This window comes from Pelagibacterium nitratireducens (assembly GCF_037044555.1).
In the GTDB taxonomy this organism is placed as follows: domain Bacteria; phylum Pseudomonadota; class Alphaproteobacteria; order Rhizobiales; family Devosiaceae; genus Pelagibacterium; species Pelagibacterium nitratireducens.
In genome coordinates this window covers 57,672-115,342 of sequence record NZ_CP146276.1, presented here as the reverse complement: position 1 = coordinate 115,342, position 57,671 = coordinate 57,672, and the positions used below count along the sequence as shown (strand labels likewise).

Below are 57,671 nucleotides of genomic sequence, written 5' to 3'. Positions count from 1 at the left end.
GGGCAAAAGACACTTCGGCGGTTCTCGATGGCTGAAGCCGCCCACTATTTAGGTGTCAGTCCGAATAATCTAAAACGACTTCATCTTGAAAAGAAGGGGCCTGATCCTTTGGTCGTGGCCGGCGGCCGGCGCTTCTATTCGGCCGAGCAGATGACCGAACTTCGGCACTATCTCGATAAGAACGGACGCTCGGACTCAAAAAAGTACGTGCCCTACCGCAAGCCTGACGAAAAGCTCCAGGTCATCGCGGTCGTCAATTTCAAAGGCGGATCAGGAAAGACCACCACTGCGGCGCACCTCGCGCAACACCTTGCCCTTACCGGTCATAGAGTATTGACGGTGGATCTTGATCCGCAGGCGTCGCTTTCAGCCCTCCATGGTTTCCAGCCGGAGCTCGATAAGAACCCCTCGCTCTACGATTCGATCCGATACGATAATCCCGTCCCGGTCGAAGAGGTGATCCGCCAGACGAACTTTCCGTTGCTCGACATCATTCCAGCGAACCTCGAGCTCCAAGAATACGAGTATGAGACGCCTCTTGCAATGCAGTCGTCGTCTCAAGAGGGTAAGCGTTTCTTCACAAGGATCGCCCGCGCGTTGGACTCAGTCAGTGAACGCTATGACATCGTCGTCATCGATTGCCCGCCCCAGCTCGGATATCTCACGCTTTCCGCCCTCTCGGCCGCGACGTCGGTTCTGATCACCGTGCATCCACAAATGTTGGACCTGATGTCCATGAGCCAGTTTCTGCTGATGCTTGGCAATATCTTGAAATCGATAAAGAATGCTGGCGCCGAAGTGCGGCTCGACTGGTTACGTTATCTCATCACCCGATACGAGCCAACGGACGTCCCTCAGGCGCAGATGGTCGGATTTATGCAGTCAATGCTCGCCGAGGAAATCCTGAAGAGTCCTATGCTCAAGTCCACGGCGATCTCGGATGCTGGCCTCACCAAGCAGACGCTCTATGAGGTCGAGCGGTCGAACTTCAATCGAGACACATATGATCGAGCGATTGACAGCATGGATGCCGTGAATTTTGAGATTCAGGGGCTGATCCACCAGGCATGGGGGCGATTGTGATGTTGACCGCCGTCAAAACCGCTGAAAAGGTGAGCTGTTTCAGGTGCATAAGCCGTATAAGGGAGTGCTAGTCAAATGGCGCGGAAAAATCCCTTCGCCAACATTATGGACAGCGGCGACGTTCCCGTCGAGCGCCCGGTCGCGAGGGACTATACCTTCAAGGGTGCATCGCGCTCGCTCATAAGCTCGATCGACGAAATGGCGGCTCAGGCAGGCAAGCTGCTCGAGGGCGAGACGATAATCGAGGTTGACCCCGATTTGGTCGACCAATCCTTTGCTAACGACAGGCTCAACGTCGACCAGGAAGACTATGAGGCCGACTACGCCCAGGTCCTGGAGTCGATCCGCAGTTCCGGCCAGAACTCCCCTGCCCTCCTTCGCCCGCATCCCGAACGGCCCGGCCGCTACATGCTGGTCTTCGGTCGCCTCCGCTGGCGCGCGGCAACCGAGCTTGGTCTCAAGCTACGCGCTGTCATCAAGGAGATATCCGAGCGCGATCATGTGATCGCCCAAGGACAGGAAAACAATGCGCGAGCGAACACATCCTTCATCGAGAAAGCGTTGTTTGCCGCCGACATCGTTCAACGAAGATTCGACGAGGACAACGCGACCGCCCTCGCCGCGATCGGTGTCGATCGACCGACGCTTTCGAAAATGCTCTCTGTTGCGTCGATACCAAAGGACCTGCTCGAAGTGATCGGCCGCGCCAAGGCCGTCGGTCGCGATCGCTGGTATGAGCTCAAGCTGCTTCTCGACAAACCGGCCAATGTCGACACTGCCCGGGCCTTGGCGTCAAGTTCCGATTTTCGGAGGTTGCCAAGCGAAGCGCGGTTCGATGCGATCGTCGTGAAACTGAAAGCCTCTAAGCCGCGCCGTCGTGCCGCACTGGCGTCATCCAAACGCACGTGGGCGCCATCGGATGGTCGTGTCGCTGCGGAGATGCTGACCACCGGCAGGAAATTCACCATCGCTATTAAGGCGAAGGGGGCCGACGCAACAGCGTTCGGCGACTACCTCTCGGAAAATCTCAGCGAGTTGTATGAGGCTTTCCGTCGGGAGAAATGAGCAACCACTAACGGAGATTGAGCGCAAAAGAAAAAGGCCCCCGAAACGGCATTCCGGAAGACCTTCTCTTTAAGTTTGGCGACTAAGAGAATCCCATTTCCGCGAATCATAGTCAAGACCATTCCGGTCGGTTTGAGCGCCAATTCGGTGAGCAGGTTTCTTTTGCCTAGCGATAGGTGAAGAAAAATGCAGACGCATACCCCAACGACGCCTTTTGGGCGGCGAACGATGTCGCTTGGCATGATGGCAAACCAGGCCGTAGCGAAAACGGTGCCGGAAGGCGCTCAGGTTCATAAGTGGAACGTGTTCCATTCGATCCGCGAAGCGCGCGAACCGCTTGGCGCCACGGACCGCTCGCTCTCCATTCTCAATGCGCTGCTGTCCTTCCATCCGGAAACAGAGCTCACCGGCAACGGCGAACTGATCGTCTGGCCATCCAACGAGCAACTCATGGCCCGTGCCAATGGGATGCCGGCGACGACGCTGCGACGCCATCTGGCCGTCCTGGTCGACAGTGGCCTGATCATTCGCCGCGATAGTCCGAACGGCAAGCGCTTCGCCCGTAAGGGCAGGGGAGGGCAGGTCGAACAGGCCTATGGTTTTGACCTGTCCCCGATCGTCGCCCGGGCTGAGGAATTCCAGGAGTTGGCAGACACGGTACGGGCCGAGAAGAAAGCGCTCCGGGTTGCCAAGGAGCGCCTAACGCTCCTTCGGCGCGATGTCGTCAAGCTCATCGAGACTGGCCTCGAGGAGAACGTTCCAGGCAATTGGGGCAGGGTCCATCAGACTTATCAGGCTATCGTCGGCCGCTTGCCGCGCTCAGCGCCACGGCAACTCGTCGAGGATATCTGCTGCGATCTCCACGGCCTCTACATGGAGATCATCGAGGTACTGGAATCATTTGCAAAAACACAGAATCCGGATGCCAATGAGTCCCATTCTGGTCGCCACATACAGAATTCAAACCCAGACTCCATATCTGAATCTGAATACGGCTCCCGAAATAAAGAAGAAGTGGGCGGCAGCGCTGCAGAAACCGGCAACGTGCGGAGCTTGCCGAAGCGGGAATTGCCTTTGGGGATCGTGCTGGATGCCTGTCCCAACCTGAGCGAATTGACGCAAGGCGGCGATATCCGACACTGGCGGGATTTCCTGGCTGCGGCGGAACTTGCGCGGCCGATGCTGGCGATCAGCCCGAGCGCATGGCGAGACGCCTGCGAGGTCATGGGCGATCAGCACGCGGCGATCACGCTTGCCGCGATCTACCAGCGAACAGACCAGATCAACAGCGCTGGCGGCTATCTGCGCAGCCTCACCGACAAAGCACGGGACGGCAAATTCTCCACCTGGCCCATGATCATGGCGCTGCTGCGCGCCAAACTGGACGCCGATAAATCGACGAGGAAGGCTGACCACCAACCACCAAGCGGGGAAGGACGGCTCGAGGTCTCGGAAGCCCTTCTGAAGTCGCTCAAAAAGCCCAGATCCTGATGGCTGATCGATTCGGATTTCGGGAACGGTACTTGGCTCAGGCTCGGTCGTCGTCGAGCAGATAGTCGAATGTGTCGAGGAGTGCATCTAAGATTGCCTGGCCGAGGACATTTGCCGCTTCGCCCGTCCTGGCATCATCTCCGGCCCGCGCCGCGGAAGCGAGATCCGATCCTTGGTCAGCCAGGATCGACCTGGTTCTCTCAATCGCCCATTGCGCGAAATCGTCCCGGCTGTTGATGGTCATGGCTTCCACTGCTGCGCGCTCCGGCGTTTACGGATTGTTCGGACTGTTCTGGATAAGATTGAGCTGCGCGAATTGTACTGCGTACGCGCCACAAAATCATTCCTCGCCTGCGTGTTCTGGCGCCGCTAGCAAGCCGCTGCGCTTTGCCCGATCGATGAGGTTCTTGACGGACGATGGCGCCCATTTCGTACCGCCACGGGGGGTGCGCTCATGAAGTCGTTCGAGTTGGTTGGCGATTTCGCGCAAGGTTAGCTCGGGATTGGAGGAATGGATACCCGCCACGAGGGTCATCAGACGATCCTCAGCTGGCCGAGGCGGCGACTTCCTCAAAAGCGACTTGTCGGCCATTCCTTCGCTGACCATCCATTTCACCGCGCGCCGCAAACGCTCTGGTGTCCAATCGAGACCACGTTGTCTGAGAACGCGCGAGATGTCGTCCCAGGTGTGGTCGGGTCGCATGCGCCGCACGATGGGAAGCCATTGATTGGCGGATGACTGTAGACGCACTCCATAGGCTGCCTTTTGAGCGGCCGTCATCTTGGCGAGCGTTTCCGGCCGACCTTCCCGGAGCCCTGGATTGCCTGGTAGCCGACCTTTTGCCTTGGCGGCTTTGATGCCTGCCTTGGTCCGTTCGGAGTTGAGAGCCCGCTCCAGCTGGGCTACGGCGCCAAGAACCTGAAGGGAAAACATCCCTTGCGGCGTCGTGGTGTCGATCGGGTCGCTGAGCGACCGGAAATGCGCACCTTTTGCCGTCAGGTCCTCGATGACATCAAGCAGATGGCTTACCGAGCGTGCCAGGCGGTCGAGCCGAACCACAACGAGGGTGTCGCCGGCGCCGATCTCGCGAACAAGCCGGGCGAGGGCAGGGCGGGTACGCGAGGCGCCGGAACCATGCTCCTGGATGATTGTGTCGCATCCGGCCGCCCTCAGCTCCATCTCCTGCGCTTCCGTAGCCTGCTCGTCTGTTGAGACGCGCGCATAGCCGATAAGCCGGCCCTGTGGCCGACGGGAGGAGTGATTCCGTGGTGTTTTGGCCATTTGGAGCGCCTGAGAGCTGGATCGGAGACGAAATTACAAATATAGAAGACACGAATAACCGATCGTTTGTAAACGTCTCTTAGGTGCGTTTTTGACAGCCGAACGCGCCAAAAACCCCCGAAAAGCGGGCTCTCTCGTCGATCTGAGCATCGATTGCCGGGCCTCTTGTTCAATCCCGAAGGCCGCAGCGCTCATTATATATAGAGGGGCGTAAGAATTACCGGTGTGACGGAAGCGAAAAGCGTGTTAGCTTCCGTAGCGTAATCGAAGCGTCGTGTTATCAATGGTTTATGAAATCGGAAATCTGACCCATAAGATCCTTCTGGGGCCGTTGGCGGCCGCTGAGGATGCTCTTGCCCGGCTCGATGAGCGCGTCGCCCGGTCCGAGGTCGGTGCAGGCTTTGCCGAACGGGCGGACTTTTTCGATTCCATCGCTAGTATGTGGGTCGCCGGTGAGCTCGTCCATCTTGAGGACCTGGTTCTCCACGACGCACGGATGGACATTCGTGCGCCGAGCCACGAGCTCGTCATCGCGCACCGCATCGTGCGCGCGAGGCGCCAGGTCTCGCGGAACGATCCCGGCTGGGCAGTTTCGCGATCAGGGATCATGGCGCTGGCTGGCGTCGCGGAGGAGTCCTCCATCGAGGCCGTGTCGGCCGACAGGGAAGGGGAGGGGGTGGAGCTCGACTTGGTCTATCACGATGCACTGTCGCCCGAGCTGGCCGAGATCGACCAAGTCCTCGCTCGCACCAAATGGCTTGTTGATTGCAACGAGCCCGCCGAGCCGAGGAAGCATGAGCCCGAGCTCAGTGTCGGCGAGCTGCTCATTCGCGATCCGGATTGGGATGAAGGCGAGCGGATCGGCGAGTGGCTCGAGCTGGCCAAGAAGGTGGAACGGTTCCCGGCCACCTTGGCAGCGGCGGTTCTCTGGGATGCATGGGAACATCTCGAATCGCTGCAGCGCCAGCACTGGCTCGGACTGTTGCTTGTTTCGGATTTCCTGCGATCGCGCAGAAAGGTTCGTTCGCACCTGCTGGCCTATGCGGTTGGCCTGCGAGAAATTCCACGCGAGCGCCGCCGTGCTCGCGATCGAACGACGAGGCTGATAGCTTCTCTCGATGCAATGAGTGCCGCTGCGGCTGCGGGGATGAAGGACATCGATCGACTGACACTGGCAAAACGGCAGCTTGAGCGGAAGGCTCTGGGCAAGCGATCGACGAGCAGTCTTCCGGTTGCCATCCACCTGCTTCTGTCGCGCCCGATCGTCTCGGCGCACATGATTGCGAAGTCGGCGAAGATATCCCCTCGCGGCGCGTTGAATTTGATCGGAGAGCTGGGCGTGCGCGAGATGACGGGAAGGGGCCGGTATCGGGCGTGGGGAATTATTTGATCGGAATACGCAGCTACGTCACCCAATTGACATTCAATTTGCCAGAGTGCCCTCATTGTTTTCTGATTCTAACAAGCGGCAACGAGGAATGCCGAAAACAACTGTTCATATTCTTCTCGAGGTGCGGCGGTGCACTCCGCGAACCAGGTTGGCGATATAAAAAGGGGTATTGACTTCGCTGGGATGTGATAGGGTGTTCCTGTTATGTTCTCGTGAGGTTTGGGGGTAATCAAGTGGCAAAGCCATACGAACTGGAAATATCGCGGCTAGAAGAGACTTTTCGATGGGCCAGTACGGCCGACATTGGTGGTCTTGAAAGGGCGGTCAAGCTTGCGGGTCTTTCGGCGCTGGCGGCGATAGGGTCTGGGGGGTCTCTGACGGCCGCGCAGGCGCTCGTAGCGCTGCATCAATTCTATACTGGGAAGCCTGGAATTGTTCAAACGCCGCTTGAGGCCGTCGATACCGTGTTCGAAGCCTCCGTCAGCCAATGGCTCTTGAGTGCCGGAGGTACCAATGTCGACATCAACGCTGCGGCGAAATCACTTATTGAGCGAGAGCATCGTCAAATCGCCGTTCTGTGCGGGCGCGCCAACAGCCCGATAACGGCTATCTGCGAGCGACACCCGTTCGTAGACCTCTTGGTTTTTCCTCCGCCGGCGGGAAAGGATGGATTTCTGGCCACCAACTCCCTGCTCGCCTTCTCAACACTTCTCGCGCGAGCCTACGTTTCGGTCTTCGGCGACCCCGCAGATTGGAATGAAGTTTCCGATCTCGTCGCACCCCTCCTTGATGCGTCGAGCAAACCAGTTCTGACTTGGCGCGGCGCAGCGGACGCCCTGTGGCAGCGATCAACGACGATCGTCCTCTATGGACCGGCCACGAAAGTCGGCGCCACAGACATTGAGTCAAAATTCACTGAGGCCGCGCTCGGAAACATTCAACTGGCGGACTACCGCAACTTTGCTCATGGACGGCACCACTGGCTCGCAAAGCGTGAGGATCAAACTTCAGTCTTGGCACTCGTCGCCGAAGACGACCGTGAGCTTGCCAAAAAAACGCTGAGACTCATCCCCAAGGAGGTGCCTGTCGCGAGCCTTGACATCCCGGGCACCGGTCCGGCGGCGCTGCTCGGATCACTCCTTGCTGCGCTACGCGTCACCGGGTGGGCGGGCCAGGCTCGTGAAATCGATCCTGGGCAGCCCGGAGTTCCGGAGTTCGGCCGCAAGCTGTATCACTTGAAGCTGCCAAAGAGAGAACGTCGAGGTACAGCGCCGCGGATCGAAGCAACCGCCGCTGCGGCAATCCGGCGAAAGACCGGCGAGAGTGTCCATCTCCTCCACGAGAAGAACACCTTACGCTTCTGGCAACACGCGCATGCCGATTTTGTGGACCGGCTGGAGAAGAAGACCTTCGGTGCAGTCGTGTTGGATTACGACGGAACGGTCGTTGATACGCGCGAGCGATTTGAACCCGCCCGACCCGAAATTGCTGGCGAGCTCCAAAGGATTGCTGACAGCGACGCCATATTGGCCATCGCCACCGGTCGGGGTGTATCGGTACGGAATGACCTCAGAACGGTGTTGCCCAATAAGGTTTGGGAGAACGTTGTGGTCGGTTACTACAACGGCGCCATGATTGGCTCGCTCGCGGATGATTCGCAGCCAGATGGAACCGATGAAGTTTGCCCAGAACTGAAGACCTTGGCAGATGCCCTTGCCGAAAGCCACGAACTTTCTGGCTCGGCAAGGCAGACCAATCGCCGCTACCAAATTACGCTGGAGCCGATCCGTTTCATGGCAGAAAACAGGCTATGGGATATTGCACATCAGGTCGTCCTTCAAGTCGGCTGTACTGACGCCATTATTACCCGGTCGAGCCACTCGATCGATATTGTTGCAAGCGGCGTTTCAAAAAAGAATGTGGTCCGTCATCTGCAGGATCAGGTGAGAGGCCGCGACATTCTCACGATCGGTGACCGCGGAAAATGGCCGGGCAACGACTATGCGCTCCTCAGTACCCCCATGGGGCTCAGCGTTGACGAAGTAAGCGTGGACCCGAGCAATTGCTGGAATCTGGCGGAACCCGGGCAACGTGGGATCGCCGTCACCCGCATGTATCTTGGCGCATTGGATTCCGCAGAGAAAGGTCTGCGGTTTCGAAAGGGGGCGCTGCTATGAACGAAGACCTCGGCCTTCGGATCCTCAGCGAAATCATGCAGTGGAGTGACGACGAGGCTCGAAAGGAATTTCGTTGGCTGCGCTTGATGGCCCGCTTGAAATACGACGGTTATCGCGACTTCCAAGCCGGAATGCGTTTTATCGAGAGCCTTGCCACCTGGCTGCAACAATTTTCCACTGCGGACCAGCGAAAGACGGCCTATGAATTTGCCCGAAATGCAATCGTCTACGTTGGCCCGAGCGAGATGCAAAGGCTTGTCGAGCAGATGTATCCGAAGTTCGTTCGAGACCGCCTGGTTCGTATGGTCGCCAATGAAAAAGGGATTCCACCTTACAGGGTTTATGCCGACGCGGATGCGAGGGCTGCGGTCGAGCGACTGCGACGCCAAACGCTGTTCATGGGTCTAAGCGACGGGGCTCGCATCGACGGATTGAGACACAGCAATGTTGGGGTGCTGAACAACGAGCAAATGGTCGTCTCGACTCAGCTCGACACTGAGAAATGGCAAGACCTACTCAGCCAATTGGGAGAGGCCATTGGCGATCCAGATGCGAGGTTTCGGCTTGTCTATCTGATCGACGATTTCATGGGCAGCGGATCTTCGTTCCTTCGGTACAATGAAGAGAAGAAGAAGTGGTCAGGGAAACTGAAAAAATTCAAAGAATCGATCGTTCATGCCCAGGCTCAGCTTTCAGACCAGAAGATTTTTTCCGACGATTGGCAGCTCTGCATCCATCATTATATAGGTACGGATGCAGCGTCTCGAACGGCAATAGAACGCGAACAAGAAGCGCGATCGTCGTTTCAGACCGAAGGCTGGGCATCGGAAGTTCATTTCTCGTTCGGAACGATCCTACCCGAAAACCTGCCGATAAATGCGCCGGGAAACGATTTCGGTGACTTCATCGAGTTGACGAATATCTACTATGATCCTGCCATCCGAACGAAACACACCGACGTCGGAGGAGTAACGCATTTGGGGCTCGGCTACGCCGGGTGCGCGTTGCCATTAGTTTTGGACCACAACACGCCAAACAACTCAGTGGGTCTGCTGTGGGCTGAAACCGAGGGCGGAGAACGGGAAGGCGGCGCGACGGCGCCTCCGATGAGTCCGCTTTTCCGCCGCCGCCAGAGACACGTATAGGTGCGACTTGGTAAATCCATTTGAAAAACGGGCAACCGAGTATTTGCTGCAAGACGAAGCCTTTCTGGCTGTCGTTACCCCGGAGCCGTTGTCTACGTTTTTCAAGAAGCCGGCGAAAGAGGGAAAGCTCTACGACCGGCTATCCATGGTGATCGGGACGCCCGGAAGCGGGAAGACGACCCTCGCGCGATTGTTCAAATTCTCAACGCTTCAGGTCTTGCTTCGGAATCGTGGATTCGAAACCTACAAGACCCTGATCGACGCGCTTACATCTTGTGACGCGATCCGTGATGGCAAGCCCTCAGTTATCGGCTGCCGGATTTCGCTCGAAAGTGAATATCGCGAGTTTTGGGAGTTCCCTTATCCGGACAGTTTAAAGTCCTCGCTAACCGTTGCGCTACTTCAGGCGCGGGCAGTGCTTGCCTGGTTGCGAGATGCCCAGGCAGCCGGCATCAGCCTTGAGAACATAGAGATCGTCGCTCGGCCCGATGCTGATGCTGCCCTTGAAGCGATTGGCGGCGAAAACGGCATCGGGCTGCAGCGGCGCGCCCGAGAGATGGAAACAGCGATTTACGAAATCTCGGCCGCCCTTGTTCCTCCAGACATAGATGAGGTTGAACAGAATGCCGCGGCGGCAGCGTATCGACCGCTGGATGTCATAGACGCGTTCCGGGTCACGGATGGGTCGGGAGACCTGCAACTGACCCCGTTGGTTGTCTTCGACGATGCACATTTCTTGCACCCGAGCCAGCTAGCTGCGCTCCAACGGTGGCTTGCGCGCAGGGAATTGCGGGTGGCCCGGTGGATCCTCACCCGCCTGGACGCATTGGCTCCCGCGGATGTACTCATCGAGGGACAGAACGCTTTCGACGAAAGTGAGCCCGGTCTGAAGCGCGCTCGGGAAATCACCACCATCTGGATGCAAAGCAGCGAGGGGAGATCGAGCCAGCGGCGAGCCTTCCGGAAAATGGCGAAGGACATGGCTGGCCGGTATCTCAGCCAGATGGACGTCTTTAATCGCCGGGGCTTGAACACCCTTGGTGATCTTCTCTCGACGCATGTCGATGATCTCCCGCCTTCAAAGGCCGGCAAGCTAGCGAAGAAAGTCGACGCTATTCAGCGACGAAATTCGATCACTGCTGAGCGCCGAGAAGCGCTCGAACGGGAGGTTTCCGAGTACCTGGCGAAAACTGGGGAACCCGCCAACGACCTAAGGCTGTCGATGCTCGCCATACTTCTCGAACGATATGCAAACCGAACTCCCCAACGCGGTCTCTTCGAGGAGGCGACCGACGTCGAGCCTTCACGGCCCGTGACAGCGAGCGCGGCGATCGCTGACGGCGCCAAGATCCATCTGCTTCACCAATTTGACCGACCATACTACTACGGCATCGATGCTCTTTGCGATGCGAGCTCGGAGAACGCAGAGCAGTTTCTGCACCTCGCCGCACGGCTCGTCGCGCAGTCGGAGACCCAGTTGATACGGTCGAAGGCGCCGACACTGACCAGTCAGGTCCAACACAACTTGCTGCGCGATCGCGCGGACGAGATGATCCGCGAATGGGATTTTCCTCTCCATCATCTTGTGAAACGGCTGTCTCAAGGCATCGCCGACCAGTGCATCGAAAAGAGCTTGGAGGGCAACGCGTCGCTCAATGGCGGCGCGAACGCGTTCGGGATTCCTCAGGAAGAATTTGATCAGATCCCGAAGCTGCAGCCCGACCTCGCAAAGGTCCTTCAGTTTGGAGTTGCCTACAACGCATTCGTTCTCATTCCGAACCATGGGGCTAAGAACAAGCTCTGGTGTCTCGTCGAACTATCCGGGGTGGTACTCATCAAGAGCGGCTTGACCCTGAAAAGAGGAGGATTTCTTGAACGACGCGTGGAAGATCTCACCCGTTTGCTGGGCGAGGCCAAATAATGGCGCACGGGTGGCGATGGGATCCTTGCATTTCCCACGATGGCTCAGAAGCTGAAAGCTTTGCGTCCGAATATTTCTCGCAGAATGGCAGGAAAGCGCTGTTAATCGCAGGTGGTGGATTTGATCCACGCGCGACCCAGATTGCTGAACGTCTCGCTGCCGCCGGTGCCGATGCTCAAGCATTGTTCATCAGAGAGAACCGGCCCAATCCAGATTCTGAGCTCACTCGCCGCGCCGAAAAAAATATCGAGAAGCTTCAGACGCTGCTTCCCTCGAACGATATCCTTGCCGTCGAAATTTTCGGAGCTGATGGCGCTGTTGTCGGTGGACGCAATGTTACACTGGGCGTTTCGCGGTACGATCTGACCGAAGTCACCGACGTGATCGTCGACATCAGCGCCCTTTCAGTGGGCACAGCGTTCCCTTTGATCAGATTGTTCGTTGAGCGGATTAATCGAGGCAAGGATCCGCAGAACCTGCATCTCTTTGTGTCGCATGATCCCAATCTTGACGCGCAGATATCCTCTGTGGCGAGCGACGTTCCAGGCTATGTTCATGGGTTCAAAGGGGGGCTGACGCTCGACGCTGCCTCTCGGGCAGCGAAGTTATGGCTCCCACAGCTCGCAATGGGGCGCCAGCAGGCCCTATCTCGGGTCCACGATTTCGTCGCTCCGCACGACACATGCCCAATCCTGCCTTTTCCGGCGCGCGACCCGCGCCTCGGAGACATGCTGGCAGAGGAATACTTGGCAGAGTTCGAGAGCGGTTGGTCAGTTGATGCCCGCGACGTCGTGTACGCGGATGAACAGGATCCCCTACACCTTTATCGCACAATTCTGCGGTTGGACGATTTACGCAAGCCGGTGTTTCGAGATGCCGGAGGCTCGATCCTGGTTCTTTCTCCGCTGGGTAGCAAAGTCATGTCCCTCGGCGCCCTGATGGCGGCCCTCGAGCGAGATTTACCAGTCGCTTACCTCGAATCGATAGGGTATGATTTCGATGCGTCCGCGGATCTTGCTTCGCCGACGCCCCATATCATTCATGTCTGGTTGGAGGGAGAGGTCTACCCGCAGCCGCGCCCCAGGCTGAAAAAAGGACACGTCCCATGAACCATCCAGAGGAAAGGCCGAAGATCTTTGGCACGGGCTTGATCGCGCTCGATCTTGTAATTGGGCTCGACAGTGAAGCGCCAGTTCACTCATGGGCCGGCGGAACATGCGGCAACGTTCTCACGATAATGAGATACCTGGGTTGGGATGCCTACCCAATCGCACGAATGAATGGTGATCCCGCGTCAGAACGTGTTCGGGCGGACATGGCCAAATGGGGGGTGAAATTGGACTTTGCCAATTGCGCTCCGACGGGCCATACACCGATCATAATTCAACAAATTAGGCGCGCTCGTGACGGATCACCGACACACCGGTTCCTCTGGACGTGCCCGCACTGCGGAAAGCGTCTGCCCAGCTACAGGCCCGTCACACAGCATGCAGTGGAGGATATCACCCTCGCACTACCGGGCTCTGCGGTTTTCTTCATGGATCGGCTGTCGAGAGCTGCATTAACGCTCGCAGCAGAAGCAGCGCAAAATGGTGCCGTAGTTCTGTTTGAACCTTCCGGAAAGTCGGACGAAAAGCAGTTTGCGGAAGCGATGAAAATCGCACACATCGTGAAGTACTCGGATCAGCGCCTTTCCGAGGCGGGTGGCGCCATGACCGCCTCAACTGCGACTTTGCTCGAGATTCAGACGCTTGGCTCGCAAGGTCTGCGGTACAGACACCGTCTCGACGGGCAAATTTCCGACTGGAGCATTTGCCCCGCGTTCCCTGCGCCAAGCCTCGTGGACACGTGCGGCTCCGGCGACTGGTGCACGGCTGGCATTCTGGCCTTAGGCGCCAAACAGGGGTTGTTGGGACTCAAGAAAATGGACGCTCAAGGTTTGTCGAAGGCACTTCGCTATGGCCAAGCTCTTGCCGCTTGGAATTGCGCCTTTGAAGGCGCCCGCGGTGGTATGTATTTGGTCGAGCCTCGCGAGTTCCAAAATCAGATCAATGCCATCATGAATGGCCGGCCAGTTTTACGCACCGTGGTCCGCCATGAATCGACAGAGCCTTCCGTCGCGTGCCCGGCTTGCCCGCCCAGCACCCAGCATATTTTATCAGCCTCTTGACATGTAGCCTCACGGGAAATTCCGCGTGAGCGGCAATGAGCGCGTGATCGGACCACCCGGCCGGTCGCCTACTATGCAGCCTTCTGGTTGCCATCGAACTTTTCTCATCGCGGCCGATGGTATCGGCCTATAAGGCTGCGAAAGCAGCAAAGGTCCCCGCGTGGAGCCTCTAGGATCGCCAAACTTACCGTTGAAGCACCGGGCTGGTCGAACAAACAACCAACCGCCGTGAGCCTCGCGTCAGAGCCACATACAAGTTACGTGCGTCCAGAACGTCGGTATCGAGGACAACTGAAATGTCGGCTTCCAAGCCCTTCAGTAGCAGAGTGCTGCCGACGGCCCGCCTGGGAACGGAGCGTCCAAGGACGCGTGACTGCTCTCGAGCACGAACAGCCATCTCATAGAAGTCTGCTTTGTAGACACAGCCGTTAAGAGCTTGAATCGCGGCGCGCAGAATTGCGGGGCGAAGGGGCGAAACGCCTGCTTGCTTGTTGATCTCAACGAGTAATTCCACTGCCGCTATGGGGACCGGGTTTTTGGAAAAGGCAATTGCCGCCTCTTCCACTTCGGTCGGCGCCTTTTGGGCCCTGCCGGCAAGAAGTGACACCAACCGCTGTTTGAGTTGCCCCGCCCCAACCCCGGTGAGCGTACTGGCGGCGAAGTCAATCAAATCATCGGTAGCGGACGGCGCATCGAAATCAAATCGCTCGGCAAATCTTATGAAATCAGACAGGTCGGCATTTTCAACGACGACGGCACCTTTCACCCGGCTGGCGATATCCCTGTGTCGATTCGGCCGACGGCTGTCGCAGATAATAAGCGCCCCACCATCTGCCACCGGTGAAGCAGCATAGGCAGCCCGTGTAAGCGTTTGGATATCATCGGGACCGGAGATCTGCATCCAAGTCACTTCATCCGGTGCGCTCCGGAGATCGATCGGAGTACCGGTCTGCAGCGCTGACCGCGCCCACAAGAGCCATTGTCCCAACCTCGGAGCACCTGCGTTGTCCCAACGCCACGGTGTCGAGAGCTGACCGATCGGTGGAAACGAAGCTTCCACTGCATTCGACCAATCCACGAGAACGTTCGTTCCCCAGCCGAAGATCGCCTGCATGTCGTCGCCCAAGACACACGTAGGCAACAACTCAGACAGCTGCGCGATCATTCCGTGCTGCTGGACAATGCAGTCCTGATACTCGTCAACGACAAGCCTGGAGTAAGTCGCATCGATTACACCCGACAGATGCTGCCCATTGATAATGGCGAGCGCGCCAGCTCGAAGCGCTGGATAGTCGGTTCCCGGATTCTTCAACTTCAAGATATTTGTATGTTGCTCACTCCGTTGCGGAAAGGTCCCGACCAGGCGCATTGCCCATCCGTCGATCGTAGTGATCCGATAACGAGTTCGCAGCACGCCCGCGGCGTCTAATCGCCCCCGCAGGGCGGCAACACCGGCATTGGTGTGCGTCAGGATCAGGATTGGCTTTTCGTCCGTTGAGGCTCTTATGCATGCAGCAATCAAATGCGTCTTTCCACATCCCGCTGGCGCGGACACGCTCCCCTTGCTTGCGCTGAGAACCGTTAGTTCATCCATGAACCGTCTGCGCCCAGATCAAGAGGTTGTTCACCCGGGCCTTGAACCCCTCAGTCACCCCAGCGAAATTTGGCGCGAGGATCTCTTTGGCGACATGTTCCATATCGCCGACTGATTTGAACCAGCCGTTTTTTCCGCCCGCAGCCCGAGCAACGACAACGCGCTGATCTCCGGTGAGCGTTTGTTGTTGCGAATACAGAACAGCCCTGATGTTCTCGACGGTCGCGGCCCCTTGCGATGCCGACTTGATGTGATCGTCGACCAAGCCTTGTCCGTGAACAGAAATCGCGTAGTCGATCACCTGCAATAGAATGGCTTCGTTTACGTTGGCGACGATGGCAGTCTCAATGTCCTGTCCTGAATAGATGGAGTGGTTGCCGCCCTACCCAGCCGACAACTTCTGTTGGAGAATTGTCGGTCTGACCAAACGGGATGGGAAGGACAGCGAAGATGACAACAGAGACAATGATGGGGATCGACCTGGCGAAGAACGTTTTCCAGGTGCATGGAGCCTCAATGACTGGGGAAGTGAAGTTCCGCAAGAAGCTATCTCGGATGCAATTCCGCAGATTCATTGCTGGGCATCCTAGGGCGGTCGTTGTGATGGAAGCATGCGGCAGCGCGCATTATTGGGCTCGCGAGATCGCCAAGCATGGCCATGAGGTAAAGCTGATCGCTCCCCAATATGTGCGGCCTTTCGTCAAGCGTCAGAAGAATGACGCGGCTGATGCCGAAGCGATCGTTGTCGCCGCGCAGCGACCCGAGATGCGCTTCATCACGCCCAAGGCGGAAGAGCAGCAAGCGCAGGCGGTTCTCTTTCGCGGAAGAGAACGACTTGTTCGTCAGCGTACAGAGCTGGTGAACGCTCTACGCTCGGTGCTGTATGAGTTCGGCCATCCGACCCCGCCGGGGATTGGCCATCTAAAGCGGATTGAGGCGATCATCGAAGCTGACAACAGCGACTTGCCAGCACGGGTTCGCGAGGAGTGCCGTGATCTTTTGCTGCAGGTCTCGGAGAAGACGGAACGAATTCAGGCCAAAACCAAACAGATCGTTGCTCTGGCAACTCAGACTGATACGGCGCGTCGTTTGCAAACGATGCCGGGGGTCGGACCGATGAGCGCGTTGGCCGTTGAGGCTTTCGCACCGCCAATGGAGAGCTTTCGGCGTGGGCGAGACTTCGCTGCGTGGTTGGGATTGGTGCCGCGGCAGCATTCGTCCGGAGGAAAAGAGCGGCTTGGGCGCATATCGAAGGCCGGGCAAGCCGACATCAGGAGGCTCCTGATCATGGGAGCGATGTCTCGATTGAACTGGCTCGGGCGAAAGACCATTCCAGAGAGGTCATGGTTGTCTCGGATGCTGGCCAGGAAGCCGAGAATGCTTGTGGCGATTGCGCTGGCAAACAAGATGGCGCGAGCGATCTGGGCCATGGTGACGAAGAGAAAGGATTACGAGAATCCGGCACAGGCTGCTGTTGCATGACAGAGGTGCAGCGCGAGGTAGATGGGTGCCGGTGACGGAGGTGTGAGAAGTCAAAGACCCATATGGGCAAAATGATCGAACAGATCTGGAACAGGAAAACCAGTTAGGGGCTAGGAGCCATTCAGCTCGCTGAATAGATTTGGACCTGATCCGCTAATCACCATATCGGCCAGCGGCTTCCGAAGCGCCGCAATTGAAGGCCTGACAGAAGACCGCACTCGATCACACCCCAATGGCTCAAAAACTACTTGCATCACGGGCGGCAACCACAGAAGCCCCTAGATTTCTGGACGCCTTCTTCCCTAAATTTGAGGCAAGGAGGCCATAATGGGGTCTGGCAATTTCAGTGACGAGTTCAAGCGTGATGCAGTCGCGCAGATTACCGAGCGGGGATACCCCGTTGCCGAGGTTTCGAAGCGCCTCGGCGTGAGCCCACACTCGCTCTACGCTTGGAAGAAGAAGTTCTCGAAGCCTTCTGGGTTGGGCGATGCGGATCAAGCAACCGAGATCCGGCGACTGAAGAAGGAGCTGGCGCGCGTCACCGAGGAGCGCGACATCTTAAAAAAAGCCACCGCGTATTTCGCCAAGGATGCAAAGTGAGATACGCGTTCATTGCCGAGCATCGCCAGCAATTCACGGTTCGGGCGATGTGCCGTTGCTTGCGTATCCGACCCAGCGGTTTCTACGCCTGGCTGAAGGCTCCGCTGAGCAAGCGGGCGTTGGAAGATGCACGTCAGACCGAGCTCATCAGCAATGCCTGGAAGGAAAGCGGCAGGGTCTATGGCTACCGCAAGCTCCATGATGACCTTCTCGATCAGGGAGAGACCAGTTGTGCTAACCGCATCGCTCGTCTTGCGAGGCTTGCCGGGATCAAGGCGCAGATCGGCTACAAACGACGGCCCGGCTCCTATGGCGGCAGGCCCTCGATCGTGGTCGACAATACCTTGGCTCGCCAGTTCGATGTGAAGGCCCCGGACAGGGCGTGGGTGACAGACATCACCTACATCAGGACCCAGGAAGGCTTCTCCTATCTGGCCGTTGTCATCGATCTGTTCTCTCGTCGCGTCATCGGTTGGTCGTTGCAGAGCCGCCAGACAACCGACGTCGTGTTGCAGGCTTTGCTCATGGCAGTATGGCGTCGAAAGCCCAAGAGCAAGGTCTTGATCCATTCCGATCAGGGCTCCCAGTTCACCAGCATGGACTGGGCAGCCTTTCTTAAGCATCACAATCTTGAGCACTCGATGAGCCGACGGGGGAATTGCCACGACAACGCTGTGGCAGAAAGCTTCTTCAATCTGCTCAAGCGTGAGCGAATACGGCGCAGAACCTATCGAACACGCCAAGAGGCAAGGCAGGACGTGTTCGACTACATCGAAATGTTCTACAACCCAAAACGCAAGCACGTCAGGAACGGGATGCTGTCACCCGTCGAGTTCGAACGGCAGCAGGAAATCTAACCCGAGGGTGTCCACGAAACTCGGGGCTATTCATCCATCGTCCCATGTGAAGGTCGAGCATCCTGCCTGGGCAGCTTCAGCGATCAGAGCGGCAGAGGGGCTGACGTCATCGTCGCGAAAGACGGCAACGCGGTATCCGAGAGCGGTGAGTGCCTTCGCCCGCTCATAGGGTCGATCAGCGTGCCCGCCACCGCAGTCAACGATCGCAACACCAGCGGCCTGCAGAGAAACGCGGCCGTGCGCCACGCAGAATTGATCGAATCCCCGCACAAACCCTACCTCGGTCGCACCTTCGCAGATGAGGACAGAGGGCGCCAGGAAAGCGCCGGGAAACGCGCGAAGTGTACCCTGCGCCTCGGCGGGCACAGGCAGGGGCAAATGCTGTCCGTCAGCCGACTTCCTGAGAATGAACAGTTGCTCCGAGCCAAGCTCGCGCAATACGACAGGCGAGTGCGACGTGGCGAATACCTGTTGAGGTGGCGGATTGGTTTTCGCACCGAATGAGCCAATGAGCCGCAGGATCCTGTGCGGCTCCAATCCGTGTTCGACTTCGTCGACAAGGAGGATAGACGTCTTGTCCGCCACTTGGCGCTGAAGACCGGCGATCAGCAGGCGTGTCGATCCCGTTCCGAGGCCTCGCAGAGGCACACCAAGCTCGTTGTGAAGCGCAATCGTTCCCCCGCTCGTGGATACTGAATGGGTGTCGAGAAGGGCTTTTGCCGCAGCGCCGATCGGCACGCCGAGCTCGTTTTCTGTCCGGGTGACGACCGCAAGCGCATCTCCGAGTTGCCTATCTGCCTCGGTACCGAAGTTCTTCCGAGCATCTCGAGCCGCGTTCGACAACGCTTTCGAGGCATCGGGCTTCTCCTCGCTAAGCCGGTTTAGGACCGACCCGCGCCGCCATGCGAGATTGTTTTCCGACCAGGGTCCGAGCCGGGTTGGGGAGAGGGCGATCCAATCGCCCCAGTTCAAGCCGCGATCGAGCCCTTTGTCCTCCGCCCGCTTCGATATCAAGCGCCATTTCGGCTCTAGGTCGCCAGCCACGGAAAGATTGAGTCTGAGGACGGTCTCCAGACCGTGCCCAGGTTCATCTTCAATGCTCCCATCGGCGGCTCGCATTCCCGAAAGAAAATCTCCGTAGGTCTCATAGTTCTTCAGATTGTCGTCCAACCGACCGAGAACCAGCGTGATCGATATGTCGTTCTCGACGCTGAGGTTGTGAAAGTCAGAATCACCGATCGCGAGAGAACGCCGCGCGCTGAGGCAATAGTCGATGGCATCCAGCACGCTGCTCTTGCCAGCATCGCCGGCTCCGATGAGACAGTTCACGCCTTCGGTCGGGCGCCAATCGAGTGACCTGATTGATCTGAAGTTCCTGATCTCTACTTTTCGGATGACCGCCATAAATCCATCCCCCGGCGTTGTCTTCCGCGATGCATGCGCCCGGAAGTCTTCAGTCGCGCTCGATAATAACCCGGATCAATTCTTCTGCATCATCTTCGATTTCTAGGCCGTCGAGGCCTAAATCCGGCGCAATGCCGACAGATTCTTTTTCGCCGTCAGGTTCATCGTCGGGTTTGACCGCGAAGGTAATCGAGCGACCCGTCTCAATGATTGCTCGCATCCATTGCTCGATGACGGCCGATTGATCGACGCACGTACCCACCCAAGCGCCTTTGACCACGCTGACAAACGCTGAATTGTCGAAATATCTCCGCACGTTCGAATAGGCGAGGCGCCGACCGCCCTTCGGCCCCAAAAGCGCGTCGTCATCGGAAAGCCGCTTCCAGTAAGACAGGGGGACGTACATCCCCTTTGTGAGTGCGCTTGAATCCGGTTCGAACTGAATTCGGGGGCAAAACTTCAGGAAGAAGGGATCGTTGTTCAGACGGAAGTCGTCTGTGGTCCCGGACTCTTCCAGCTTTGTCAGCTCTTCGAGAAACGCTTCCATGCGTTCGATTTCTTCGGAAAGCTTCTTTTCTGGAAACCGAAAGATTGACCCTTCGTTCTCGTCGGGTTCCATGGCCTTGTACTGTACCAGCACGAAGGACTTGAACCTTTCATTGTAGTAAATCAGGTCGGTGCCGGTTTGCTCCTCGAGTCGGAGCCGATTGGCGAGGACAACCGTTAGCCTGTTCCCCGTTTCTTCGTCTTGAAACACGGCCGCCGACGCATTTGGCACGCGACGAATGAATTCGTAGCCCGGGACCATCGAAAGGTCCCTTACGATCATTTCATCCTCGCGTTGGCGCGATTCCGATAATCCATCGAGGAACGACTGCGGTGCCGCATCCTCGTGCAGCGCCCATTCCCGCAAGGGTGCGCGGTCTATCCCGGCAAGCGACATGGCTGTCGCCACGGCTTCCTTCTGCTGCCCTAGAGCTTCTCGCGCCTCACCGCTGAGCCTGGAGAGCCGATCTCGCGTGGTCTTTGTGAAGCGGTCGATTGACTTCCCTGTTTCCGGGGCGAGGCGGACGATCAGATCGATCACCTCATCAAACGCCTTGGGTGTCAGCAGTCCGCCATTTCGGAACCTGTCGGCGACGACCTTCCTGTTTCTTGCAGGGACGCCATTGATTACCTTCTGCACCGTCAGCCGGGTCTTGAGCGATTCGACATCATTCACATTCAGGCGACTTTGCTGTGTGCCGGCGTTCGCGCCGCGACGTCCGCTCGCTATGTGGGTGATCCGTCCCTGCGATCCCACGATGAAGCAGACGAGAGGGACATTGCGGCTATGTGAAAAGGATGGAACTGCCTCGGCAAAAAGGCCAGATTCATTCAACGCATCGGCGAAGACCTCTGCCCGCGCTTTGTCCAGTCTCAACACATATGCGTTTGGCTTGGCCAAGTTTTTACCTGCTACACTTCAGCGCCTTCATCTTCGGGGCCGTCGTTTCCTGAGTTAAGTCGATCCAATTCCCGTCTCGGGTCTGCTGAAAGCTTCAGCGAAATGATCGGTGAGCGTTTCCAATCCTTCGTGTTGTCTCGTCGTCAACCCCGGCGTCCTGCGCATATTGCGGCCAGTTCGCAACAACCTCGCTGATATTGGAAATGAGTGTCTTTGCTTTGGCTGGTTTTATGGATGCTGTTTCCGCGAAGGCCAGCAGGTCGGCCATAGCGAAGCCGTCGCGTTTGCTGTTCAGGCTCATCTGATGTTGACCGGTCCAATCGCCACTCGGATTGTAGGAGTAGTTCACGTCGAATGCTGGCGACAGCGTCCACTCACCAGCCTGGTCCATGAGGAAGGCGATGTTTTTGACGTGGTCGTCCTGGTTTCTGGCGATGATGTTGAAGACTGCCCGGAGAAACTGCTGCTCCAGTGCGAGAGCGCCAATGCCGAGCTCGCGAATGGTCAGGATGGCCTGCTCGTAGGAGTAGCCGCGTGGATCGTTGAAGTCGTAATGCTGCAGGGCACAAAGCGATTGCATGTGGAGCTTATGTGTCACGCCGTTCTCATCGACGGGCCGGTCAAATCGCCGTGTCATGAAATGGCTGCGTCCACCCTCATGATGCAAACGGCATGGCGTCATTTCGATTCCTGCGGCCGTTGCCATCAGATAGTAGCTGTACTCGATCAGGCCGAACCCCTGCGGGTCGGGTTCTTCCTTGTCGCGGTTATTGTCGATGCCATCGAACTTCATCAACCAGTGTTCGAAACCGTCACCGGCATCTATCTGGCCATGACGGAATTCGCCTGTACTCTGGTTCCACGCCAATATTGCCTTCGCGCGCGCTCCGCCAGCCGATGTGCCAACTCTGAGAATATCGTCGATCGCGGCAATGTCGTTTTCGCCCTCGAGCACGCCTTCCAGACTGGCTTTCTCGTTCAACACCAGATTGGCCAGGCGAACGAGGTTTGCGACCTCAACTTTTCGGGCTCTCCGGTTCGAACCCATCAGCGCCGGCTTGAATTCAAGGGCTCCCATGCCGCGGGTTCCGACATAGCAAAGGCGCTCCACCGGATTGAAGCTTTCAGGCCTGCGGCCCTGCTCCGCCAGCCAAGCGTTGATCAGCCGATCGCCATATTTGTCGGGAAGGGCATCCGCTAGCATTCCCGGTAGTCCTTTGAACGTTGTCCGGGGCAGGGCCGGAAAGGAATAGGGGTCCGGACTCAAAGGCATTACGAGCGGCGACAGCTCTATCCCAGATAGGGCGAATTCGGGATCATACTGGAAGACGGCAAACCCATCCTCCGGCAGCCACGAAACGGCGGCGACCTCTCGTCCCCAGAGATTGATGGATGCATCGGTTGAAGGTTCAGCCATGGTCTACTTCTTTGCGCCCCATTCCCATTGCTTGGTCGTCTTTGTTGGCTTGGTCGAACTCGATCGTTGTCGCTCGCCCCCTTTTGTCCGCACCCGCTCAATTGGCCTGACACGCGGATCTGGAACAAGGAGGTCGATGTTTTGCTGGATTTTCAGAGAAATCAGCACGCGGATTAGCGAGTCGAATGTCGGATTATCTCCGGATTCGAGGCGTCTCAATGTGCGCTCGGAAATGCCTGCGTCCTGGGCGAGCTCGGCCTGCGTAATGTTTCGGGAGAGACGCAGCCGCTCGAGCCTTTCGCCGATGTCCCGCGAGATTGTTTCTGGTGTTTTCGCACTCATTTGTCTATTATCGGCCATATATGACCTCATAATCCGATTTCGCGGCGTTTGCAGGCCATATATGGCCGCTCGCTATGCAACAAAGGAAATACTTCAATCGGACATATAAGACCGTTTATATTCAAAATCAATCGTTATCGGTCGTATATGACCGATTAAAATGAGATAGAGATTAATCCCCTGACGGCTTTCGAGAATTGGACAACGTCTTGAGCAACAGAAAAGCAAGGGGTCCCGACATTGGATTGCATCAAGCCAAACGGCTCTGTCAGTTACCCCAGCAGCAACGCTTAGACTTCATCGCAGAAGGCTTGCCCATCATCCTGGACAGCGCGCAGGGCTTTTGGGCCGCGTCGCAGAAGCTGGAAGATCTCCCACGCGAAGCCAAGGTCCTTGAAGGGTTCGCCGAAGAGGAGGCCGCGAAGATCCTCATCCTCATGGATGCGGTGCGGTGTCCGCCCAAACTGATATCCTCGAAGCTCAACCGCATCATCGGATGGTTCTATGATCATCTCGCGCGTCTCATCTACGCCGATGCGGTCAACTGGAAACCGATGAACCTCGCTCAATTGCGCGAATACGTCGACCGTCAACGCCGCGGACACTACGTCGAAGGATATGCGGGCGAATACATCATGCCCAATTGGGCAGTCTATGAGCGCGAAAGTGGTCTATACGCTGATGTTGAAGCATACCAGGACGATACCCTTCTTTGGAGCGAACCCCGTCGATCCGAACTCGATCGTTCGATATTCCCCTCAATGACGCCGGGAGCGCTGCAAGTGGCGGAGGCTATGCAACATCTTGGCCTATTCTCTGCCCAAGGCTTGAGGGCAACATCCGAAATCTGGGGTTCACTTGAGTACAGGGAAAGCGAGGATCACCACCATGGAAGGGTTCTCACCGAAAAACTCCTGACCAGACTGGACGAAGAGAAGCTCATCCTCGACACCGCGGAGGATCGACATGTCCGAACGCTCTACAACGAATGGCAGATCCCGATGTACAATCTCGACTTCTCAATCATTCCGGTGACCCTCGAAGAGCTGCAGGCCGAACAGGAGCGGGAATATTGGTCAATGGTCGGTGATCCGCGGTAGGCAAGATGGATCGGCTCACACTCAACTATGTCTGGAATCAGAAAGAGACCCCGGTCGTCTTGCGACGCACCAGAAAGGGAGAGCGTCTGCGGGTGAGATTGCCATTTGCGGAGACTAATCGACACTGGCTGCAGAACGGTCGAAGAACCCAACCCGAATGGACCGGTGGCAAGCACGCTTATTGGGAACTACCGAAAGCGTGGTTCAATGATTTCGTGGACCGGGCCCTGGAGCGTTTTGGCAAAGTCTACATTATCCAGCCTTACCGTGAGCAGGAGATATGCGCGCGCGCCTGCCAAGAGGCCCGCGGCCATGAGTGTCAATGCTCGTGCATGGGCGCAAACCATGGAGCCGGCAACGATGGCAGCTGGTTCGAAGTCTCCGAGACCTTTTCAACACGTTGGGGTGACAGGGAGCTCGCCTGCCGACTACTGACTGCACGCTAGGGCGCTACTGACCAAAGTTTCGATTTAAATTTTGGTCGGTCCGTTGCCGCGGTCTTGTCGTTTCTTTGTCGTATCAGGCGCCGAAACTCAAACATCCGTGAAGGTGTCATTGTGATTGAACGACGTAATCAAACGAAATACTCCCCCTGTATCGATCAGACCGAGGAAGAGATAGCAGCCTACTACCGCACCGCCAAAGAGAAGGACAAAGCCATCGTTCGACAAACACAGGGCCACATGCTGATCTACAAAGTAGCCGAAATCGAAGGGATCAACCCGTCGCGTGGGCGTGTGTACGTCAGGCAATTTGGTGCGTTCTATTCCAAACACGGAAAGAACTGCTTCCATCCGAAAGGCCAAACCTCACTTGTCGTTCCAACGGCAGAGGTTCTTTCTTGGGCGGAGCAGCATCCTCGCGGAGAATTCGGTTACAGCTGCCACCGCTTCGAAGGGTATCGGTCCCTGTTTAAAGGAAAGCCCTAAACTGCCTTGGCCGGATTTTCGATGACATGACCGAAACGATCGCTTGGCTCAAAGCACAAAGAGCCCGTTTCACAGTGAACAGCGTCAAGGCAGAACCGGCAAATTCTGGATGACCTCGCATCCCGTTTCCGTGGAAGACCGCGGTGTTGTGCCGCTGATGGAACGGTGGGGCGGGGAAGTCGCATCATTTTGGCTCCGCGATCCGCGCTTGTCCGCTTCTTTGGCACAGATCGGCACAGCGCGGGTGATTGAGATGGCAGTGCCCCTCGGAAAGACCAGGCATTCTCACTCGGCCGCCACGGCGGCTGTTGCGACCTTTGGTCGGACAGCCGGGGCAAGTCCCGAGAAATCGGATTTCGACCTCTACGTAAACGAGCCACTCGAGCCAGGCTCTGTGCTTGCGGTTCACACGGAAGGCGATGACGCCTTTGCAGCGATCGGAACGTCCTATCCGCCGGGATATATCGATGTCGACATCGGCCGATGGAAGGAACTTACGGGCGAAGATGATTGAGGGCGATCGGGAGGTAGCCCGAGGCGGCGGGGTCGCCAGCAAAGCTGAGCGCGACTTTTTTGGCGGATGTCTGGCGTCGCTCTTCGGGCCGGGCTGTTGGCAAAGCTGAAGCCCGCAAGCGGTCTTCCCCCATTGGGGCCGCCATCCCTGACGCGGGGGCGGTCGGAAGGATTGGAGAATTGCGAAAACACCTTGGTGCCGCTTGCGCGCATCGGCCGGCAAGGGAAGCTTCGCCGCTCCTGGCCATGAAAACTGCGACCCGGCACAAATGCCGGCTTGCCAGGCGCGCCCTTGTCCTGCCTTGCTCTTCGCGGCCTCCGGGTTTCGGCCCGAAAAGATCGGGAGCGGGAATCTGAACAGAGGACGCGTCTGACGCGGAAGAGAGAATGGAAAAAGCAGAGCTGGAAGAGTTGAGGGGAAAGGTCGCCTGCGGTGCAGTGCTCGAGACCGCCGGCTTTGCTGTCGACCCCAAGGAAAGCACGCGCCGCGCGGTGAAGTACCGCCGCGGCGACGACATCATCATCGTCTTCCATGACGGCCAGGGGTGGTTCGATCCCCTGTCCGACGCCAAGGGCGACGTCTTTCGCCTTGTCGAACATCTCGACGGCCTTCCATTCGCCGCTGCGCTTTATGTCGTCGCCGATCTGATCGGCTTCGTTCCTTCTGAACCGGAGTGGAAGCGGCAATCGCGTGAGCGTATGCCCGACCTGTCGGTTCCCGAGCGCTGGTCCGCGCGTCGAAAGCCATGGCCCGGCTCGGCAACATGGCGTTACCTGCAGGACGCGCGGGCGCTTCCAGAGACCGTTCTGCGCGCGGCCGTCGCCCAGGATCTTCTTCGCGAAGGACCGCAGGGCAGCATGTGGGCCGTCCACCGGGACGCTGCAGGGATCGTGACCGGATGGGAAGAGCGAGGTCCCGACTGGCGCGGCTTTGCGTCCGGCGGCACCAAGCTGCTCTTTGCACTCGGCGACCTGTCGTCGTTGCGCCTGTGCGTCACCGAGGCCGCGATCGACGCGATGAGTCTCGGCGCGCTCGAGGGGTTGCGGCCCGACACGCTCTATCTCAGCACCGGCGGCGGCTGGTCGCCCGCCACGACCGAGATGCTGTTCGCGTTGGCCAGGCATCCGGGCGCCGAAATCGTGGCAGCCAGCGACAACAACCGGCAGGGCGATATCTTTGCCGCGCGGCTCAAGGGACTCGCGGTCGATGCAGGGTCCGGCTTCGAGCGGCCGCGACCGGAGCGCGAGGATTGGAACGAGGATCTGAAGGCAAAAAGAAGAAAGAAGGATGGAAGCGAGGAGGAGAAGGACGGCTGCCGCATGCTCGCCGGCCGCCTCAAGGGTGAAGCTCCGCCCGGCTGACGCCGGCCCTTGACCCGGCCGGACGGAGAGGCGGCCGCGGGAAGGGGTCCGGAAGGGCTGAAGAAGATGGTGATGCCGACAGGGTGCGCCGCGCTCCAGCCCGAGACAGGCCTCAATGGAGCTCGCCATGACCTCTCTTCCACCCATCCGAAAAATCCATTTCGGCATCACCGACCGCCACCAGATGTTCAGACTCTTCGACCGCCATGCACAGCGGCCCAGCCGCTGGCAGAACGACGACAGCGCGCTCTACGCCGGCGAATGGTTCGAAATCGCCCGTGCCGAGCATGACTACATGCTTGAGATACTGCCGCCGCTCTGGATGCGCGGCGAAATGTTCGCCATGCGCGAATTCCTGACCGGCAGCATCACCAGCGTCTTCTACACGCTCAGCGTCAATGACGTAACGCGCTACTTTCACTCCTATTGCGATCTGTCCGATCCGCGCTCGGCCTATGAGATGCGCGACGCCATCGTCGAGCGTGAGCGCTGGCCGGTCAAGGCGATGACCCGCGACGAGCGCATCGAGCACATCTGGAGCGCCACCCATGATGATTATCGCGGCTATGCCGGGGCGGACTTCCGGCCCGAACATCGCGGCAAGCGTACCGTCATCGTCTACGGCAAGCCGGGCACCAGCTTCCAGCTGCTTGACCACCTGACCGATGCGCAGATCTCTGAGAAGCTGCCCGTTCATTTGCGTCACCTGCCGCTGCCTGAAGCCGCGTGAGGTCCGCCATGTTCACATTTCCGATCATGGCGGTGCGCAAGGTCATCGCGCGCGGCGAAGAGGATGCGGCCGCCAATGGCGGCTTCCGTAATCCCTATTATGGCACCCGCCCGGGCGAGGGCGGGAAGGCCGGCTTCTGGCTCGTCGGAGACGAAGGCGTCTACATCATGTCGAACGGCAAGCTTGCCGAAGGACAAAAGCCGATCGTCGTCTATTCGACCGAGTGCCACCCCAAAGGCAATCCCGACTGGTGGGATTACAAGCGCCGGCATTTCGGGGGCGATGACGGGATCGAGTTCATCGATTCCGACCTGCTGATCCCGAGCTTCAACCGCGATTTCGGGGCCACCCATCTCAGGATCCAGCTCACCGAGAACGACATCTCGTTCTCGCTGATCACGCGTTAAGAGCCCGGTTCCTCGAACCGGTCTCTTGGTCTTGTTTGGTCGGGAGATCGAACAGAAAAAGTCTGCAACTTTTTCTGTTCTCCCTCGAACGACTCTTTCAAATCCGCACGTTGTCACCGCGACCGGTTCTCCCGGTGGCGCGGCTCGGTGCGCCCGCACATCAGGAGAAACCAGGAAATGTCAGACCACGATCCGTTCACCCTCGACATGTTGGGAACTTCGCAGAACGCCCTGTCTTCCGGCCTGGGCTTCGGCGTCACGGCATTTGCCGAAAGGCCGGCGACCGAACCCGATGAGGACGTACCGCCGCCGGATTCATCAAGGCCGCCAGCGTCCGAAAAGCTCACTGATCAGCATGTCGGCAACGCGAACGAACGCGGCAGCAACTTCCATCTTTCCGGAAGCCGGGATCTGGCGAAGGGTTGGAAGGCCCGAGCACGCGACAATCTCGATGCAATCCTCCTTTCCACGTCGATCGCGGCCCAGGACCGGCCTGCAACAGCTGAGGAACAGGCGCGACTCATCCGGTTCACCGGCTTCGGCGCCACCGATCTTGCGAATACGATCTTCACCCGGCCGGGCGAGGACGGGTTTCGGAAGGGATGGGAAGACCTCGGTGAGAGACTGCAGGAATCCGTCAGCGAGGCCGACTGCGCCTCGCTCGCGCGCTGCACGCAATATGCCCATTTCACGCCGGAGTTCATCATCCGGGCGATCTGGAAAGGACTGCAGCGCCTCGGTTGGCGCGGCGGCCGCGTTCTCGAACCGGGGCTCGGGACGGGCCTGTTCCCGGCGCTGATGTCGGCGGGGCTTCGGGAGACCTCGCTCGTTACCGGCGTCGAGCTCGATCCGGTCACCGTGCGGATCGCCCGGCTTCTGCAGCCGGCTGCCCGCATCATCGAGGGCGATTTCGCGCGCACCGATCTGCCGGCACATTTCGATCTGGTGATCGGCAATCCGCCCTTTTCCGACCGGATCGTCCGCTCAGATCGCGCCTATCGATCGTTGGGCCTACGACTGCACGATTATTTCATCGCGAAGTCGATCGATCTCCTGAAACCCGGCGCGTTCGCCGCCTTCGTCACCTCGTCGGGCACGATGGATAAGGCGGACGCCACGGCGCGAGAGCACATCGCCAAATCCGCCGATCTCATTGCCGCGATCCGTCTGCCCGAAGGCAGCTTCCGGCAGGATGCCGGCACCGACGTTGTTGTCGACATCCTGTTTTTCCGCAAGCGCAAGGCGGGCGAGCCGCGGGGCGGTGCATCGTGGCTTGATCTCGCCGAGGTCATTCCCGCCACAGAGGATAGCGAAGCCATCCGGGTCAATCGCTGGTTCGCCGACCGTCCTGACCATGTCCTCGGCCGCCACGCGACCACCTCCGGCCCATTCGGCGAAACCTATACCTGCCTGGCCGGTGAGGGCGATCTCGAGGCCGACCTGGACGCCGCCATCCTCTCTCTTCCGGAAGCCATCTATGACGGCGAACCCGGAGAGATCGATGTCGATCTCGAGCTTGGTCCGATTGACGCTGATATCGGCAAACCGGACGAGGCACCTGTCCGTGAGGGCAGCTTCTTCTTCGACGCGTCGAGGGGGCTCATGCAGGTATTGGACGGTAAGCCCGCCCCCGTCACCGTCCGCAGGGGGCGGTCCGGGGATGGCCTTTCGGAAAAGCAGGTCCGGATCGTCAAGAAGCTGATCCCGGTCCGCGACGCGGTGCGCGCGGTCCTCAAGGCGCAGGAGACCGATCAACCGTGGCGGGACCTTCAGGTCGAGCTGCGGATCGCCTGGTCGAGCTTCGTCCGCGATTTCGGGCCGATTAATCACACCAAGGTGTCGATCTCGGAGAATGGCGAGTCGGGCGAATTCCGCCAGACGCATCGCCGCCCGAACCTGCAGCCCTTCCTCGACGATCCTGATTGCTGGCTGGTCGCTTCGATAGAGAATTATGATCTCGATACGGATACCGCCAAGCCCGGCCCGATCTTTTCCGAACGCGTGATCGCACCGCCTTCGCCGCCGGTAATCACGAATGCCGCCGACGCGCTCGCCGTCGTCCTTAACGAGCGCGGTCATGTCGACATCGATCATATCGCCGAGCTGTTACAAGAGGACCGGGACACGGTCGTCGAGGAGTTGGGCAGCGCGATCTATTGCGATTCGGCGGACGGAACCTGGCAGACATCCGACGCCTATCTCTCCGGCCCCGTGCGGGACAGGCTTGCAATCGCCGAGGCAGCCGCCGAACTCGATCCGGCTTACCGGCGTAATGTCGAGGCGCTTCAGGCCGTCCAGCCGGCCGATCTCAGCCCCTCCGACATCACCGCGCGGCTCGGTGCACCATGGATTCCGGCCAGCGATGTCGCCGACTTCGTCAAGGAGGCGATGGGGGTCGAGATCGCCATTCGCCATATGCCCGAACTCGCCTCCTGGACGGTAGATGCCCGCATGCTCGCCTACCGCGCCGAAGGCACCTCCGAATGGGGCACGAAGAGACGGCACGCCGGTGAACTGCTCGCCGACGCGCTCAACAGCCGTGTTCCGCAAATCTTCGACACGATCAGGGACGGCGACAGTGAGCGCCGGGTCCTCAATGTCGTCGACACCGAGGCGGCCAAGGAAAAGCTCACCAAGATTAAGATCGCCTTCCAGACCTGGGTCTGGTCCGATCCCGATCGCACCGACCGCCTGGCGCGGGTCTATAATGACCGCTTCAACAACATCGCACCCCGGTCCTTCAACGGGGATCATCTCCAGTTACCGGGCGCCTCAGGCGCCTTTGTTCTTTATGGTCACCAGAAGCGGGGCATCTGGCGCATCATATCGGCGGGCGCGACCTATCTCGCCCACGCCGTCGGCGCGGGCAAGACGATGACCATGGCTGCCGCGATCATGGAGCAGCGCCGCCTCGGGCTGATCTCGAAAGCCATGCTGGTCGTGCCCGGTCACTGCCTCGCGCAGGCCGCTCGCGAATTCCTGGCGCTCTATCCAACCGCGCGCATCCTTGTCGCTGACGAGACGAACTTCACCAAAGACAAGCGTCACCGGTTCCTGTCGCGCGCGGCGACGGCCACTTGGGACGCGATCATCATCACCCATTCGGCCTTCAAGTTCGTCGCCGTTCCCGCCGACTTCGAAAAGCAAATGATCGAGGATGAACTGACGCTCTACGAAGAGCTGCTGAACAAGGTCGAGAGTGACGACCGGGTATCGCGCAAGCGCCTGGAACGGCTGAAGGAAGGGCTGCGGGACCGGCTGGAATCGCTGGCGACCGTCAAGGACGACCTCCTGACCATTTCCGAGATCGGCGTCGATCAGATCATCGTCGACGAGGCGCAAGAGTTCCGCAAGCTCTCCTTTGCGACCAATATGTCGACGCTGAAAGGTGTCGATCCCAACGGCTCGCAGCGCGCCTGGGACCTCTATGTGAAATCGAGGTTCGTCGAGACGAAGAACCCCGGCCGTGCGCTCGTGCTCGCCTCGGGCACGCCGATCACCAACACGCTCGGCGAAATGTTCTCCGTCCAGCGCTTCCTTGGGCATTCGGCGCTGAAAGAACGCGGCCTGCACGAATTCGACGCCTGGGCCTCGACCTTCGGCGATGTGGCGACCGAGCTTGAACTGCAGCCGTCGGGCAAGTATAAACCCGTCTCGCGGTTCGCCACCTTCGTCAACGTGCCGGAACTGATCGCCATGTTCCGCTCCTTCGCCGACGTGGTGCTTCCCGAGGATCTGCGGCAATATGTGAAGGTTCCCGCCGTCTCCACTGGCAAGCGCCAGATCGTCACCGCGAAGCCGACCGAGGACTTCAAGCTCTATCAGCAGGTGCTCGAGGCGCGGATCAAGGCAATCGAGATGCGCGACGGTCCGGCCAAGCCCGGCGACGACATTCTTCTCTCCGTCATCACCGATGGCCGCCACGCGGCGATCGATCTTCGGCTTGTCGATCCCGACAGTGATAATGAGCCCGACAACAAGCTCAACAAGCTGATCGTCAATGCCTATCGCATCTGGCGTGAAACCGCCGGAAACACATATCTCGCCAAGGACGGCAAACCTTTCGAACTGCCCGGCGCAGCGCAGATGATCTTCTCCGATCTCGGCACGATCAGCGTCGAGAAAAGCAGAGGCTTTTCCGCCTATCGCTGGATCCGCGACGAACTCGTCCGCCGCGGTGTTCCGGCGTCGGAAATAGCCTTCATGCAGGATTACAAGAAGACGGAGGCCAAGCAGCGGCTCTTTGCCGACGTCAATGCCGGCAAGGTTCGCTTCCTGATCGGATCGTCGGAAACCATGGGCACCGGCGTCAATGCGCAATTGCGGCTGAAAGCGCTCCACCATCTCGACGTTCCCTGGCTGCCGTCCCAGATCGAGCAGCGCGAGGGCCGCATCGAGCGGCAGGGCAATCAGCATGACGAGACCGACATCTTCGCCTACGCCACGGAAGGCTCGATGGACGCGCAGATGTGGCAGAACAACGAGCGCAAGGCCCGATTCATCGCCGCCGCGCTGTCCGGCGACACGTCCGTGCGCCAGCTGGAAGACCTCGGCGAGGGGCAAGCCAACCAGTTCGCCATGGCTAAGGCGATCGCGTCGGGCGATCAGCGCCTGATGCAGAAGGCGGGCCTGGAAGCTGACATTGCTCGGCTTGAGCGATTGCGCGCCGCGCATCGCGACGATCTCTTCGCCGTCCGCCGGCAGATCCGCAACGCCGAGCGCGACATTGAATATGACACGCGGCGGATCGCTGACATCGGCAAGGACATCGCGCGCAGGGTTCTGACAGCGGGCGACGCCTTCGCCATGACCGTTGGCGGACAATCCTTCACCGATCGCAAGCTCGCAGGCCGCGCGTTGTTGAAGGAAGTCATGACCCTCGTGCATTTGAGGCTAGAGGACGAGACGACCATCGCGACAATTGGTGGTTTCGATCTGGTCTTTTCTGGCCAGCGCTTCGGCCAGGACGACTTCCAATATGACGTCGCACTCGAGCGGAACGCCGCGGAAACCGAAATCGATCTGGCGTTGACCGTCACACCGCTCGGCGCGGTGTCGCGCATCGAGCATGTGCTTGCCGGCTTCGAGGAAGAACGGTCGCAATACCGTTTCCGCCTCGATGACGCGAAGCGCCGTCTCGCCTCATACCAGTCGCGCCAGGGCGGGGAATTCGGTTTCGACGACGAGCTAGCCGAAAAACGACGGCAGCTTGAGACGATCGAGGCCGACCTGGCGAATGAGGTCTTGGGGGTGGGGAAGACAGTCGGGGAGGCGGCCTGAAGAAGAAAGGGGGAAGGGGACCGGTCGCAGATCGGGTGGGCCCGGTGACGCTTTCGCTCAACCGCGGACCTCGGCAGTCCCGGCCCGTCGTCCTTCGCAGGGCTGAAAGCCCCGCTTGTCCGGCCGGGCAGGGATGCTTGGCCGCAGTTGCACCGGCCCGCCCGCTCCGCGGTCCCGGGGATGTTTTCGAGAAGAAGACGAAAAAGGGAGCCGGCGCGGCGCCGGATCCACAATCGCGAACAAGGAGCTTCCCATGTATATCATCAAGATCGATCCGCGCGCGCTGAAGGACAATCCCGACGACGCCCGCCGCTCGAAATCCAACCCCCAGTCCGACGCGCTGATGCTGGCGACGATCAAGGCCGTCGGCATCATCCAGCCGCCTGTCGTTTCTCCTGAAGGCGATGGCGGCAACGGTTTTGTCATCCAGGCTGGTCATCGGCGCACGAAGCAGGCGATCGCCGCCGAGATCGAAGAGATCGAGGTCATCGTGACCGATGCGACCGACGATGGCGGCGCCATGCGCTCTATGGTCGAAAACATCGCCCGTGAGCCGCTCAACCCGGTCGATCAATGGCGCGCCATCGAGCGGCTGGTTGCGCTCGGCTGGACGGAAGAAGGGATCGCTTCGGCACTTGCGCTTTCGGTGCGCCAGATCAGGAAACTCCGGCTTCTCGCCAATGTGCTTCCCGCCATGCTCGACCAAATGGCCAAGGGCGACATGCCGGACGAGCGGCAGCTCAGGACAATCGCTGCCGCCTCGATCGACGAGCAGAGGCAAGTCTGGAAGGCGCACAAGCCCCAGAGACATGCAACCACCTCCTGGTGGTCGGTCGCGAATGGCCTTTCGAAGACGCGCATGTGTGCCCGCGACGCCAGTTTCGATGATGAACTGGCGCAGGCGTACGGCATTGCCTGGGTCGAGGATCTCTTCGCGCCCGCCGACGAGGACAGCCGTTACACGACCGATGTCGAGGCTTTTCTCGGCGCCCAGCAGGAGTGGATGAGCAACAACCTCCCCAAGAACGGCATCATCACCGAACTTAACGGCTGGAACGATCCCGAGCTGCCCAAGAAGGCCGAGCGCGTCTATGGCAAGCCGAAGAAGTCGGACTGCACAGCGATTTATCTCGACCGCGACGGCAAGGTGCAGTCCGTCGTCTACCGCATGCCTGAACCCCAACCGACGAAAGGAAAATCGGCAAAAGGCAAGGCCGAGGAGGGCGGTGCCTTAGCGCCGACGCAGCGTCCAGACGTCACCCAGAAGGGTCAGGACATGATCGGCGATTTTCGCACCGACGCGCTCCACGAAGCGCTCGCCCGCGCACCGATCGAGGACGACATGCTGATGGCGCTGCTCGTCATCGCCTTTGCCGGTCAGAACGTCCGCGTCGATACCGGATTGGGCAACACGGGTTCGTTGCGCAGCCAGATCGCTCCCCACGCCGCATCGCTCGTCGATGAGACCGGCAAGCTTTGCTTCGACATGGAGACGCTCCGGATCGCTGTCCGCTCGGTGCTGATCGAGGTACTGTCGTGCCGCCGCAACATGTCGAACAGCGGCATTGTCTCGCGGATCGCCGGCGCTCTAGTCGGAGCCGACAGCTTCCTGCCCAATATGGGGACCGAGGACTTCCTCCAGTGCCTGTCCCGCCAGGCGCTGGAGGCGGCATGCGCGGACACATCGGTCCTGCCGCGCAACAAGGTCCGCGACACCCGCGCCGCGCTCGTCGAGCATTTCAGGCAAGAGCGCTTCGTTCACACTTCCGCGCTTTTCGCGCCGGAGGCGGCCGAACTCGCCGACTGGAAGGCCCGCAACGAGATCTCCGCGGACGAAGACGCCGGAGATACCGAAGGCTCCGTAGACGAGCCGGAAACGGGCCACACCGACCCGGACGCCTTCTCCGAGGGTTTTCGTGAAGCCGCCGAATAGCGGCCCTTTTCTTCCGAACGCACATCACGCCGCCGCATCGTCCGGCGGCGCTTTCGTTTCCAATCCATCGAACAGGAGGACATCACCCATGTCCTGGCAACTGATCTACGACAATGGACCGCTCGGTGCGATCATCCGCTATTCCGACGGCACGCCCCGTCCACCCGAACGGCACCGCCGAAAGCTTCGGGCCTGGGAGCGCCACAACAACACGGGCCGGCTGGTAAAAAAACAGGCCGGTGGCGCCGTCGGCGAGACCACCATCCCCGCCAGCTTCACGCTTCACGAGGGGGATTTCGGCAGCAAGGCCGTCATCGTGCTCCGGGTTTTCAGGACGTTTTCGGTCGACAGCGCGCTCGCGTTCTCAATCACCGAGCGGCCCTCTGTTGGCTCGATCCTCGTGCTCGATCGTCCCGGTGATGCCGGCGAGCTGGTTCACGTCGCCCAAAACCAACAGGCGGCCGACGAATGGCTGTCGCGCCACGGCTATCCCAACGCCGTGCTGCACGAAGTGACCGCCGATGAGATCGCCGCCGATCGCGGCGAGGGGAGGGCGGCATGACCCTTCCACAAACGCAGCCAGATTCTACGGCGCCGCCGGAGGTACATTTCGCCACCAGCGCCGAAGGATTTCCCGTTGCACATCTCGGCGATACCGCTTTCGCCATGCCGGCCGGCCACGGCGAAACGCACTTTCTTGCCACAACCTGGCGCGTGCGCCGGCCGCTGGCGGTACTCGTTCGCAATGAATTCTATGGGCATGGTGAAGCGCTCGCCGGCGAAGAGGCGTTCCGCGCCAAGGTGCTCGAACCGGCCGGACACGCCGGTGAAAAACGTGCCCTCGGACGCCGCGAAATCCGCTCACATGCGAACATCTCATTGGGATCGTCCCAGGGTGCAACGGTCTTTGCCGAGGGTGTCGTCTGCCATTCGACTGCTCGCCATGGCGGCTTGCATCTCGCGGCCGACCGCAATGTGAAGGTCGACCGGCGGCTTCGCCGACCGGGCGGCTGGTACGAGGAAGAGCCCGAATGGGTGATCGTCGCGCTCACCTTTCGGCATTTGTTCACCAGCTTCGAGCGGCGGAGCGCCGAGCAGACCGTGAAAGACAGCTGGTCGGATGCCTGGGAAGCGATCTTTGGAACCGTGCGCTGGCCCGGCCAGTCCCATGAGAAGGACCGGCGCGCGTTCCACGCGCGGCACGCCGGCGACTGGATCGTGATTTCCGCCATCAGGTCGGAGCAGCGCGACGGATATGTCGAGGTCGTGGCAACCCTCGGCGGCCGGCGCGGACCAGAGGCTGAGAAACGGCGGTTCTTCGTTCCGTCCGCAGAATACGAGATCGGTCGTATAGGTTTCCTCGCCGATCCCGTCCGGCACGAAATCTCCGAAGGCCCGTTGAGCTTTGTTGGATGGGGGCGATGATGTCCGTCCCCTGGAAACTCATCGCCATGGCTTTCGGCTGGCGAGCCAGCTTCCGGCTCGAGGGCACCCATCCCCGCCTCGTCATCCATCACAGGCGCCACCCCGATCGGCTCGCCGGCGCCGACGCATGGAAATGCGCCGCTCTCATCTCGATCCGCGCGCCTGACTTCATCAATCCAAAAGGGAGACAAAGCTCGTGACCACCTTCCTCGTCGCCGTCCACCTCGTTGTCGATACGAATGGCTCCAATCCGCGAGCAGACATCGTTGCGGCGCTCGAGGCACACCTCGACCGCCCCGCGCAACCCGTGCCGGCTGCAGGCCGCATTCTCGACCGGGCCGTCGCCGGCGAAGGCTTGGCCGCGTCCATGGCCGCGGTCACCATCCCGTCCGATTATAGGCCCGGAACCTCACGGTTTCCGCAATGGTCCGCCGTAGGGCCGAAAAGAGCCGCGTCATGATGGCCGCCACGCTAACGAACTTGCTCTGCCGGATGGAAGCGGCACACCGGCAGACGAGGGCGCATCTCGAACGGATCGAACGTCAGATTTCGGCCAGGGCGGAACACATGACGACGATCGCCAAGACGAAGGCGAAAGCGCATCCGCGCGGGGGATCGCGCTGGACCCGATCCGATGACGCCATGTTCCCGCCTATGTCGACTAGCTCGGCTTCGAGCGGAGCGGTGAAATCGATGAGCTCAGCCGAAAGCTACCCGGCAGGAGCGCGCGATCCCAGCCGTGAGGGCGAAGACCACTGTCGATGAAACGAGCACCATAGCGGACTCGCAACCTCCATAGTGACGGCAGGGGCGTTTGCGGGGGGGCCACGGTCTTTTCTTTCAAATTGGGTGCCGGTGCAATGATGCTCCTGCCGGCCTCCCTTCGGTTCTGTCGCGGACGTAAACCGGCGGGCGGAGCCTTCAAGGCCGCTGGCGCGCCGCGGTGCGGCCGCACGCACCATTCTCGCCAAACCTGTCCCGCGCGGGTTGCGCAAGGGCAGAAAGCCCTGCTGGCCCGCAAGTCAGGTTCGCTCGCCTCGGTTCGCGCGGACCCTGAAGCCCTCCGTCTTTCCGCCGGTCTCTTTTGCCCGCGCCCGAAGGGAGGCCGGCAGAGGCTGGCTCGAACCTTCGGTCCAATCTTGAAGGAAAGGAACTCACATGACCAGCAACGCTCGTCCCTCTCGTCAATCGGGCAAGGTCGTCCAACTCCGCAAGGGCGCCTCCCTCGAAATGGTCCGGCTCGCCTGTCCCGACAGCGCGCAAGCTTTTCTCATCTCCGAAAGCTTCGGCCGTCCCGTCGTCGACAGCGACGGTATCCGCGATCTCCACCACAAGATCATCGTCGACACGGCCGAATCCCTGAGCGAAGGCCTCGGCGAACGAGCCATGCAGATCCACCTACAGCGCATCGTCGGTTCTTATGTCGGCTCCGCTCATGGCGCCGGCCAGTTCTATTCCCGAGCGGTCTCGGAAGCTCGAGACGCGACCGCGAAGTCGGCCAGCGATGCCCGCGACGATGATCTCGACGGTCCCGTCGGGTTCGACAGCAATGCCCAACGCAAGCGCGAGTTCGCTGCCGATATGGGCATTCAGGCCCATGCGCTCCGCTGCGCGGCCGAAGGTGTCGTGACGGCCTATGAAGAGGTCGTCGGCGAAGCCTGGAAGCCGTTCCAACGCCACGTCGACAATCCTGGGCAGACCGTCGATCGCAAGGCGGCCGAACTGCAGATGGCGGCTCTGGATTGAGCGGCCGGGGCGGAGTTCCGGCTCCGCCCCTTTCTTCGTTGCTTCGACGTCTCGATTTGGCAAAACAGCGTAAAATACCTATTTTACGTGAAGCGCTGGAGCCATGTGATGAAGCAATACGCCTTTTTCCGATATGAACCGCTCCTCGGGTGAAATCCTCGAGGCGGCGATGATCGAGCCGGTCGTGCTCACCAAGCACGGCAAGGAAAGCAATATGTTCTCTCTGCCCGCATTCATCACCGCATGCGCGGCGAGCCGAGCCCGACGAAGTCCTATTTGCTTCATGAAGCCGACGATATTCATGAGGAGCTTATGGCGGGAATAGACGCCATTCTCGACCCTGACAAGACCGATGTTTGAATAGGGCACATCTCCGATTCCATTATCTCTGGCATCGCGAAGCGCAAAAGGGCGAGGAATGCGGTCGGTAGCCCCGCTCTGTCTGCATCGTCATAACCCCGCCGGGCAGTCCGGATGTGGTGTTTCTCTTTCCCTTCACCTCGAAAGAGCTTGTTGCAGGTTAGCTGGCCCTGAGCGTACCGAATGCCGGCTCATTGGTTTTGCCGCGCCGTGCTGGATATTTCTCGACCAATACAATCGCGTCGAGATGGACAAGGACTACAATTTCGTTTCCACCAAGCCGATCGGTTCCGTGAGAGCCGCATTTCTGCGTGAGATTGCCGTAGCCATCAAGCAGGCGGCGCGAAGCGTCGACATTCGGGCCGTCAAACTGATCTGACCGCTCGCCGGCGTCGGATAAGCTTGACTCTTCACATTCTGAGATAACGCCGGTTGGGCGGGAGAATGTCATGCTGATCCAGCCTGCGCGACCAATTCTGCACGTCACTCGGCTCCATCTTGGGAGCGGGCCAATCCCGCTCTCTTGTGATGGCGTCCTGGCATTCTCCCGGAACTACCACGATCAACCCGTAAAGGGTCCGCTAGCCAAGCTGCGGCCGCACCGGCTTCGCCGTTGCGGTGAGCGCGCCCGGGTGCCTGCCTTTTGAGGAGCCATCGAGCGGGATTGGCCCGCTCCCAAGATGGAGCCCCCAGATGCCGCACAACCTCGAACTCGCCCAGAAGCACGCCTGGAGCCTCGCGCGCACCCTGATGACCACCGTCATCCTCTTCAAGTCCCACGACGAATACGGCGTCCTACCGGCCGACGAGATTGAAGACGGGGAAGTCACGCCGCTCTTTGAGTACGATCCTTTCGCCGGTGCGCGTTCGGTTCACTGAACCGGCCTCGCCCTTGATGCGGCCCGCATCCGCGGTACGCCGCGCCGGGCGGAGCGCCCTGGCGCCCGCCAAGCCCCCCTCATGCCCGCGCCTCGAATGCGTATCGAACCGATGAGAGACAGTGTGTGGGTTTTGCCGCTCCACGCCCCCGTCCTGGACGACGCTCCTGCCGGGTCCGGTGTCGCGCGCAACGGCTTCGCCGTCCTTCACTGACGTTCCGGCCCGTAGCGGGTGCGCCCGCCTCCTGATCCCCCGGCTGAAGGATCGCCATGACGGGGCCGCGATCGGCGCGGCCTCCAGAATGGAGGTTCACGAAAATGAGCAGGAAAGACAAGCAGTCCCGCGTCGACCTTTACGCGAAGATCACCGACCGTATCGTCGCGGACCTGGATAAGGGTGTGCGCCCGTGGGTGAAGCCATGGAGTGTGGGCAATGGAACGGGCCGCACCACGCGCCCGCTACGCCACAACGGCCTGCCGTACCAGGGCATCAATACACTGCTGCTGTGGTCGGAAACGGTGGCCCGGGGTTTCGTGTCGCCGATCTGGATGACGTTCAAGCAATCCGTCGAGCTTGGCGGTCACATCCGCAAGGGCGAAACGGGCACGACGGTCGTCTATGCCAACCGCTTTACGCGCACCGAGGTTGACGCGCAGGGCGATGAAGTCGAGCGCGGCATCCCGTTTCTGAAGGCATATACGGTCTTTTGTGCCGACCAGATCGAGGGTCTGCCCGCACAGTATTATGCGATGCCTGACCCTGTCGCCAATCCTGTCCAGCGCATCGAGCATGCCGACCGCTTCTTCGACAACACCGGAGCGGTCGTTCGCTATGGCGGGGACAAGGCCTATTACGCGCCTTCGTCCGACCATGTGCAGCTGCCGTCACCGGAATCCTTTCGAGACGCGGCTTCTTTTGTCGCCGTCAGGGCGCACGAAACCCTGCATTGGACAGCCGCTCCCCACCGGCTGAACAGGGATCTCAGCCGCTACCACAAGGACGCTACGGATCGCGCGCGCGAAGAATTGCTCGTGGAGCTCGGAGCCGCCATGCTCTGCGCTGACCTCGACATTGTTCCCGAGCTCGAGCCGAGGCTTGATCACGCTGCCTATATCCAGAGTTGGATCGATATTCTTGGCTCTGACAAGCGGGCCATCTTCCAGTCCGCGGCCCATGCGCAGCGCGCGGTCAATTATCTCCACGACCTCCAGCCGCAGGCGGAAGAATTGGGGAGGGCGGTCTGATGCTACACGCTCCGACCGCAGGACGGTCGCGTCACCGAGTGTCAGAAATGGGGTTTTGTCAGCTGCTATGTCCATGGCCAGAGTCGCCTTGCCGGACTGCCGCGGTCCCGAGATGAGAACCACAAGGGTGTCGGACAGCGCTCCCTCTATCCTGGTTTTTGCGAATCTGGGATACATTCGAGAGCCAACTTTCTTCGACCGATTGAAATCAAAAGCCCAGCAGATAGAAAGCTAAAGTTCCGTCGACTGAAAGCGACTGCACCTCCGCCGCAGGGTTGAAAGCGACTGGTCGTCCTTTGCACCCGTCCTGGTTACCGCTGTCGAACCTCGATTTGTATTTCGATCACACCTCGCTAGAGCGCCGTTGGCAATGGGTTGTCCGGCCGCGCTGTTCCGGCAATGATCATTCCGTTTCCGCGAGAGTCGCGCCCATCCGCGTCCTCGATGTGACTGGTCTGACCGAAGACCGATCCCGCTCTGGCGGGCTCTCGATCTTGTCCCAGCAACGACCGTCGCGACTTTCTTCCCCTGGCGGCTGCACCGCCATTCCTCGCGGACAAGAAAGTCCCTCCCGGCCGTCTTCCACTCTCGTTCCAGCCCCTTGCGGGGTGCAGGCCGATCGCCCCCGGTCTGTCGACCGTCATCGAGGTCGCGATGGACGCGGCCCGGCAAACATAGGAATGAGACACATGGCTACCATCGGCACCTTCACCTCCACGAGCAACGGCTTTACCGGCGCTATCAAGACCCTCAACCTCAACGTCAAGGCCAAGTTGGTCCGCGTCGAGAACCCCTCCGACAAGGGCCCGCACTTCCGCATCTTGGCAGGCGCCAATGTCGAGTTGGGCGCTGCCTGGCAGAAGACCTCTAGCGAGGGCCGCGACTACCTCTCGGTCAAGCTGGACGATCCGAGCTTCTCCGCCCCGATCTACGCCACCCTGATCGAGGTGGAGGGCGAAGAGAGCCTGCAATTGATCTGGTCCCGGCCGAACCGGGACTGATCGCGATATGGAAGGTCTCGCCGATCGGGCGGGACCTTCCCCACCTCCTCGACCTATTCGGGTTTGACCGGTTTCGATCAATCGGCAAGCATGTCGCGATATCCGCGCCTCCGCTTCACGCGTTCCAGACGGCTCATCGCCACGTCGGCATCGGATGCCGCGTCGAAGGTCTCCACCATCATCTGGCCGCGGTATCCGATCCGGCCCCACTCGCGCACAATCGAGGTTCCGCCAAAGAGGGTGGGCTGGACAGTGAGGCTATAGAAGCGACGCATGTTCCGGGCCGGATCGATGCGCCGAAGATGAATGGACCTGTGAGCGGAATGCGTCATGGCCGAAGTTTCACCTCGCTCGGCCGCTGGGTCCAACAAATTTCTTGAATCAATGGCGCCCCGGTGATTCAAAAAGCTGATGGTTGGAGGGACCGTCACGAAGGTACCGAGAACCCTCAACCACGTCTTGCTCGAGAACTACACTTCTTGCCCTGTGACCAAGAGGCCAAGATCAAAGCCTTTATCGAACACCACAACCACCAGTGATACCACAGAAGCCTGACCAAGATGATCTCGGGTAGACGCCTATTTCAGCGGACCACAAACCATCATCGAAATCCGCGAAAGGACCAAACGACAAACAATTCAGTATCTGCCCTTGCAACACAGCAAAATCGCCGCGTAACATCAACCTATAGACAAGGTCGACACTCCGCTCATCGTCGCTCCAAATTGCGCCAAATGTTCTAACGACGAACAATGGCAAGCGGCCATGCCACCATTTGGCGGCACATACAGGAGTCCGGGACCGCCCCGGTTTTCCACCCCGCGAGGGGCGGAGCGAAGCGGAGGCCTGAACGCGCTCTCCACATAGCGCCGAAGAGAAGGCCGGAGCTTGTGGTAAACGGGGGCGAGTCGGCTTGCGCTTAGGACATCGCCGCTTATGCACTCGCCTGAAAGCTGTTTGTCTCGACGAGTGCTGCGAGTTCGGGCCGCCGGAAATATATCGCACGACCGCACCGAAGAGGTGGATTGCCGCTGGTGAGTACAATTTGCTCGTCGGAACGCATCTGCATGACTTCGTGCGGCTGAATGAGCGGACGCTGAGAGAGCTGTTTTGACCGTGTTCGCGAATATCCGGAGCCGCGCGAGGTGCGGCTGACTTGGTTGACCTCGACGGTGGTCTGGCCGCAACGGTCGGAAATGTATTTCGCGGTTTCGGGATCGTTGATCGCGGCGAATGATACCCAGGATGCGGATTCGAACCACTTGCTGGTCGCGTCGCGGCCGCCGAAGGCCTCGCGCATCTGGCCGAGGGACTGGAACAGCATCAGGAGGGTGATACCGTATTTGCGGCCAGCGTCCCGGGCGGTTTCGACTACGCGCATGTAACCCAGGCGGGCGGCCTCATCGAGAAGGAAGAGGGCGCGCTCCTTAAGGTCACCGTTGCGGTTGTAAACGGCTTTGAGGAATGCGCCGATGATGACGCGCGCGAGGCCGGGATGGTTTTCCAAGGTCGAGAGGTCGACGTTTATGAACACCGTCATCCGGCCATTGGCGATGTCGTCGGTCAAAAAAGTGTTGCCCGACACCATGGCGGCATAGCTGTCATAAGACAGCCAATGGGTTTCCTTGGCGGCAGTCGCGTAAACGCCTGAAAAGGTCTGCGGCGTCATGTTAATGAAAGGGGCAATGACCTCCTTGACGAAGCGCGACGTCGATCGCTCGTAAAGCTCGGCGAGTTTTTCCTTCAAGGTCTCTTCCGGCTCGGCCAGGCGAGCACGAACGACGCGCAGCGATCGTTCGCTCACCGTGTCGCCAGGATCCGACAACATCACATCGGCGATGACGCCGGTGATGAGCTGTTCGGCGGAGATGCGGAAGAAGTCATCGGAGCCGGACGTGACACGCGGTTTTTCCGACATGAGCCATGCCGCGACCGAGGCAATGTCTTCTTCGGGCGAATTGCCGAACCTGCCGATCCAGTCGAGCACGTTAAACCCAACGTTGGGTCTCCTTGGATCGAGGATCAGAACGTCCTGCCCATGCGCTTCGCGATGTTCGGCCACCATGGGAGCAATCTCGGTCGAGGGGTCGAGGACGATCATCGAGCCCTTGAACTTGAGCGCGGTCGGGATCACGACGGATGTCGTCTTGTAGCCGCCGGAGCCGGCAAAAGCGATCCCGTGGGTCGAGCCGAAGCCGCAATCGAAACAGACCAGGGGTACGTTCCCGCCCTTGCCCCAGGTCTCCTTGCGGCGCGAATCGAAATTGACGGTCGATACGGAATCGAGATCGACACGGTAGCGTTCACCGACGACGATACCGCCGCTCTCGGGAAAGAGGCGGACGGTCGTCGTCTTGTCCATCCATTCGCTATCGCCATGGATGGCCCGCCGGCCCGTCAGCCGTTTCGGACCGGTCGCACCGAAAGCGGCATTTCCCTTGAGTGCAACCTTGAGGCCGAACATTCCGGCTCCGAAGGCAATGGCCGCGCCTCCGAGGGAATAAAGATCGAGGTAGTCGATGGCCGATCCGCTTTGGACCTGTGCGGCGAAGCCGGACACGCGCGCAGCCTCCGAAACGATCGCGAGTGCGAGCGCACCAAGTCCTCCGATGAGGACGCCTTGACCCGCGAACTGGATGACAAGCGATCCTTGCGCAGCGAACAGAAATGTGACGCCGATCACGGCCGCCATGGCATAGGGAAGGGCGAGCCCGAGCCGTCCGAGCGTCTGGTATGACCAGGGCGTCGTACCGAATGATGCGAGCCAGGTTTCACTGCCTCTAAGCGCCAGAACCGCTCCGATCATTAGCGCCGCCGGGACGATCAGCAGCGCCAGCCTCTTTGCTGTCATTGTTGAACTCTGCCTTTCCAATGGCCATCAGGCGTGTCCGTTCGGCCCCGTCGTTGATGCGACAAGCCGCATCAACGAGTGCACCGAGGATCAGGGCCCGGTCTTCGTGCCGAAGCCCAGCCTTGACGACAAGGCCGCCGAGCTGGATTTTCTCTCGTGCATCCTTTTTCCGCGCGTTTGTTTGCGATGCCTGATAGCGCCGCTCATGCATCAGAACGGCTCGTTTGAGCACCAGAAGCCCGGTCGCCCGTGGGCGTTTCGGCCTGCTTCTGAAATCGCACGGTGAGTTCTTTAAACCCCTTCAGAATCGCCGCGTCGTCGACACTGACATCGCCCAATCCCGCCTTCATCGCCAGCCGGCCGATGCGCTCGGCCTCTTTCGCTTCTGCGAGTTTCAGCTGCTCCTGAAGCCGTTCGATCTCTTCGCGGATGCCTGACGAGGAACGTCTCATATGCGGTGTGTCTCCTGTTTCGAAAAGCGTAGTTCTTCGCCTGGACACTGCCCGATTGGAAGCATGGCGCGCACCTGTGGAAATCCACAGTAGGCGCAGACCGATGAGGTCTGCGACAAATCCCGCCATTCGAAGAATGGTCCAAGGGCGCGCTTATACGTCGCTTCGCGACGTGCGCCGGGAGGCTTGATTGCCGTGTTCGCCTTTCCACCCCCGCCAGCTTGAGGGCGCTTCTGCGCCGGGCGAGGGCTAATGGCGATCTACCACCTTGAAAGCCAAGTCATCAGCCGAGGCGAGGGCCGCAGCGCTGTGGCCGCCGCTGCCTACCGGCACGCCGCCCGTATGGAGTTTGAGCGAGAGGACCGCGTTGCGGACTTTTCGAACAAGAAGAATGTCGCCTATTCGGAGTTCATGGCCCCAGAGGATGCGCCAGAGTGGTTGCACTCGATGATGGAGGGCCGCAGCGCCGTCGAGGTTTCAGAGGCGTTCTGGAACATGGTCGAAGATTTCGAGACGCGGCGTGACGCGCAGCTCTCGAAAGAGTTCGTCCTGGCGCTGCCGAAGGAGCTGACCAAGGATCAGAACATTGAGCTGGTGCGCGACTTCATTGGGCAGCAGATGTTGCTCCGGGGAATGGTGGCCGATTGGGTCTATCACGATGTCGAAGCTAATCCGCACGTTCATATCATGACGACCTTGCGCCCGCTCACCCAAGAGGGTTTCGGAGCGAAGAAGGTGCCGGTTCTCGACAATTACGGGAACCCTCAGCGCGGCAAGAACGGCAAGATTCAATACCGGCTGTGGGCCGGTGATCGTGGAACCCTCAACGAGATGCGCGCGGCCTGGGCTCAGGTTCAGAATGTCCATCTTGCCCAACACGGCATCGATGCGCGCGTCGATCACCGCTCCTATGCCGAGCAGGGCATCGACCTTACGCCACAGGGAAAGATTGGCATTCGGACGCGGAACATTGCCAAGGAGGCGCTGGCGCAAGGTCGCGAAGTCGACCTTGATCGCATGGCGCTTCATGAGGATTTGCGTCGGGATAATGCCGCCCGGATCGCCCGCCGACCGGGGATCGTGATTGATGCCCTATCGCGGGAAAAGAGCGTCTTTGACGAGCGCGATATCGCCAAGCATCTGCATCGCTGGATTGATGATGGTCAGCAGTTTCAGAACCTGTTGGCGCAGATCATGGCAAGCCCGGAGCTTGTCATGCTCGCCAGCGAGGGCGTCGATTTTGAGACCGGCGAAGTGCGGCCGGCACAATTCGCCACGCGGGAGATGGTGCGGATCGAGGACGCCATGTCCCGGCAGGCGGTGCATCTTTCGACGCATGGTGCGTTCGGCGCCGAGGTCCATATCCGCAACGAGGTTCTGGCAAATCATCGCCAGCTTTCCGATGAGCAGCGCAACGCCATCGAGCTTGCAACCGGCAATGAACGGCTCGCGCTGGTCGTCGGTCGCGCCGGTGCAGGCAAAACAACGATGATGAAAGCGGCGCGGGAAATTTGGGAAGCATTCGGCTATCGCGTCGTGGGTGGCGCGCTGGCCGGTAAGGCCGCCGAGGGGCTTCAAAAGGAGGCCGGCATTGAAAGCCGAACGCTCGCGTCCTGGGCGCTCCAATGGGAGCAGGGCCGCTTGAAGCTGGACGACAAGACCGTCTTCGTCATGGACGAAGCGGGCATGGTGTCCTCGCGCCAGATGGCCAATTTCATATCGGCCGCAGCTCATGCCGGAGCAAAGATCGTTCTGGTTGGCGATGCCGACCAGCTTCAACCGATCGAGGCGGGCGGAGCGTTCCGAGCCCTGTCCGAACAGATCGGTTTTGCCGAGCTTTCGACCATCTACCGCCAGCGTGAGCAGTGGATGCGCGATGCGTCCATGGCCCTGGCACGAGGCAATGTGAGCGATGCTTTGGCGGCCTATCAGGAGAAGGGACATATCATCGAGAAGGCCACCAAGGACGAGGCTATTGCGTCCATGGTGGGCGATTGGGTTGCCGATTACGATCCGAACCGCACCACCCTCATGATGGCTTTCATGCACAGGGACGTGGCGGCGCTCAATGCGCTCGCCCGCGAAGGCTTGCGCGCGAAAGGGCTGATCGAGGAAGGCCATGCGTTCCGAACGGCCAGTGGCGTGCGCAATTTCGCAGCCGGCGACCAGATCGTGTTCCTGGAAAACGAAGGTTCGCTTGGCGTTATGAACGGCATGATCGGCCGTGTCGTCGAGGCCGAGCGCGGCAAGATCATTGCCGAGGTTGGCGACCCACAGAGTGGGGACCCACGTAGTGGGGAAGGGACGCGCCGCGTCACGATCGAGCAGCATATCTATTCCAAGATCGATCACGGCTACGCCACCACGATCCACAAGAGCCAGGGCGTTACCATCGACAAGGTGAAGGTCCTGGCGTCATCCATGTTCGATCGTCACCTGACCTATGTGGCGCTCACCCGGCACCGTGACGAGGTTCAGCTTTATGCAGGTGCCGACGAGTTCAAACGTTCGGTCCGCGTCGATCATGCTGCTGGTGTTACCGGCCAGATGATCGACGCAGGGGAGGCTAAGTTCCACGATGCGGAGGACGCCAGGCCGACGCCCTATGTCGATTTGCGCGACCTGGCCGGGATCACACATCGGCTTTGGGGCGTGAGCTTGCCGGAGGCGACTGGCAATGCCAATGCCCGGATTGGTGACACGATCACGCTGCGCCAGGACGGCACGGAAGAGGTTACGGTTCGAGTTGCCGTCGTGGACGAAGCAACCGGCGAGAAGCGTTTCGAGGAACGTCTTGCCGAGCGCAATGTCTGGACCGCCAATGTCATTGAGGCGGGCGACCCGGCGCTTGCTGCCGTGGGCGCCGAGATCCTGTTCCGCCGCCCCGGCAAAGTCGACCATGCGCAGGGTGTCACCGGCGAGCTGGTCGAAAAGGGCGAGGCGGGGTTCGGTGACGATCCCGATGCCAAGCCCACCCCTTATGCCGATGTGAAAACCCCCGATGGTGTCATTCACCGGCTTTGGGGCGTGGCACTTCCGCAGGCCATAGCGAGGGCAGGGGCCGAGACAGGCGACACGGTTTCGCTTCGCCGCAGTGGTACGGAGGAAGTGACTGTAAAGGTTCCGGTCAAGGATGCCGCGACCGGGGCGACACGGCTCGAGGAACGTCTTGTGGAGCGCAATGTGTGGGAAGCGATCCGGCTGGAAACAGTTGCAGATCGCGCCGCCCGCCTTGCGAGAGAGCCTGAAAAGTCAGCTTTGTTTGGCCAGCTCGTCGCGCGCATGTCGCGTTCGGCCGCCAAATCCACGACGCTCGATTTCGTCGGCTCGAAACTCTACGGCCAGGCCGTGGCCTATGCGACCCGTCGCGGGATGCATGGCGCTCGCGTCATGAAGGCCGCGGCCGTCAATCAAACCCGCTGGCTGGCACGTCAGCGTGACCGCCTCGCCGCCGCCAGTCGCAAGCTTGCGGCCTTTGTCGAGCGGTTTGGCCGTGACCGCACAATTGTCGCGCAGGCAATGCCTGCACCCTCACAGCCATGGTTGCGCGGCCGCGCGACGTGGCGACTTTCGATCCCCCAAGCCGCGGAGGCAAAGATGCAGTCAGATGCTCAACTCACCGTCCACTGGACGCAGATTCAGGACCGCATGAACAACGTCTATGAGAAGCCGCAGGAGGCCATCGCCTCGATGGGGCTCGAAAAAGCCCTGCAGGGCGACCGGGCGGCGGCCGAGGCGATCAGCAATCAGCTTGGCCGTGATCCAGAAGCCTATGGCCCGTTGCGCGGCAAAGCCGGCCTGTTTGCATCGAGCGCCGCCAAGGCCGAGCGGGATCGTGCCATCAACAACGTGCCGGCGCTTCGTGATCAGATCGGCAACTATGTCCGGTTGCGCGCCGAGATTGCGGACCTTCGCACGGTCGAGCTTTCGCGTGAGCGGGATCTTCAGCGCATCGACGTCCCGGCAATTTCGTCGGCAGGGAACGGTGTCTTGGAGCGTGTGCGAGACGCGATCGACCGCAACGATATCGATTCCGGCATGGCCTACGCCCTGGCCGACAAGATGGTCAAAGGGGAGATCGACCGGCTCAACACGTCCCTGGACGAAAAGTTCGGCAAGCGCGCCTTCGCATCGAAAGAGCCGAGTGGACCAGCCTTTGAGGCGGCGGCGTCGAAGGTGACCGAAGGCGACCGGGCGAAGCTGGCAGCGGCATGGCCCCTGTTCCATGCCAGCCAGCAGATCGCGGCCCATGAGCAGAAGCAGGCCCGACAGCAAGCCCGGGCGCAGACGCAAACCCGCGATCAGGGGATGACGCGATGACCAGCCGGCGCGCTGCTATCGCCGTCATCGGCGTCGTCGTTCTCGGTTCTATGGCGGCCGCCTTCGCCTTTGGGGGCTATCGCGTCAATTTCACGCCCAGCTACGCCTACGGCTTGTGGCGTATTGAGCCGCTGGACCGCGAGGTGAGGGTAGGGGACCGAATATTTATCTGCCCGCCACCGGGCGCGGCGGCCGAGCTGGCGCTTGAACGCGGATATCTGCCGCGCGGCCTATGCCCTTCGGGATCTGGACCGCTCATCAAAACCGTGGTCGCCCTTTCCGGACAAACGGTCGAGGTTGACGGCCAGGTCATCATTGACGGCACGCCGCTTCCACACTCCGCCGTCCTCGAGGCAGATGCCGAGGGGCGGGCAATGCCGGTTCATGGCGGCGGGACCGTGGAAACGGGCGCGCTTTTTGTTCACTCAGATTTTGTCGGTTCCTATGACTCACGCTATTTCGGGCCGCTCCCGGCCGAGGGGACACTTGGGCTTGCCCGCGAAGTTTTCACCTTCGCCCCGTAGCATCGCGCTTTCGGCCGCATTCATTGCGGGCGGGATCTTCACCGGAGCCGTCGGGTGGAGCGGTCATACACTCGCCCTTGCTGCCGGCGTTCTTTTCCCGGCGCTTTGGGCCTTCGCACCGTCGCGCGCCGTTGCCGCGCTTGTCGCTCTTGCCCATTTCCTCGCCGCATCGCGCGGCCTGCCCGAAGGCGTCGCGATCTTCTACGGTTCGGATATGGGGATGGGCCTTGTGCTTTGGCTGTTGGCCTCACTCATGTTTGTTGCGGTTCACACCATTGTCTGGACTCGAAAGGCAGGGTGGCAGCGCCCCATTCGCTACGCGATAGCCACGATCCTCATGAGCTTGCCACCATTCGGCATAGCCGGATGGGCGAGCCCGATCACGGCGGCCGGCGTCTTGTTTCCCGGCTGGGGCTGGTTCGGCCTTGCAGCGACAGCGACTGGCCTTCTCATCATGACGACGAGATTATGGCCGATCGCCGCGCTCGCCCTGGGAGGAGCGTTCGCATGGTCCGCCGCAAGCTGGACCCTGCCGACAGTGCCGGAAGGCTGGCAAGGGATCGATACGAGCTTCCAGTTCAGTGAAGCGGGCCAGTACGCCGACTATGCGCAGCACATGGCGACCATCGCCATGGTGAAGGAGGCCGCAGGGCAGGGGGCAAGCGTTGTTGTTTTGCCCGAAAGCGCATTCGGAATCTGGACCGCGACTACCGAGCGCCTGTGGACCCGCGAGTTGGCCGGAACCGATGTGATGATCAATGGCGGTGCAATTGTCATCGACCACTCCGGCTACGATAACGTCATGGTGCAAGTGTCCGGAGAGGGCAGCGAGGTCATCTATTATGAGCGAATGCCTGTGCCGATCTCCATGTGGCAGCCTTGGACTACAGGGGGGGCGAATGCGCATTTCTTCGCCAATCCGGTCGTTGACTTTGCCGGCGTTTCGATAGCGCCGCTCATCTGCTACGAACAACTCGTTATCTGGCCGATCCTGCAATCCATGCTGTTTGGCCCGGAGGTCATCGTTGCGACGGGGAACGGCTGGTGGACGGGTGATACCAACATCGTCGCCATTCAGAAGGCGAGCGCCGAGGCGTGGGCCGCGCTTTTCGGCGTGCCACTGGTAATGGCTTTCAACCATTAAGGAGGGCCCGATGATCGATCCTGAATTGATCCAGCTCTGTGCTGATCCCCGGCTTGAGGTCGAAATTGTTCAGCAGTTCGTTTCCGAAATGAACGCTTCCGACCATCTGACCATCCATGTTTCCCAAGGCAAGCGCACAATCCTCGTACCCAAGCCCGAGACGATCGAGCAGGCCGTTGAGACGACGCGGGAGTGGGTAGGGCAGGCGAATGTGCGCGTCGGGGTAACGCAATACCCAGCCGGTTTGGGTGTGACTGATCCGAGCCAGATCAGCCATGAGCTGTTCGACAGTTGCGAAAACCTGCGCATGGGCACCGAGCTTTTCGACAAGGTGCTGCGCGTGGTGACGCAATGGTATGGCGGTCCGGCTGAACCGGCCTTTGAGGACGCAATCTATGCCTATCGCACCGGCTGGTTCGAGGGCGAACGCATCTTCTATGCCGAAGATCCGGAAGTCGAGGTCATGGCGCCCGAGCGCTCGACGGCGCAGGCGGAACCCGGAACCGGCGATGCCGCCCAGGCTGAGGCCGAGGCGGGGCCGTCGGAGCCGCCCTTTAGCTATCAGGACCCCAACTCCGCTTCTATCCGAATTGATCTATCCGGCATCCGTGTCCACAATCAGGAGCCTCCCTCGAGCCAATGAACAGCCATATCATCGTCACCATCTTGCTCTGCACCTTCAATGCAAACCGGCTGAAAACCGGATTTGGGATGGCGATCCAATCCGGCGTGACCTGACCCGCGAAGTAGCCCTGCGCTTCATACACTTGGCCGATGACTGGATTGCCGACTGCCGCGGTCGCAGCAGAGTTTGCCACACGGTTTCCATGCGCGGATTGCGGTTGAACCTTCACCAAATCAGACAGGTTTGCCGCTTCAGCGGTCGACTAAAAGCGGACGTCGGACGCGCGCTACCAAGCGGCAATTCACGGCGAAAAGAGGTAGCCTCCTCCATAGGTCTTGCCAATTGCGCCGAAGCACGGTCCCAAAAATCTTCATGAAAGGGAGTGGAGCCAACGAGAAACATGACATTCACAAGTGTTGCGTTGCGCTTGTGCAGAATGAATACAGCAGGAGTGCCCGCAAAAGCGTCGCCTTTCAATCGATGGGGCTCCCGCTACACCTTGATGGCGGCAGCTGTGACGTACATGAACGCCACGCCGACCAGAAAGCCCGACAGGACCGGCGGCGATAACCAGGATGGCCCCCGGCCCCCGCTGCTGCGCAGGAAAAAGGCGCTCACTTCGACGATCACTTGGAGAATGGCACCGGCCCCAACCCCCAGGGCGAGGGCTGACCATTGGGAGCCGTAGGCGAGGCTGCCGATCCACATGCCAAAAACCGCAGGTGCACCAGCGACCAATGTAAGGGCACCGAAGGCCCAAAGCGGTGGCTTTTGTCGAACGATGGGAGCGGCAATGCCGATACCCTCGGTGACATTGTGAATGGCGAAACCGAGAACGAGGAAGGTCCCGAGACCTGCAGAGCCAGCGGCGAAGGCTGCGCCAATGGCGAGGCCCTCTCCAAAATTGTGCAGGCCGATCCCGAAGGCGATGTAAAATGCCAAAGCCAGCCCTTCGGGCCGCCCGCCGCGGCGGCTGATACCCATGAGAATCAGGAACGTCGCCAGAGCCGCGAGGATGACCATTGCCGGCCCCTGGAAAAGAGGCGCCGACTCGGCAGCCAACTCCAACGCCTCGAGGGTCATGTCGACGAGCAGGAAGGCGAGTAAGCCCACTGTGAGGGCCAGCACGAAACCCATGCCTGACGTGCCCATGTTGCGCATGGCCGGATAGAACATCAAACCGATGGCGACAGGCAAAATACCGACGATCGCACCGACCACGGCCTGCTGGAGGAGTTGTCTTTGGGTGGCAACCGGCGTGTGCACCGCGACGGCGATTTCGTGCTCGAAGGTAGCGCCGGTATTGGTCATCAGTTTGACACGGTGCGCTTCGCCCAGCACCCAGGGATAGGGAATGTCTATCCATGCGGTCGATCCGCGCGCCAGCGGGCCGGAGGGGGTCATGGCGAAATCCCAATAGGCGTCGTCTACCTGGACCTGCGCGACCGTCATGTCCTCGGAGCCGCCGGCACGGACCTGGACCTGGATGCCACCGTCATTCAGGACCGTCCTCTCAAAGGTGATCGCTTCGACCGGAGGGGCGCCATTGTTGAAGCTTCGAAGCGGGTCTGCCGCAGCAACCCAGATAATGGCAATGGCCAGCACCAGCAGGGGCGCCAGCAGCCAGAAAAACCGGCGCAGGCCGGACGAGGCGTTGGACGATTGTGCAAGCTCGGTCATATCAGGCCTCCACGATGTCGAACATGCCCATCCACCCCAGCTCGGTGAACTCTGACTGGTGGGCATGAAACATGTACATGCCGGCCTCGTGGTCGGCGTAGCTAAACTCAAGAATGCCCCGCTGCGCCTGGCACTGCATGATCAGATCGACGGTGCGCAGGGTCGGGGTCAGGGTCGTGCCGGTATCGAAGTAGTTGAAGAAGTTGGCGTGCAGGTGAAACGAGTTGATGGGATCGAATTCGGTTGCGTTGACGAGATAAATGCGCACCGGTCGCGACTTCTCGATGTGGATGGGCTTCTGTGAATAGGCATTGGCGATCGTGTTGACCGCGTAGAACTCGTTCTCATTGTCGAAATTGGTGTCGAAGGCGTTCATGACCATCACCAGTTCCTGCCAGCGGGCATTCTCCGGCGTGCCAAACAGGCGGGATCGCGCGACATCGGTATTGTCAGGATGGAGGTTCGGATCGGGATCGATCACGAAGGCTCCGTACATGCCTTTGTGCATGTGCCGCTTCAGCGGAAATGCATGACAGTGATAGAGGTGGCAGCCGAATGGCTTGGCATCGAATTCGTATATGAACTCGTCGCCCGGGTTGATCAAGCCAGCCCCCGGCACACCGTCCATGCGCCAGGAATGGATGCCGTGAAAGTGCATGGAGTGCGGATGGGAGCCGTAATTACGGAAGATGATCCGCAGCCGTTCGCCTTCCTTTGCTCTGAGAGCGGGACCAGGCACACGGCCGTTGAAGGTCCAGGCTGGAAACATCACACCCGGGGCGATCTCGATCTCCTTGTCGATGGCCTCTACCTCGAAGGTGCGCAGCGTCCGTCCGTCATCCATCGTCGAGACGGTGCCGACATCCCATTCGGTTAGCATTGCAGTCGGATCGAAGCCGTTGCGCTGTAGGTCGACATTCCCCACCGTCGTCATCCGCCCGTGTCCGCCTTCATGCGCCCCAGGCGCCGCGTCCAGATCAAGGGGAGGTCGATCAGGGTCTGGCATCGCGGTCATATCGTGACCCTGCATGGATTGACCAGCGACAGAGGAGGTCAGCACAACCGTACTGCCCGCGACGGCCAAGCCACCAATAATGAGGCTGCGACGCCTCACCATGTCCACGGATTTGTCGAGTGCCATAGCGTCCTCTAATGCGAATGGTTCGCAACAACTATCGCACAGTCGTGTGTTTTTGCAAGTAGGAATGATTTGCATCTGGGTAGTTTGATGGGGCTCGGTGTACATGGAGCAGTCGCCAACGCCACAGTTGCAAGCGGAACGGCACTGTTGACCGTATACTCGCTGGACCTTGGCCTGCCCTTTATCCTGCGCGGGTTCATGACACGGATTTTGTCAATGCGCCGAAATGGCCGGGCCCCCCAAGGTTGCCGTCCCTGGCGGGGTGGTTATGGTGTCGCCCACTACCGGCTATCTCTCCAGCTTTGTAATTTTGGTGCCTCCGCACGTTCCCGGCCAGCGACCGGATCGGCTGAGCCTGAGTCTTAAGGGATTATGCGATATGCTCAGGCGAGCCTTTCAATCGCACTGGCGGATTTCTGCTTGTCGGGCGACTGGTCGTGCTCGGCTTCAACACCGACGTAGGCTTCGGAAAGTTCGGGGGGCTCCGGCTTGGATCCAGATGGAGTGCACGCTCGCCATAGTCGCGGAGCTCCTTGTCTGGATCGCCCGAACCGTCTCACGGCCACGGGCCTCTGGCTCATCATCGGCGCGCACTGGGCAACCTGCTCGACCGGCCGCGGCAGGGCGCCATGACCGATTTTCTGGATTTCTCCATTGGCAGCTATCATTGGCCAGCCTTCAATCTTGCCGACGATCGTCTGCCGGGCTTTTGCGCTTGGAGAGTGTTCTGGCACATGGCGAAAAGGAGGTTCAAAATGGCTGAGCTTTCCCACTCATACAAAAGAATCGCTTTGATGCCTCGGGTCCCTTGAACCCGAACGCCGGATGCCATTCTGGCTCTCATCAGTGAACAACGCCATCATTGTGGACGACCTCACCATGAATTGAGTAGCGGCGGCACAGCCTCATGCCTACAGAAGCGCAATGTTCGTGCATATCTCCATAAATGGCAGGCTCATTCTCCGCTGGTGTTTTGCGGTGATGATCTGCCTGACGGCTGGCGCCGCGTTCTCCTGGGAAATGCAAGAGCAGCCCGAGGCCGTTGTCGAACTCTTTACGAGCCAAGGTTGTCTGCCCTGCCCGGCAGCAGATCGGATTCTGACTCGGCTGGGCGACGAGAACAAGGTTATAACTCTTTCTTATCATGTGGACTTTTGGGATTACGCCGGCTGGGCCGATACGTTCGCTTTGCCGGCCAACGGTGAACTCCAGAAGGCGTATGCCAAGAGGGCGGGCACCGGCAGAATCTACACGCCGCAGATGATCTTCAACGGTGAACGCGCTGTGGTCGGCTCTAGTGCCGAGGAATTGCGGACCGCACTGGAGAGCGCCAGTCTGGAACTTTCTCTAAACGTTGAAATCGAATCTCAAGACATCGTTAATATCACGGCGGGGCCGCGTTCCGGTCTAGGAAATGCGATTGTGTGGCTGGTCACTTTCCGGGACAGTGCCGAGGTTGATGTTGCAAGTGGCGAAAATATGGGCCAACGCCTTTCGTATTCTCATATCGTCACGTCCCGTCGACCAGTCGGGATGTGGGATCCAACGACCGGTATGGAGATAAGTATCCCGGTGCCTGAGGCTTTGGGGCCTGCCAACGATGGGTTCGCGCTCATCATGCAGGAAAAGGACGGCGCTTTGCCTGGCCGCATTCTGGGCGCCGTCATGATCGCTCGCTGAGATCCGCCAAGCTTCGCTTGATCTCATGCGCAGTTGCCGCGCCCCTGCATTTCAGTTCGTTGCGACGGGCGTTGTGCATAAAGGAAAATATCACCGTTCGCGGAACGCCGAAATTGGCAGAAGCCTTTGATGACTTCATCAATGCAATTGGCCCCAGAACCGGCACCCGCTGCGGGGCCTTACGGCGGGTTGTGAGTTGCTAAAAAAGCTGGGCAACTGCGCCCATACCCAACAGGTTGGCAACCAAAACGATACCCAGCCGGAATTGCTCCATCGCCGTAACGCTCGGTTGCAGCGTCGAGCGCGGGAATGATCAAGGAGAAGAACGACGCCGCCAACATCACCCCTGCGGCAAAACCCAATAGAAGATCACGCGTGGGGCGGGCGGGAACGCGTCCGAAAAGAACGGGAAGCGCTCCTACGGCGGTCAGCAGGCCGGTCGCGAGGCTTCCGAAAAAGCCAAGCGCGATCGGCGACAGCGTGTCCATGCAAGATCCTTGGAACTGTTGGGAGAAGAAGCGGAGCGGAGTTCTAGCTATCGCCCACACGCGCCACCTCTTCGTCAACAAGCGCACGCAGTTGTTCTGCGCCGAATTCGGTCAATGGTCGACCATTGACGAAGAATGTGGGCGTTTGGCTTACGCCAATAGTTTCGATATCGGTGCGATCCTGGTTCATGAGCCCAACCGTGCTCGGGCTCATGATCTGCGATGATGCCGCTTCCACGTCGAGACCGGCTCCGCCAGCAATTTCGAGAATGTTGGCCTGAGGTGCGGACCCATGGGCCGCCCATTCCGGTTGTGCCTCAAGCAGTGCTTCGAGAACTGGCACGAAAACATCCTGCATGCGCGCGGCTTCGAGGACCTTGATTGCTTGCTCTGACGCTTCCCCGTGGAACGCCGCGTATCGCAAAACCACCCGCACATCGTCGGGGTAATCGGTCAGGATGTCTTCGACTACCGGATAGAAGGCACGGCAGGCCTCACAAGCAGGATCAAAGAACTCGACAATGGTCACCGGCGCTTCTTCCGGCCCGAGTATGGGAGAATGCCCGCGAACCAACGCCTCCGTTATCCCGGAATCGGCGGCTGCGACATCGGTGGTCGGCACGGGTTGGCTCACATACCATGCCGCGCCGCCGAACGCGATGAACGCTGCGGCGAGGATAGAAATGACAAGGATCTTTCTATTCATTGGGGTTCTTTCGTAGGGACGTGATGAGTAGCGTTGCGATGGCGCCGAACGCCACGAGCGATAGCAAGGGGATTGGCAGGCCCAGCACAGTCATCTCCGACCCTGAGCAGGATGGCCCCGAAGCACTGCATGGACGTATGCTTTCGGGGGTCAAACCATAAAATACTCCGAGGTGCCACAAGGCGATGACTGCGCCGATTGCCGCCAGGATGACCCCGTATCGCGCTACCATCGGGTCTCGCCACCACACACCCAGCCCCAGCACTATGGCCAGGGGGAACATA

General features: G+C 59.8%; 51 protein-coding genes and 2 pseudogenes (2 of these 53 cut by a window edge). 33 read left to right on the top strand and 20 right to left on the bottom strand.

What is annotated here, in order from left to right; translation table 11 throughout:
- From repA to repC, 3 genes are all read left to right on the top strand, one after another.
- Window positions 1-1,083 carry the 3' portion of a plasmid partitioning protein RepA gene (gene repA / locus V6617_RS18745; protein WP_338611057.1) on the top strand. The gene continues 105 nt to the left of window position 1, outside the view, so the window shows 1,083 of its 1,188 coding nt (coding positions 106-1,188); the start codon falls outside the window, past its left edge; its stop codon occupies window positions 1,081-1,083.
- 75 nt (window positions 1,084-1,158) lie between these two features.
- Window positions 1,159-2,148, top strand: coding sequence for a plasmid partitioning protein RepB (repB, locus tag V6617_RS18740; protein ID WP_338610881.1), 990 nt, complete (start codon window positions 1,159-1,161; stop codon window positions 2,146-2,148).
- Between the two features lie 186 nt (window positions 2,149-2,334).
- The gene (repC, locus tag V6617_RS18735; protein WP_338610879.1) at window positions 2,335-3,639 is read left to right on the top strand and encodes a plasmid replication protein RepC; all 1,305 of its coding nucleotides are present in this window, start codon (window positions 2,335-2,337) and stop codon (window positions 3,637-3,639) included.
- A 37-nt stretch (window positions 3,640-3,676) separates the two neighbouring features.
- Here the strand turns inward: repC and V6617_RS18730 are convergent, their stop codons facing one another.
- A complete protein-coding gene (locus V6617_RS18730) occupies window positions 3,677-3,883 on the bottom strand; it encodes a hypothetical protein (protein ID WP_338611055.1) in 207 nt (68 codons plus the stop codon).
- A 96-nt stretch (window positions 3,884-3,979) separates the two neighbouring features.
- Window positions 3,980-4,921, bottom strand: coding sequence for a recombinase family protein (locus V6617_RS18725; protein WP_338610878.1), 942 nt, complete (start codon window positions 4,919-4,921; stop codon window positions 3,980-3,982).
- Between the two features lie 283 nt (window positions 4,922-5,204).
- On the opposite strand from V6617_RS18725, the gene V6617_RS18720 reads away from it, so the two are divergent.
- The 6 genes from V6617_RS18720 to V6617_RS18695 all read left to right on the top strand — a co-directional run bounded on the left by V6617_RS18720 (window position 5,205) and on the right by V6617_RS18695 (window position 13,724).
- Window positions 5,205-6,311, top strand: a complete 1,107-nt coding sequence (locus tag V6617_RS18720) for an RHE_PE00001 family protein (protein WP_338610876.1) — start codon at window positions 5,205-5,207, stop codon at window positions 6,309-6,311.
- Between the two features lie 233 nt (window positions 6,312-6,544).
- Window positions 6,545-8,488: a sucrose-6-phosphate hydrolase gene (locus V6617_RS18715; RefSeq protein ID WP_338610875.1), complete on the top strand. Its 1,944-nt coding sequence runs from the start codon at window positions 6,545-6,547 to the stop codon at window positions 8,486-8,488.
- Complete coding sequence (locus V6617_RS18710; RefSeq protein ID WP_338610873.1) at window positions 8,485-9,633, top strand: phosphoribosyltransferase-like protein; 1,149 nt, start codon at window positions 8,485-8,487, stop codon at window positions 9,631-9,633. Before V6617_RS18715 ends, V6617_RS18710 begins: the two co-directional genes overlap by 4 nt.
- Window positions 9,634-9,640: 7 nt before the next feature.
- Window positions 9,641-11,554, top strand: coding sequence for a hypothetical protein (locus tag V6617_RS18705; protein WP_338610872.1), 1,914 nt, complete (start codon window positions 9,641-9,643; stop codon window positions 11,552-11,554).
- The gene (locus tag V6617_RS18700; protein WP_338610870.1) at window positions 11,554-12,663 is read left to right on the top strand and encodes a hypothetical protein; all 1,110 of its coding nucleotides are present in this window, start codon (window positions 11,554-11,556) and stop codon (window positions 12,661-12,663) included. Before V6617_RS18705 ends, V6617_RS18700 begins: the two co-directional genes overlap by 1 nt.
- Complete coding sequence (locus tag V6617_RS18695) at window positions 12,660-13,724, top strand: PfkB family carbohydrate kinase (RefSeq protein WP_338610868.1); 1,065 nt, start codon at window positions 12,660-12,662, stop codon at window positions 13,722-13,724. Before V6617_RS18700 ends, V6617_RS18695 begins: the two co-directional genes overlap by 4 nt.
- A gap of 184 nt (window positions 13,725-13,908) precedes the next feature.
- On the opposite strand, the gene V6617_RS18690 is transcribed toward V6617_RS18695, so the two are convergent.
- A complete protein-coding gene (locus V6617_RS18690) occupies window positions 13,909-15,246 on the bottom strand; it encodes a UvrD-helicase domain-containing protein (RefSeq protein WP_338610866.1) in 1,338 nt (445 codons plus the stop codon).
- A gap of 64 nt (window positions 15,247-15,310) precedes the next feature.
- Entirely contained in the window at window positions 15,311-15,625 is a 315-nt protein-coding gene (locus V6617_RS18685; protein WP_338610864.1) for a hypothetical protein, read from the bottom strand.
- 143 nt (window positions 15,626-15,768) lie between these two features.
- Here V6617_RS18685 and V6617_RS18680 point away from each other — a divergent pair, with 143 nt between their 5' ends.
- Both V6617_RS18680 and V6617_RS18675 read left to right on the top strand, forming a co-directional pair.
- The gene (locus V6617_RS18680) at window positions 15,769-16,800 is read left to right on the top strand and encodes an IS110 family transposase (RefSeq protein ID WP_338610862.1); all 1,032 of its coding nucleotides are present in this window, start codon (window positions 15,769-15,771) and stop codon (window positions 16,798-16,800) included.
- A gap of 327 nt (window positions 16,801-17,127) precedes the next feature.
- A protein-coding gene (locus V6617_RS18675; RefSeq protein WP_338610860.1) for an IS3 family transposase occupies window positions 17,128-18,257 on the top strand; the annotation gives its coding sequence in 2 pieces (ribosomal slippage) (window positions 17,128-17,371 and window positions 17,371-18,257; 1,131 coding nt in all).
- Between the two features lie 30 nt (window positions 18,258-18,287).
- On the opposite strand, the gene V6617_RS18670 is transcribed toward V6617_RS18675, so the two are convergent.
- From V6617_RS18670 to V6617_RS18655, 4 genes are all read right to left on the bottom strand, one after another.
- Window positions 18,288-19,661, bottom strand: a complete 1,374-nt coding sequence (locus V6617_RS18670; protein ID WP_338610858.1) for an ATP-dependent nuclease — start codon at window positions 19,659-19,661, stop codon at window positions 18,288-18,290.
- A 49-nt stretch (window positions 19,662-19,710) separates the two neighbouring features.
- The gene (locus tag V6617_RS18665; RefSeq protein WP_338610856.1) at window positions 19,711-21,108 is read right to left on the bottom strand and encodes a hypothetical protein; all 1,398 of its coding nucleotides are present in this window, start codon (window positions 21,106-21,108) and stop codon (window positions 19,711-19,713) included.
- Between the two features lie 94 nt (window positions 21,109-21,202).
- Window positions 21,203-22,525 carry a type II toxin-antitoxin system HipA family toxin gene (locus V6617_RS18660; RefSeq protein WP_338610855.1) on the bottom strand — a complete coding sequence of 441 codons (1,323 nt, stop codon included), beginning with the start codon at window positions 22,523-22,525 and terminating at the stop codon, window positions 21,203-21,205.
- Between the two features lie 3 nt (window positions 22,526-22,528).
- Window positions 22,529-22,885: a helix-turn-helix transcriptional regulator gene (locus V6617_RS18655; RefSeq protein ID WP_338610854.1), complete on the bottom strand. Its 357-nt coding sequence runs from the start codon at window positions 22,883-22,885 to the stop codon at window positions 22,529-22,531.
- 191 nt (window positions 22,886-23,076) lie between these two features.
- On the opposite strand from V6617_RS18655, the gene V6617_RS18650 reads away from it, so the two are divergent.
- The 13 genes from V6617_RS18650 to V6617_RS18585 all read left to right on the top strand — a co-directional run bounded on the left by V6617_RS18650 (window position 23,077) and on the right by V6617_RS18585 (window position 38,292).
- Window positions 23,077-23,967, top strand: a complete 891-nt coding sequence (locus V6617_RS18650) for a hypothetical protein (RefSeq protein ID WP_338610853.1) — start codon at window positions 23,077-23,079, stop codon at window positions 23,965-23,967.
- A 557-nt stretch (window positions 23,968-24,524) separates the two neighbouring features.
- Entirely contained in the window at window positions 24,525-24,896 is a 372-nt protein-coding gene (locus tag V6617_RS18640) for a hypothetical protein (RefSeq protein WP_338610849.1), read from the top strand.
- Between the two features lie 253 nt (window positions 24,897-25,149).
- Window positions 25,150-25,410 (top strand): hypothetical protein, encoded by a 261-nt coding sequence (locus tag V6617_RS18635; RefSeq protein WP_338610847.1) that lies wholly within the window; start codon window positions 25,150-25,152, stop codon window positions 25,408-25,410.
- Between the two features lie 386 nt (window positions 25,411-25,796).
- Window positions 25,797-26,771 carry a DUF3991 and toprim domain-containing protein gene (locus V6617_RS18630; protein ID WP_338610846.1) on the top strand — a complete coding sequence of 325 codons (975 nt, stop codon included), beginning with the start codon at window positions 25,797-25,799 and terminating at the stop codon, window positions 26,769-26,771.
- A 127-nt stretch (window positions 26,772-26,898) separates the two neighbouring features.
- The gene (locus V6617_RS18625; protein WP_338610844.1) at window positions 26,899-27,501 is read left to right on the top strand and encodes a DUF1419 domain-containing protein; all 603 of its coding nucleotides are present in this window, start codon (window positions 26,899-26,901) and stop codon (window positions 27,499-27,501) included.
- 8 nt (window positions 27,502-27,509) lie between these two features.
- Window positions 27,510-27,908: a DUF3085 domain-containing protein gene (locus V6617_RS18620; protein ID WP_338610842.1), complete on the top strand. Its 399-nt coding sequence runs from the start codon at window positions 27,510-27,512 to the stop codon at window positions 27,906-27,908.
- A gap of 177 nt (window positions 27,909-28,085) precedes the next feature.
- Window positions 28,086-33,188, top strand: a complete 5,103-nt coding sequence (locus V6617_RS18615; protein ID WP_338610840.1) for an Eco57I restriction-modification methylase domain-containing protein — start codon at window positions 28,086-28,088, stop codon at window positions 33,186-33,188.
- 253 nt (window positions 33,189-33,441) lie between these two features.
- Complete coding sequence (locus V6617_RS18610; RefSeq protein ID WP_338610839.1) at window positions 33,442-35,121, top strand: ParB/RepB/Spo0J family partition protein; 1,680 nt, start codon at window positions 33,442-33,444, stop codon at window positions 35,119-35,121.
- Between the two features lie 88 nt (window positions 35,122-35,209).
- Window positions 35,210-35,683, top strand: a complete 474-nt coding sequence (locus tag V6617_RS18605) for a hypothetical protein (protein WP_338611048.1) — start codon at window positions 35,210-35,212, stop codon at window positions 35,681-35,683.
- Complete coding sequence (locus tag V6617_RS18600) at window positions 35,680-36,546, top strand: DUF7007 domain-containing protein (protein ID WP_338611046.1); 867 nt, start codon at window positions 35,680-35,682, stop codon at window positions 36,544-36,546. Before V6617_RS18605 ends, V6617_RS18600 begins: the two co-directional genes overlap by 4 nt.
- A complete protein-coding gene (locus V6617_RS18595) occupies window positions 36,543-36,746 on the top strand; it encodes a hypothetical protein (RefSeq protein WP_338611044.1) in 204 nt (67 codons plus the stop codon). The genes V6617_RS18600 and V6617_RS18595 overlap by 4 nt, the downstream gene beginning before the upstream one ends.
- Window positions 36,743-37,006 carry a hypothetical protein gene (locus V6617_RS18590; RefSeq protein ID WP_338611041.1) on the top strand — a complete coding sequence of 88 codons (264 nt, stop codon included), beginning with the start codon at window positions 36,743-36,745 and terminating at the stop codon, window positions 37,004-37,006. The genes V6617_RS18595 and V6617_RS18590 overlap by 4 nt, the downstream gene beginning before the upstream one ends.
- Before the next feature lie 698 nt (window positions 37,007-37,704).
- Window positions 37,705-38,292, top strand: a complete 588-nt coding sequence (locus V6617_RS18585) for a hypothetical protein (protein ID WP_338611039.1) — start codon at window positions 37,705-37,707, stop codon at window positions 38,290-38,292.
- Between the two features lie 78 nt (window positions 38,293-38,370).
- On the opposite strand, the gene V6617_RS18580 is transcribed toward V6617_RS18585, so the two are convergent.
- Together V6617_RS18580 and V6617_RS18575 are read right to left on the bottom strand one after the other, a co-directional pair.
- Complete coding sequence (locus V6617_RS18580) at window positions 38,371-38,595, bottom strand: hypothetical protein (RefSeq protein ID WP_338611037.1); 225 nt, start codon at window positions 38,593-38,595, stop codon at window positions 38,371-38,373.
- Between the two features lie 217 nt (window positions 38,596-38,812).
- The gene (locus V6617_RS18575; RefSeq protein WP_338611035.1) at window positions 38,813-39,103 is read right to left on the bottom strand and encodes a hypothetical protein; all 291 of its coding nucleotides are present in this window, start codon (window positions 39,101-39,103) and stop codon (window positions 38,813-38,815) included.
- 242 nt (window positions 39,104-39,345) lie between these two features.
- On the opposite strand from V6617_RS18575, the gene V6617_RS18570 reads away from it, so the two are divergent.
- The 3 genes from V6617_RS18570 to V6617_RS18560 all read left to right on the top strand — a co-directional run bounded on the left by V6617_RS18570 (window position 39,346) and on the right by V6617_RS18560 (window position 41,776).
- Window positions 39,346-39,531, top strand: coding sequence for a hypothetical protein (locus V6617_RS18570; RefSeq protein ID WP_338611034.1), 186 nt, complete (start codon window positions 39,346-39,348; stop codon window positions 39,529-39,531).
- A gap of 317 nt (window positions 39,532-39,848) precedes the next feature.
- Window positions 39,849-40,775 carry an ArdC family protein gene (locus V6617_RS18565; RefSeq protein WP_338611033.1) on the top strand — a complete coding sequence of 309 codons (927 nt, stop codon included), beginning with the start codon at window positions 39,849-39,851 and terminating at the stop codon, window positions 40,773-40,775.
- Window positions 40,776-41,464: 689 nt separating this feature from the next.
- A complete protein-coding gene (locus V6617_RS18560) occupies window positions 41,465-41,776 on the top strand; it encodes a DUF736 domain-containing protein (protein ID WP_338611032.1) in 312 nt (103 codons plus the stop codon).
- 77 nt (window positions 41,777-41,853) lie between these two features.
- Here V6617_RS18560 and V6617_RS18555 read toward each other — a convergent pair whose 3' ends face one another.
- The 4 genes and pseudogenes from V6617_RS18555 to V6617_RS18540 all read right to left on the bottom strand — a co-directional run bounded on the left by V6617_RS18555 (window position 41,854) and on the right by V6617_RS18540 (window position 45,079).
- Window positions 41,854-42,108 carry a WGR domain-containing protein gene (locus V6617_RS18555; protein WP_338611030.1) on the bottom strand — a complete coding sequence of 85 codons (255 nt, stop codon included), beginning with the start codon at window positions 42,106-42,108 and terminating at the stop codon, window positions 41,854-41,856.
- 602 nt (window positions 42,109-42,710) lie between these two features.
- Complete coding sequence (gene traG / locus V6617_RS18550; protein WP_338611029.1) at window positions 42,711-44,627, bottom strand: Ti-type conjugative transfer system protein TraG; 1,917 nt, start codon at window positions 44,625-44,627, stop codon at window positions 42,711-42,713.
- Window positions 44,617-44,838 (bottom strand): annotated as a pseudogene (traD, locus tag V6617_RS18545) (conjugal transfer protein TraD); the annotation flags it as partial. The gene traG and the pseudogene traD, both read right to left, overlap by 11 nt.
- Entirely contained in the window at window positions 44,831-45,079 is a 249-nt protein-coding gene (locus V6617_RS18540) for a TraC family protein (RefSeq protein WP_338611028.1), read from the bottom strand. The pseudogene traD and the gene V6617_RS18540, both read right to left, overlap by 8 nt.
- A gap of 252 nt (window positions 45,080-45,331) precedes the next feature.
- Between V6617_RS18540 and traA the strand changes: the two genes are divergently transcribed.
- The 4 genes from traA to V6617_RS18520 are packed head-to-tail and all read left to right on the top strand — an operon-like array spanning window position 45,332 to window position 51,710.
- Window positions 45,332-49,399 (top strand): Ti-type conjugative transfer relaxase TraA, encoded by a 4,068-nt coding sequence (gene traA, locus V6617_RS18535; RefSeq protein ID WP_338611027.1) that lies wholly within the window; start codon window positions 45,332-45,334, stop codon window positions 49,397-49,399.
- Complete coding sequence (gene traF / locus V6617_RS18530) at window positions 49,396-49,923, top strand: conjugative transfer signal peptidase TraF (protein ID WP_338611025.1); 528 nt, start codon at window positions 49,396-49,398, stop codon at window positions 49,921-49,923. The genes traA and traF overlap by 4 nt, the downstream gene beginning before the upstream one ends.
- A complete protein-coding gene (locus V6617_RS18525) occupies window positions 49,892-51,067 on the top strand; it encodes a conjugal transfer protein TraB (protein WP_338611023.1) in 1,176 nt (391 codons plus the stop codon). Before traF ends, V6617_RS18525 begins: the two co-directional genes overlap by 32 nt.
- A gap of 10 nt (window positions 51,068-51,077) precedes the next feature.
- A complete protein-coding gene (locus V6617_RS18520) occupies window positions 51,078-51,710 on the top strand; it encodes a conjugal transfer protein TraH (RefSeq protein ID WP_338611021.1) in 633 nt (210 codons plus the stop codon).
- A gap of 207 nt (window positions 51,711-51,917) precedes the next feature.
- Here the strand turns inward: V6617_RS18520 and V6617_RS18515 are convergent, their stop codons facing one another.
- Genes V6617_RS18515 through V6617_RS18505 form a run of 3 tightly spaced genes read right to left on the bottom strand, consistent with a single transcriptional unit; the run spans window position 51,918 to window position 54,513 of the window.
- On the bottom strand, window positions 51,918-52,169 hold the full coding sequence (locus V6617_RS18515) for a hypothetical protein (RefSeq protein ID WP_338611020.1): 252 nt from the start codon (window positions 52,167-52,169) through the stop codon (window positions 51,918-51,920).
- A 15-nt stretch (window positions 52,170-52,184) separates the two neighbouring features.
- Complete coding sequence (locus tag V6617_RS18510) at window positions 52,185-53,372, bottom strand: ZIP family metal transporter (protein WP_338611019.1); 1,188 nt, start codon at window positions 53,370-53,372, stop codon at window positions 52,185-52,187.
- 1 nt (window position 53,373) lies between these two features.
- Complete coding sequence (locus V6617_RS18505) at window positions 53,374-54,513, bottom strand: multicopper oxidase domain-containing protein (protein ID WP_338611018.1); 1,140 nt, start codon at window positions 54,511-54,513, stop codon at window positions 53,374-53,376.
- Between the two features lie 629 nt (window positions 54,514-55,142).
- On the opposite strand from V6617_RS18505, the gene V6617_RS18500 reads away from it, so the two are divergent.
- Together V6617_RS18500 and V6617_RS18495 are read left to right on the top strand one after the other, a co-directional pair.
- The gene (locus V6617_RS18500) at window positions 55,143-55,325 is read left to right on the top strand and encodes a hypothetical protein (protein ID WP_339645311.1); all 183 of its coding nucleotides are present in this window, start codon (window positions 55,143-55,145) and stop codon (window positions 55,323-55,325) included.
- A 112-nt stretch (window positions 55,326-55,437) separates the two neighbouring features.
- Window positions 55,438-56,193 (top strand): DUF1223 domain-containing protein, encoded by a 756-nt coding sequence (locus tag V6617_RS18495; RefSeq protein WP_338611017.1) that lies wholly within the window; start codon window positions 55,438-55,440, stop codon window positions 56,191-56,193.
- A 211-nt stretch (window positions 56,194-56,404) separates the two neighbouring features.
- Here the strand turns inward: V6617_RS18495 and V6617_RS18490 are convergent.
- The 3 genes and pseudogenes from V6617_RS18490 to V6617_RS18480 form a co-directional block, all read right to left on the bottom strand.
- Window positions 56,405-56,681 (bottom strand): annotated as a pseudogene (locus tag V6617_RS18490) (ZIP family metal transporter); the annotation flags it as partial.
- A 43-nt stretch (window positions 56,682-56,724) separates the two neighbouring features.
- Window positions 56,725-57,387: a DsbA family protein gene (locus tag V6617_RS18485; RefSeq protein WP_338611016.1), complete on the bottom strand. Its 663-nt coding sequence runs from the start codon at window positions 57,385-57,387 to the stop codon at window positions 56,725-56,727.
- Window positions 57,380-57,671, bottom strand: the 3' portion of a protein-coding gene (locus V6617_RS18480; RefSeq protein ID WP_338611015.1) for a disulfide bond formation protein B. 131 nt of this gene lie beyond the right edge of the window; only the last 292 of its 423 coding nucleotides appear in the window; the start codon falls outside the window, past its right edge — the gene reads right to left on this strand; the stop codon is at window positions 57,380-57,382. The genes V6617_RS18485 and V6617_RS18480 overlap by 8 nt, the downstream gene beginning before the upstream one ends.

Coding starts and splice junctions, on each gene's coding strand:
- repB (WP_338610881.1), top strand. CDS start 1,159: ATGGCGCGGAAAAATCCCTTCGCCAACATTATGGACAGCGGCGACGTT.
- repC (WP_338610879.1), top strand. CDS start 2,335: ATGCAGACGCATACCCCAACGACGCCTTTTGGGCGGCGAACGATGTCG.
- V6617_RS18730 (WP_338611055.1), bottom strand. CDS start 3,883: ATGACCATCAACAGCCGGGACGATTTCGCGCAATGGGCGATTGAGAGA.
- V6617_RS18725 (WP_338610878.1), bottom strand. CDS start 4,921: ATGGCCAAAACACCACGGAATCACTCCTCCCGTCGGCCACAGGGCCGG.
- V6617_RS18720 (WP_338610876.1), top strand. CDS start 5,205: ATGGTTTATGAAATCGGAAATCTGACCCATAAGATCCTTCTGGGGCCG.
- V6617_RS18710 (WP_338610873.1), top strand. CDS start 8,485: ATGAACGAAGACCTCGGCCTTCGGATCCTCAGCGAAATCATGCAGTGG.
- V6617_RS18700 (WP_338610870.1), top strand. CDS start 11,554: ATGGCGCACGGGTGGCGATGGGATCCTTGCATTTCCCACGATGGCTCA.
- V6617_RS18695 (WP_338610868.1), top strand. CDS start 12,660: ATGAACCATCCAGAGGAAAGGCCGAAGATCTTTGGCACGGGCTTGATC.
- V6617_RS18680 (WP_338610862.1), top strand. CDS start 15,769: ATGACAACAGAGACAATGATGGGGATCGACCTGGCGAAGAACGTTTTC.
- V6617_RS18670 (WP_338610858.1), bottom strand. CDS start 19,661: ATGGCGGTCATCCGAAAAGTAGAGATCAGGAACTTCAGATCAATCAGG.
- V6617_RS18660 (WP_338610855.1), bottom strand. CDS start 22,525: ATGGCTGAACCTTCAACCGATGCATCCATCAATCTCTGGGGACGAGAG.
- V6617_RS18655 (WP_338610854.1), bottom strand. CDS start 22,885: ATGGCCGATAATAGACAAATGAGTGCGAAAACACCAGAAACAATCTCG.
- V6617_RS18635 (WP_338610847.1), top strand. CDS start 25,150: ATGGCAGTGCCCCTCGGAAAGACCAGGCATTCTCACTCGGCCGCCACG.
- V6617_RS18630 (WP_338610846.1), top strand. CDS start 25,797: ATGGAAAAAGCAGAGCTGGAAGAGTTGAGGGGAAAGGTCGCCTGCGGT.
- V6617_RS18625 (WP_338610844.1), top strand. CDS start 26,899: ATGACCTCTCTTCCACCCATCCGAAAAATCCATTTCGGCATCACCGAC.
- V6617_RS18620 (WP_338610842.1), top strand. CDS start 27,510: ATGTTCACATTTCCGATCATGGCGGTGCGCAAGGTCATCGCGCGCGGC.
- V6617_RS18615 (WP_338610840.1), top strand. CDS start 28,086: ATGTCAGACCACGATCCGTTCACCCTCGACATGTTGGGAACTTCGCAG.
- V6617_RS18610 (WP_338610839.1), top strand. CDS start 33,442: ATGTATATCATCAAGATCGATCCGCGCGCGCTGAAGGACAATCCCGAC.
- V6617_RS18605 (WP_338611048.1), top strand. CDS start 35,210: ATGTCCTGGCAACTGATCTACGACAATGGACCGCTCGGTGCGATCATC.
- V6617_RS18600 (WP_338611046.1), top strand. CDS start 35,680: ATGACCCTTCCACAAACGCAGCCAGATTCTACGGCGCCGCCGGAGGTA.
- V6617_RS18595 (WP_338611044.1), top strand. CDS start 36,543: ATGATGTCCGTCCCCTGGAAACTCATCGCCATGGCTTTCGGCTGGCGA.
- V6617_RS18585 (WP_338611039.1), top strand. CDS start 37,705: ATGACCAGCAACGCTCGTCCCTCTCGTCAATCGGGCAAGGTCGTCCAA.
- V6617_RS18580 (WP_338611037.1), bottom strand. CDS start 38,595: ATGAATATCGTCGGCTTCATGAAGCAAATAGGACTTCGTCGGGCTCGG.
- V6617_RS18575 (WP_338611035.1), bottom strand. CDS start 39,103: ATGACATTCTCCCGCCCAACCGGCGTTATCTCAGAATGTGAAGAGTCA.
- V6617_RS18570 (WP_338611034.1), top strand. CDS start 39,346: ATGCCGCACAACCTCGAACTCGCCCAGAAGCACGCCTGGAGCCTCGCG.
- V6617_RS18565 (WP_338611033.1), top strand. CDS start 39,849: ATGAGCAGGAAAGACAAGCAGTCCCGCGTCGACCTTTACGCGAAGATC.
- V6617_RS18560 (WP_338611032.1), top strand. CDS start 41,465: ATGGCTACCATCGGCACCTTCACCTCCACGAGCAACGGCTTTACCGGC.
- V6617_RS18555 (WP_338611030.1), bottom strand. CDS start 42,108: ATGACGCATTCCGCTCACAGGTCCATTCATCTTCGGCGCATCGATCCG.
- traG (WP_338611029.1), bottom strand. CDS start 44,627: ATGACAGCAAAGAGGCTGGCGCTGCTGATCGTCCCGGCGGCGCTAATG.
- V6617_RS18540 (WP_338611028.1), bottom strand. CDS start 45,079: ATGAGACGTTCCTCGTCAGGCATCCGCGAAGAGATCGAACGGCTTCAG.
- traA (WP_338611027.1), top strand. CDS start 45,332: ATGGCGATCTACCACCTTGAAAGCCAAGTCATCAGCCGAGGCGAGGGC.
- traF (WP_338611025.1), top strand. CDS start 49,396: ATGACCAGCCGGCGCGCTGCTATCGCCGTCATCGGCGTCGTCGTTCTC.
- V6617_RS18520 (WP_338611021.1), top strand. CDS start 51,078: ATGATCGATCCTGAATTGATCCAGCTCTGTGCTGATCCCCGGCTTGAG.
- V6617_RS18510 (WP_338611019.1), bottom strand. CDS start 53,372: ATGACCGAGCTTGCACAATCGTCCAACGCCTCGTCCGGCCTGCGCCGG.
- V6617_RS18505 (WP_338611018.1), bottom strand. CDS start 54,513: ATGGCACTCGACAAATCCGTGGACATGGTGAGGCGTCGCAGCCTCATT.
- V6617_RS18500 (WP_339645311.1), top strand. CDS start 55,143: ATGACCGATTTTCTGGATTTCTCCATTGGCAGCTATCATTGGCCAGCC.
- V6617_RS18495 (WP_338611017.1), top strand. CDS start 55,438: ATGTTCGTGCATATCTCCATAAATGGCAGGCTCATTCTCCGCTGGTGT.
- V6617_RS18485 (WP_338611016.1), bottom strand. CDS start 57,387: ATGAATAGAAAGATCCTTGTCATTTCTATCCTCGCCGCAGCGTTCATC.